The sequence below is a fragment of the Kineococcus arenarius subsp. arenarius genome, from assembly GCF_050871845.1.
Lineage (GTDB): Bacteria > Actinomycetota > Actinomycetes > Actinomycetales > Kineococcaceae > Kineococcus.
Genome location: NZ_JBJLSE010000006.1, coordinates 1 through 57,230 on the forward strand (window position 1 = coordinate 1; position 57,230 = coordinate 57,230).

Sequence of the window (57,230 nt, forward strand, 5' to 3'; positions counted from 1 at the left end):
GCCAGAAGCCGGCGAGCGCGTCAGGTGATTGACTTGCTTAGTTTGACCTCTGATCTCGAAACCCCCACCCCCCTGGCGAGGGAAGTGGAAGGTACAACACCAAAGGAATCCCCAACGCCCCTTCACGTGAAGGAACGCCACGGGGTTGATTGATTTGGCATCAACACTTGGCACACTGTTGAGTTCTCAAGAACCGGACGCACCCCGCACCCGACCCCCCGAAGGAAGCCAGCTAAACAGGGGCAACTTTCCCACTGTAACCAGGAACCAGGCCAACGTGCAACCCATTCCCGATCAAGCTTGCCGCACCACCCACCCGCAGCAGACCCCCGCGGCCTCCCGGCCCCGGCGGCCGCCCCGTCCGGGCGACGAGAAGAACAGTACGCCGCCCCGAGCCCAACCACCAAATCCGAGGTGAGCTCGGGGCGGATCTTCTACTGCCGCAAGGAAAGAGACACCGCAGCCAGGGACTTCCGACCACGACGCAGCACGGCGTAGCGCCCGTGCAGCAGCGGTGCGTCGGCGGTGGCGGTGGCCAGGGTCGCCTCGACGTCGGTGACCTTGGTGTTGTTCACGTACGCACCGCCCTCGGCGATGGTGCGACGCGCGGCGCTGCGCGAGGGCGCCAGACCGGTCTCGGCGAGCAGCTGCACCACCGGTACGTCCAGGGAGGCCGGGCTGGCGGTGGGCAGCTCGGCCAGCGCGCCGGCCAGCGTGGCCTGATCGATGCCGGCCAGGTCCGAGCCTCCGAAGAGGGCCGCAGAGGCGTCCTGGACCGCGCGGGCCACCTGCTCGCCGTGCACCAGGGCGGTGACCTCGTGCGCCAGCGCCCGCTGGGCGGCGCGCGCCTTCGGCGCTTCGCGCGCCTGGCGCCCCAGGTCGGTGATCTCCTCACGGTCGCGGAAGGAGAACGCCTTGAGGTAGCCCTCGACCTGGGAGTCCTCGGCGTTGAGCCAGAACTGGTAGAAGGCGTACGGGCTGGTCAGCTGTGGATCCAGCCACACCGCTCCGGACTCGGTCTTGCCGAACTTCGTGCCGTCGGCCTTGGTCAGCAGCGGCGTGGCCAGCGCGTGCACCGTGGCACCGTCCACCCGGCGCACCAGCTCGCACCCGGCGGTGATGTTGCCCCACTGGTCCGAGCCGCCCAGCTGCAAGGAACACCCGTGCCGGCGGTGCAGCTGCAGGTAGTCGTTGGACTGCAGCAGCACGTAGGAGAACTCCGTGAAGGAGATGCCCGTGCTGGCCAGGCGCTTGGCCACCGCCTCGCGGTCGAGCATCCGGTTGACGCTGAAGTGCTTGCCGACGTCGCGCAGGAACTCGATCGTGGACATCGAGGCGGTCCAGTCCAGGTTGTTGACCATCCTGGCCGCTGCCGGACCGGTGAAGTCCAGGAACGGGGCGATCTGCTGCTGGATCCGGCCGACCCAGCCGGCGACCGTGGCCGGATCGTTCATGGTCCGCTCCGCGCTCGGGCGTGGATCGCCCACCAGACCGGTGGCCCCGCCGACCAGGATCAGCGGCTCGTGCCCGGCCTGCTGCAACCGCTTGGCGGTCAGCACCTGCACCAGGTGCCCGACGTGCAGGCTCGCCGCGGTCGGGTCGAAGCCCACGTAGTACGTGAGCGGGCCGCCCTGCAGCGCCTGGCGCAGCGCGGCCTCGTCGGTGGAGTGCGCCACCAGGCCCCGCCACTGCAGCTCGTCCCAGACGTCGCTCACGACTTCGCTCTCCTCGCCTCCGTGGCCGGGCGCCGTCCGCCCCGCCGAGCCCCCAGCCTGCCCGATCAGGAGCGGCGAGGTCGACGCGGTACCGCGGCGCGGTACGCGGAGACGGTCGGGTCCCCGGTGGTCCACGTGCGCCACGGGGTGGGCGCACCGGCACCGGCGACGCCGACGCGCGGCCCCCAGGACACCGCTGCGTCCGGGACCGGCTCCCCCGCCAGGACGCTCAGCGGGCCGCCGGCGCACACGTCGGCGCCACCCTGCTCGCGCGTGATGGCGAGCGCCTGCGTCAGGCGCGCCGGCCCCCGTGCGAGGTCCGCCTCCCGCCGGGCCGCGCGACGGCGCTCCCGCGCCAGCTCGAGCCCCTCGACGACCTCCCCGGCCCGCAGGAGCACGGCCGACGCGGTGCCCTCCCGGCCGGTGACGAGGTTCACGCACCAGTGCATGCCGTAGGAGAAGTACACGTACGCATGTCCGGCCGGGCCGAACATCACCTCGGTCCGCGGTGTGCGGCCGCGGAAGGCGTGCGAGCCGGGGTCGGCCTCGCCCGCGTACGCCTCGACCTCCGTGAGGCGGACGGCGACGGCGCCCTCCGGTGTCTCGTGGCGGACCACCCGCCCCAGCAGGTCGCGGGCGACCTCGAGCACCTCGCGGGCGAAGAACTCCCGCGGCAGCGCCGTCACGGACGCGCCCACACCCGGTGCTCGGCGAGCGTCAGGCGGGCCCGCTCGAGCTGCTCCGCCACCCGCGCCGGTGCCGTGCCGCCCACCGCGTCGCGGGAGGCCAGCGACCCGGCGGTGCTCAGCACGCCCTTGACCTCGGGGGTCAGGTGCGGGGAGATCGACGCCAGGTCCGCGTCGGTGAGGTCCCACAGCTCGACGGCGCGGTCCTCGACCTCGCTGCGCTCCTCGCAGCGGCGCACGCAGGCACCGGACAGGTGGTGCGCCTCCCGGAACGGCACTCCCCGGCGCACCAGCCACTCGGCGATGTCGGTGGCCAGGGCGAAGCCCTGCGGCGCCAGGGCGCTCATCCGGTCGGTGTGGAAGCGCAGCGTGCCGATCATCCCGGCGACCGCGGGCAGCAGGATCTCCAGGGTGTCGACGGCGTCGAACACCGGCTCCTTGTCCTCCTGCAGGTCGCGGTTGTAGGCCAGGGGCAGGCCCTTGAGGGTGCTCAGCAGACCGGTCAGATCGCCGATGAGGCGACCCGCCTTGCCGCGCGCCAGCTCGGCGACGTCGGGGTTCTTCTTCTGCGGCATGATGCTCGACCCCGTGGACCAGGCGTCGTGCAGCGTGACGAAGGAGAACTCCTTGGTCGCCCAGAGGATCACCTCCTCGGAGATCCGGGACAGGTCCACGCCGACCATCGCGGCGACGAAGGCGAACTCGGCGGCCACGTCTCGTGCGGCGGTGCCGTCGATGGAGTTCTCCACGCTGCGGTCGAACCCGAGCTCCTCCGCGACCGCCTGCGGGTCCAGCCCGAGCGAGGACCCCGCCAGCGCGCCGGAACCGTACGGCGAGACGGCGGCGCGCGCGTCCCAGTCGCGCAGTCGCTGCACGTCGCGCAGCAGCGGCCAGGCGTGGGCCAGCAGGTGGTGGGCGAGCAGCACGGGCTGGGCGTGCTGCAGGTGCGTGCGCCCGGGCATCGCCGCCCCCGGGTGCGCGGCGGCCTGCTCGACGAGCGCCTCGACGACGTCGAGCACCCCGGCGGCGACCACCCGGGCGTGCTCGCGCAGGAACATCCGCAGCAGCGTGGCGATCTGGTCGTTGCGCGAGCGCCCGGCGCGCAACCGGCCGCCGACGTCCGGGCCGACCCGCTCCACGAGGGCCCGCTCCAGGGCCGAGTGCACGTCCTCGTCGTCCTCGGCCGGGGTGAAGGCGCCGGAGACGACATCGGCCTCCAGGGCGTCGATGCCGGCCAGGAGGGCCTGCAGCGTGGCGTCGTCCAGCAGCCCGGCGCGGTGCAGCACGCGGGCGTGGGCGCGCGAGCCGGCGAGGTCGTGACGGGCCAGGCGGAAGTCGAAGTGCGTGGACTTCGACAGCGCGGCCATCGCCTCGGCGGGACCGCTGGCGAACCGCGCGCCCCACAGGCCCTTCTCGGCCTGCCGGTGCAGCTGCTGCTCGGTCACGGGGTGTCTCCTTCGTCGGGATCGGGCGTTCGGACCGGGGTGGGGGCGTCCTCGCGCCGGGCCAGGGCGAGGAAGCGCGCGGCGACGTCCTCGCCGCCCAGCGGGTCGCGGGAGATGACCAGGACGGTGTCGTCCCCGGCGATGGTGCCCAGGACCGCGGGCATGACGGAGTGGTCGACGGCGCTGGCCAGGAACTGCGCGGCACCCGGTGGGGTGCGCAGGACGACGAGGTTGGCCGACGCCTCGGCGGACACCAACAGCTCCTCGCACCAGCGGGCCAGGCGCGCGTCCAGCACCTCCTGGCCGACGCCGCTGCGCGGGGTGCGGTCGCCGCCCTCGGCGGGCAGGGCGTACACCAGCCCGCGGTCCCCGTCGCGCACCTTCACCGCTCCCAGCTCGACGAGGTCGCGCGAGAGCGTGGCCTGGGTGACGGCCACCCCCTCGGCGGCCAGGTGCGCGGCCAGCTCCGTCTGCGAGCGCACCGGCGAGCGCGTCAGCACCGCGGCGATGCGGGCGTGGCGGAACGCCTTGGTGCCGCTGCCCGCGGCGGCCGCGTTCACCGCGACGCCGCGAGGAGCCAGACGAGCAGGGCCTTCTGGGCGTGCAGGCGGTTCTCCGCCTGGTCCCAGACCACGGACCGCGGACCGTCCAGGACCTCGGCGGCGATCTCCTTGCCGCGGTAGGCGGGCAGGCAGTGCAGGACGATCGCGGAGGGGTCGGCGAGCGCCACCAGCTCGGGCGTCACGGCGTAGGGGGTGAAGCGCTGCAGGCGCTCGGCGGCGTCCAGGCCCTCCTGCCCCATGCTGATCCACGTGTCGGTGACGACGACGTCGGCACCGGTGGCGGCCTCGCGGGGGTCCTGCGTCACGGTGACGGAACCGCCCGTCGCGGCGGCCACGGCGCGGGCGCGCTCGAGGACCGCGGCGGACGGCAGGTCGGTGGCCGGGGTGGCGATGCGCACGTGCAGCCCGGCCGTGGCACCGCCCAGGGCGTAGGAGTGAGCCATGTTGTTGGCCCCGTCGCCGAGGTAGGCCATCGTCAGCCCGCGCAGCCGGCCCTTGTGCTCGGCGATCGTCTGCAGGTCCGCGAGGACCTGGCACGGGTGGTAGTCGTCGCTGAGGGAGTTCACCACCGGCACCCGCGAGTGCGCGGCCATCTCCTCCAGGCCGGACTGCGCGTGGGTGCGCCACACGATCGCGGCGACCTGCCGCTCCAGCACGCGCGCGGTGTCGGCGACGGGTTCACCGCGGCCCAGCTGCGAGCCGGCGGCGTCGACGACCAGCGGCGCCCCGCCCAGCTCCGCGACCCCGACGCTGAAGGAGACCCGGGTGCGGGTGGAGGGCTTGTCGAAGAGCAGGGCGACCGTGCGCGGGCCCTCCAGCGGGCGCTCGGCGAAGCGGTCCGCCTTCAGCCGCGCGGCCAGCTCGAGGACCTCGGCCTGCTCCGCGGGGCTCAGGTCGTCGTCGGCGAGGAAGTGGCGGGTGGTCACGGCTCCTCCGCGGGGTTCTGGGCGGCGTCGAGCACGGACGGCAGGACGTCGAGGAAGGTGTCCGCCTGGGCGGTGGTGAGCACGAGCGGCGGTGCGAGCCGGATCGTGTCGGGACGCACGGCGTTGACGATGAAGCCGCGGGCCAGCGCGGCCCGCACGGCTCCGGCGGCCACCGGTGCGTCCAGGGCGATGCCCAGCAGCAGGCCCTCCCCGCGCACGCCGGCCACGAGCGGGTGGCCCAGGGCCGAGATCCCCCGGCGCAGGTGGTCTCCCACGGTGCGGGCGTTGGCCAGCAGCCCGTCGCGCTCGAGCGCGTGCAGGGTCGCCAGGCCCGCGGCGGCGGCGACCGGGTTCCCGCCGAAGGTCGTGCCGTGCTGGCCCGCCCCCAGGAGCGCGGCGTTGTGGGTCCCGAAGGCGATCGCGGCACCGACGGGGACGCCGGCGCCGAGGCCCTTGGCGAGCGTCACCACGTCGGGCACGACGCCGTCGTGGCGCGGCTGCTGGTGGGCGAACCACTCCCCGGTGCGCCCGACGCCGGTCTGGACCTCGTCCAGGACGAGCAGGGCGCCGTGGTCGGCGGTGATGCGCCGCGCTGCGGCGAGGTAGCCGTCGGGAGCGGGGACGACGCCGCCCTCGCCCTGCACGGGCTCGAGGAACACCGCCGCCGTGGCGCCGTCGACGGCGCGGCCCAGGGCGCCGACGTCGCCGTAGGGGACGAACTCCACCCCGCCCGGCAGCGGCTCGAACGGTGCGCGGTAGGCCTCCTTGGAGGTGAGCGCGAGGGCGCCCATGGTGCGGCCGTGGAAGGCGTCCACCGTGGCGACGACCTTCGGCCGGCCGGTGCGGCGGGCCATCTTGAAAGCGGCCTCGTTGGCCTCGGCGCCGGAGTTGCAGAAGAAGACCCGGGACCCCTGCGGGGCGCGGGCGACGTCCAGCAACCGCTCGGCGAGGGCGATCTGAGGCACCGTGGCGAAGAAGTTCGAGACGTGGCCCAGGGTCGTCAGCTGGGAGGTGACCGCCGAGACCAGCAGCGGGTGGGCGTGCCCCAGGGCGTTGGTGGCGATGCCGCCCAGCAGGTCCAGGTAGCGCGTGCCGTCGGCGTCCCAGACGTAGCAGCCCTCGCCGCGCACGAGGACGCGCTGGGGGGTTCCGTAGGTGCCCATGAGGGCCGAGGAGTACCGCTGCAGCCACTGCTGCCCGCTGCCCTCGGTGACCGGCAGGGCCTCCGACTCCCCCGCGGTCTGCACCGTGCCGTCCACCGCTGCTCCTCCCGCGTGGTTCACGGCACGACCATCGTGCCGTTGCCGGAGGTCGTGAAGACCTCCAGCAGGACCGAGTGCGCCAGTCGGCCGTCGATGACCGTGGCGCGGGGCACCCCGCCGCGCACCGCGCGCAGGCACGCCTCCATCTTGGGGACCATGCCCGACTCCAGGGAGGGCAGCAGCCGCTCCAGCTCCCCGGCGCTGATCTCGCTGACGAGCGAGTCGCGGTTCGGCCAGTCCGCGTACAACCCGGCGACGTCGGTCATCACGACGAACTTCTGCGCCCCCAGGGCCACGGCGATCGCCGAGGCGGCGGTGTCGGCGTTGACGTTGAGGACGGAACCCGGCACGGGTTCGCCGTCGTCGTCGACCTCGGGTGCGATGGTGGAGATGACGGGGATGCGCCCGGCGGCCAGCAGGTCGTTCACCGCGGCCGGGTCCACGCCGACGACGTCGCCGACCAGGCCGACGTCGACGGGTTCGCCACCGACCAGGGCGGGGCGGCGGCGTGCGCGCAGCAGGCCGGCGTCCTCCCCGGACAGGCCCACCGCCAGCGGGCCGTGGGCGTTCAGCAGCCCCACGAGCTCGCGGCCCACCTGACCGGTGAGGACCATCCGCACGACGTCCATCGCCTCGGGGGTCGTCACGCGCAGACCGCCGCGGAACTCGCTGGCGATGTCCAGGCGCTGCAGCATCGCGGAGATCTGCGGTCCGCCGCCGTGCACGACGACGGGCCGCAGGCCCGCGGTGCGCAGGAAGACCACGTCCTCGGCGAACGCGCGCTTGAGCTCGTCGTCGACCATGGCGTTGCCGCCGTACTTGAGCACGACGAGGGCGCCGTGCCACTTCTGCAGCCACGGCAGGGCCTCGACGAGCACGCCCGCCTTGTCCTCGGCCGTGAGGTCCGTCAGGTCGCTCATGTGGAGTAGGCGCTGTTCTCGTGGACGTAGGCGTGGGTGAGGTCGTTGGTCCAGACCGTGGCGGCGTGCTCGCCGGCGTGCAGGTCGATGCGCACGCGCACCTCGCGGGGGGCGAGGTCCACCTGCGCTGGGTCGGCACCGGGGGCGCCGCCGACGCACACCGGGACGCCGTTGAGGCTGACGTCCAGGGCCTGGGGGTCGAACTGAGCGGAGGTGGTGCCGACGGCGGCCAGGACGCGGCCCCAGTTGGGGTCCTTCCCGAAGACCGCGGCCTTGAAGAGGTTGTTGCGGGCGACCGAGCGCCCGACCTCGACGGCGTCCTCCTCGCGGGCGGCCCCGACGACCTCGACGGCGATGTCGTGGTCGGCGCCCTCGGCGTCGCCCACGAGCATGCGCGCCAGGTCGGCGCACACGCGGTGCACGGCCGCGTCGAGCTCCGCGGGTCCGGGCCGCGTGCCGGAGGCTCCGCTGGCCAGCAGGACCACGGTGTCGTTGGTGGACATGCACCCGTCGGAGTCGACGCGGTCGAAGGTGGTGCGGGTGGCCGCGCGCAGCGCCCGGTCCAGCTCGGCGGGCTCGGCGACGGCGTCGGTGGTGAGCACGACGAGCATGGTGGCCAGGCCCGGCGCGAGCATGCCCGCGCCCTTGGCCATGCCGCCGACCGTGAACTCCTCGCCCTGCGCGACGGCCTGCTTGGAGACCGTGTCGGTCGTCATGATGGCCGTGGCGGCGTCGGAACCGCCGGTGGCGGCCAGGGCGGCGTGGGCGGTGCGCACCCCGGCGAGGAGCTCCTCGCGGGGCAGCTGCACCCCGATCAGCCCGGTGGAGCAGACCACGACGTCGGCGGCGCCGCACCCGGTCAGCTCCCCGACGAGCTCCGCGGTGGCGTGGGTCGTCTGGAAGCCCTGCGGGCCCGTGAAGCAGTTCGCGCCGCCGGAGTTCAGCACCACCGCGCGCACGCGGCCGTCGGCACTGGCCCGTTCGCTCCACAGGACCGGGTGGGCCTTGCAGCGGTTGGAGGTGTAGACGGCCGCGGCGGCGTCCAGCGGTCCGTCGTTGACGACCAGGGCGACGTCGGGCCGGCCGCTGGCCTTGAGGCCGGCGGTGGCGCCGGCGGCCCGGAAGCCGGTGGGGGCGGTGACGCTCACGGCGCCACCCCCACGGCGCTCAGCCCGGTTCCCTCGCCCAGGCCCAGTGCGACGTTCACGCTCTGCACGGCTCCTCCCGCGGTGCCCTTGGTCAGGTTGTCGATGGCGGCCACCACGACGACGCGGCCGGCGTGCTCGTCCACGGCCAGCTGCAGCGCGGCGGCGTTGCTCCCCAGGACCGCGGCGGTGCTGGGCCAGCGGTCCTCGGGCAGCAGGTGGACGAACTCCTCGTCGGAGTAGGCCGCCTCCCAGGCGGCGCGCACGTCACCGGCGGCGGCACCGGGGGCGAGCTTCGCGGTGCAGGTGGCCAGGATGCCCCGGGGCATCGGCGCCAGCGTCGGGGTGAAGGACACCGACACCGGCCTGCCGGCCGCCAGGGCCAGGTTCTGCTCGATCTCGGGGGTGTGCCGGTGCCCGCCGCCCACGCCGTAGGGGCTCATCGAGCCCATGACCTCCGAGGACAGCAGGTGCGGCTTGAGGCTCTTGCCGGCGCCGGACGTCCCCGAGGCGGCGACCACGACGACGTCCTCGCCGGCCAGCACGCCGGCGGCGAACCCGGGTGCCAGGGCGAGGCTCACGCTCGTCGGGTAGCAGCCCGGGACGGCGATGCGCCGGGCACCGGCCAGGTGCTCGCGCTGCTTGCCCCCGCCGGCCAGGGGCAGCTCGGGCAGGCCGTACGGCCAGTGCCCGGCGTGCTCGGAGCCGTAGAACCGCTGCCACTGCGCCGGGTCGGTGAGCCGGTGGTCGGCGCCGCAGTCCACGACGAGGACGTCCTCGCCCAGCTCGGCGGCCACGGCCGCCGAGTGCCCGTGCGGCAGGGCGAGGAAGACCACGTCGTGGCCGGCGAGGACCTCGCTGGTCGTGGGCTCCAGCACCCGGTCGGCCAGCGGCAGCAGGTGCGGCTGCAGCTCGCCCAGCGCCGTGCCGGCGTTGGAGGCGCCGGTGAGCGCCCCGATCTCCACGTGGGGGTGCTGCAGCAGCAGCCGCAGCAGCTCACCCCCGGCGTAGCCGCTGGCCCCCGCGACGGCGACCCTCAGCCGACTCCCTGCATCCATGCGCATGACCATACACGCTGCTGCGTAGGCATGCACAGAGTGGTCAGGACATCGGGTCGTCCGGGCCGTACGGGACGACGTCGAGGCTGCGGGCGCGCGGCGCCAGCCCGGCGCGCGCAGCCGCCGCCAGCGACGCGGGCGTGTCCGTGCCGGCCCGCACCAGCCGGCCCGCCCACGCGTCGAGCTCACCGCGCGCCACCGCCAGCACCAGCGCCACCACGTCGGCGGGATCGGTCCACTCGGTGCGCTCGGCGTGCACCGACATGCCGGTGGACATGCCCGTGCGGACCACGCCCGGGGACACCTCGAAGGCCAGCACGCCGTGCTCGCGCCCCGCCGCCGTCACCGCACCGCCCAGGCGGAACAGCGCCGCCTTGCTGGCCCCGTAGGCGGCGTGCAGGGGCGCGTCCTTGTGCGCCGCGCCGGAGCTCAGGTCGACCACCCGCCCGCCGCCGCGGGCCACCATGCCGGGGACCACGGCGCGCACCAGGTGGAAGGGGCCCAGCACGTTGGCCTCCAGGACGCGGCGCACCTCGTCCAGGTCCGCCTCCCACGGCACGGCCTCGTCGGCCTCGATGCGCCCGGCGCAGTTCACCAGCAGGGTGGTGCCGCCCAGCTCGGTCTCCAGGGCGTGCACCGCGGCGGCCACGCCGTGCGCGTCGGCCACGTCGACGCAGGTGCCCACCGCGCGCCCGCCCGCGGTGCTGACCTCCTCCACGACCCCGTCCAGCGCCACCGCGTCGCGGGCCAGCGCCCCGACCGACCAGCCCGCACCCGCCAGACCCAGGACCAGCTCGCGGCCGATGCCGCGACTGGCGCCGGTGACCAGCGCCACGCCCTGCGACGGCGCGGCCCCGGCCCCTGCGGGAACCTCAGCCACGCTGCACCGCCCCCGTCCGGCGGGCGGCCTCGGCGACCGCCGACTCGCGCGCGGCGCTCGCCTCCTCCGCCGTCAGCGTCCGGTCCGGCGCCCGGAAGCGCAGCGCGTACGCCAGCGACTTGCGCCCCTCGCCCACCTGCGAGCCGGTGTAGACGTCGAACAGGCGCACGTCCTCCAGCAGCTCGCCGGCGCCCTCGCGCAGCGCCTGCTCCACCGCGCCCGCCGCGACACCCTCGTCGAGCACCAGCGCGACGTCCTGGGTCGCGGCCGGGTAGCCGGACAGCTGCGCCACCTGGGGGCTCGCACCGACCTGCGCCAGGAGGACGTCGAGGTCGAGCTCGAAGGCCGCCGAGCGCGCCGGCAGCTCCAGCGCCGCCAGCGCCGCGGGGTGCAGCTCCCCGGCGTACCCGACCGGGTGGCCCGCCGGCGTGCTGACGCGCGCGCACCGGCCCGGGTGCCAGGGCGCGTGCTCGGCGGCCTCGACGACCACCCGGACGCCCAGCGCCGCGGCGAGCGTGCGCACCGCGTCGACCGCGTCCACCCACAGCACCGGCTCACCGCCGCGGGCGAACCCCTCGGCCGAGGCACCCGGGCCGCGCCGGGTGCCGGTGAGGATCCCGGCAACGTGCAGCGGCTGCGGCGGCACCGCGGCGCGCAGGGCCGCCAGCTCCTCCTCCGCCGGGCGGGTCGCCACACCCGGCAGCGGAGCCGGACCCGCACCGGCCACCGGGTGCGTCACGGCGCCGAACTCCACCAGGGCCAGGTCGCGCAGACCGCGGGAGACGTTGCGGCGCACCACCTCCACCAGGGAGTCCAGCACGCTGGTGCGCATCAGCGGCTGCTGCTCCGACAGCGGGTTCGCCAGCCGGAGCGCGTGGCGGCGGGGGTCGTCCGCAGCCAGCCCCTGCGCGTCGTGCACCGCCGCGGCGACGAAGGGGTAGGAGAGCACCTCGACGAACCCGTCGTCCACCAGCGCGCGCGCGGCCGAGCGCCGCGCGCGCTGCGCCGCCGTCAGGCCCCGCCCGGCGGGAGCCGCCGGCAGCACCGAGGGGATCGTGTCGTAGCCGCGCAGCCGCGCGACCTCCTCCACCAGGTCCACCGGCTGCACCAGGTCCGGGCGCCAGCTCGGCGGCACCACGCTCAGCTCCGGGCCGTCGGCGGTCACCGCGCAGCCGATCTGCTCCAGCGCACCGACCACCTCCTGCTCGGTGAACGGGGCCCCCACGGTGCGCTCGACGAACGCCACGGGCATGCGCAGCGGCTGCGCAGCGGCGGGCTCGCCGACGTCCGTGGCCGCCGGGTCGGGGGTCCCGCCGCCGTGCTCGACCAGCATCCGCACGGCCAGCTCGGCCACCCGTGCCGCGATCGCCGGGTCGACACCGCGCTCGAAGCGCTTGCCGCTCTCGGTGTGCAGCCGGTGCCGGCGCGCCGTGCGCGCCACCGAGACCTGCGCGAAGCGCGCCGCCTCGACCAGCACGTCCGTGGTGGAGGCGGAGACCTCCGTGTCGGCGCCCCCCATGACCCCGGCCAGGGACAGCACGCGGGAGGTGGACGGGTCGCCGGGCACCTCGTCGGTGATGAGCAGGTCCTCCACGTCCAGGGTCCGCTCGACGCCGTCCAGGGTGGTCAGCCGCTCCCCCGCGCGGGCCCGGCGCACCACGATCTCGCCCTGCAGCGCCGCCAGGTCGTAGGCGTGCAGCGGCTGCCCGGTGGCGAGCATGAGGTAGTTCGTCACGTCCACGGCCAGGGAGACGGACCGCATGCCCGCCTGCCGCAGCCGGTCCGCCACGAAGCGCGGGGTCGGTGCCGCCGGGTCGATGCCGCGCACGACGCGGGCGACGAAGCGGTCGCAGCCCACCGCGCCGCGGACCGGCGCGTCGTCGGCCAGGCGCACCGGGTGCCCCGGGCCTCCCGCCTCGGGCACCACCACGTCGACCGGGTCGTGGAACACCTCCGCGACGGGGCGCCGGGTGCCGTGCGCGTACTCGCGGGCGATGCCGCGCACGCTGAAGCAGTACCCGCGGTCGGGGGTGACGTTGACCTCGACGGTCTCCTCGGCCAGGCCCAGCAGCGCCAGCGCGTCCTGGCCCGGAGCGACCTCCACGCCGGGCAGGTGGCGCTCCAGCACGATGATGCCGGAGTGGTCGGCGCCCAGGCCGAGCTCCTTCGCCGAGCAGATCATCCCGTCGGACACGTGCCCGTACGTCTTGCGGGCGGCGATCGCGAAACCCCCCGGCAGCACCGCGCCCGGCAGCGCCACCACGACGCTGTCGCCGGCGGCGAAGTTGTGCGCGCCGCAGACGATGCCGCGGTGCCCGTCGGGACCGTTCAGCTGCGCGCCGACGTCGACGTGGCACCAGTTGATCGTCTTGCCGTTCTTCTGCGGCTCCGGCGCCAGGTCCAGCACCCGCCCGACGACGAGCGGGCCCGTCACCCCGGAGGTGTGGACGCCCTCCTCCTCCAGGCCGACCCGCACCAGGGCGGCGGCGACGTCCGCGCCGCGCGCCCCGGGTTCCAGGTCGACGTGCTCGGCCAGCCAGCTCAGCGGCACGCGCATCAGAGCTCGTCCTCCCCCTCGCCGGCGGTGGCCGGCACGCGCCCGCCCAGGACGTCGGCCACCCCCGACGCCGACAGGTCCTCCACGCCGAACGCCCGGCTGAACCGCACGTCGCCCTCCACCATGTCGCGCATGTCCGTCACCCCGTTGCGGAACATCAGCGTCCGCTCGATCCCCATCCCGAAGGCGAAGCCCTGGTAGCGCTCCGGGTCGATCCCGCACGCGCGCAGCACGTTCGGGTTGACCATGCCGCAGCCGCCCCACTCGATCCAGCCGCGCTCGGCGTCCCGCCCCAGGGAGAAGCGCAGGTCCAGCTCGGCGCTGGGCTCGGTGAACGGGAAGAAGGCCGGGCGCCAGCGCGTCTGGACGGCGTCGCCGAACATCGCCCGGGCGAAGTGGTCCAGGGTGCCCTTCAGGTGCGCCATCGTCAGGCCCTCGTCGATCGCGATGCCCTCCAGCTGGTGGAACACCGGGGTGTGCGTGGCGTCCAGCTCGTCGGTGCGGAAGACCTTGCCGGGGCACACCACGTACAGCGGCACCCCGCGGGTGAGCAGGGAACGCGCCTGCACGGGCGAGGTGTGCGTGCGCAGCACCAGCCCCGACGAGGTGGCGCCGTCCTCGCCCGCGACGTAGAAGGTGTCCTGCATCTGCCGCGCCGGGTGGTCGGCGTCGAAGTTCAGGGCGTCGAAGTTGAACCACTCCGCCTCGACCTCGGGCCCCTCCGCGACCTCCCAGCCCATCGCGGTGAACACGTCCGCGACCCGCTCCGTGAGCAGCGGCAGCGGGTGGCGCGCCCCCCGCTCCGGGCGGCGCGCGGGGAGGGTGACGTCCACGACCTCCGCGCGCAGGACCCGCTCCTCCTCCTGCGCGCGCAGGACCTCGGTGCGCTCGGCGATCGCCCGGTTCAGGAGGCCGCGAGCGGTGCCCACGCGCTTGCCCGCGGCGGCCTTGGCCGGGCCGGGCAGCGAGCCGATGGCCCGGTTCGCCAGCGCCAGCGGGCTGCGGTCCCCGGCGTGGGCGAGGCGGGCGGCCTTCAGCTCCTCCAGGTCGCCGGCGGCGGCGACCGCCGCGAGCGCCGCGTCGAGGGCGGCCTGCACGGCCGCCTCCCCCAGCGGGCCGTCGGCCGCCTCGGCGGCGGGTTCAGCAGGCATCGGGTGCGACGTCTCCTCCCGGTCGGCGGCCGGACGTCCCCGGCCGCGGGCATGCGGACGATCCTCGCAGACGCCCCGGGCGCACCGTCACCGCGGAGCGGGCGGTTCCCCGGCCGGCAGCCGGACCCGGAAGCGCGCGCCCCCGGCCGGTGAGGCGGACACCTGCACGTCCCCGCCGTGGGCCTCCACCAGGCCGCGGGTGACGTACAGGCCCAGTCCCGTGCCGCTGCGGCTGCCTCCGTGCCAGAACTTGGAGAAGACGTACGGCCGGTTCTCCGGCGGCACGCCCTCGCCGGCGTCGTCGACCGTCAGGACCACCTCGCCCGGCTCGGCCGGGTCCAGCGCGGGGTCGTGGGCCAGGGTGATGACCACCGTGCCGGCGCCGTGCCGAACGGCGTTCTCGACCAGGTTGGTGACCACCTGCGCCAGCCGGTCCGGGTCCGCCCACAGCTCCGGCAGCGCGCCGCCCAGCCGCAGCTCGAAGCGGTCGTCCTCGTAGCCGGCCACCCGCAGCCGCTCGACGTGCTCGCGCACCAGGGCCGGCAGGTCCACCGGCCGGCGGTGCACGTGCAGGCGCCCGGTGTCGACCCGCGAGACGTCCAGCAGGTCGCCCACCAGCCGGGTGACGCGCTCGGCGTCCGCCTGCACCGTGGAGAGCATGAGGCGCTTCTGCTCGTCGGTGAAGCGGTCCCAGCGGCGCAGCAGGCTGGCCGTGAACTGCTTCACCGACGTCAGCGGGGAACGCAGCTCGTGCGCGACGGTCGCGATGAGGCTGGCCGCGTCGGACTCGGCGCGTCGCCGCTCGCCGGTGCCGCGCAGGGCCACCACCGCCCGCTGCACCTCCCCGGCCCCGGAGCGCACGTAGCGGGCGGTGACGAGCAGCTCCCGTCCGCCCGGCAGCAGCAGCATGCGCTCGGAGTGCCCGTCGGAGGAGTCGAGGGAGGGGTCGACCACGTCCCACCAGCGGCGCCCGGAGGTGTCCTGCAGGGGCAGGGCGCGGCGCACGTCCGAGCCCACGAGGGCGTCCCGCTCGCGGCCCAGCAGCGCCGCCGCGGCGGCGTTGACGGCCGTGATGCGCCGGTCCGCGCCGACGAGCACGACCCCGTCGGGCAGCTCGTCCAGGGGGACGAGGGCGTCGCCGCCGGCACCGTCCGGACCCCCGGCGCGCCCGTGCGGGCGCAGCACCGGGGGCGCCGCCGCGTCAGCGGCCCCGGTCGACCCCCTCGGCTCGGGCACGGGCCGAGGCTAGGGCATGGGCGGCGGATCGCCGCGCGCGGCGACGCGCCGGGCCGCGCGGTCTCAGCGCCGGCGCTGGGCGCGCGCGCTCGCGTACAGGCACACCACCGCGGCGGTGGCGAGGTTCAGGCTCTCGGCGCGCCCGTGCAGCGGGACGCGCACCACGGCGTCCGCGGCGGCGCGGCCGGCGTCGTCCAGGCCCGCGGCCTCGTTGCCGAACAACCACGCCGTGGGGGCGGTCAGGTCGACCGGCGCTCCCGCCCCGACGGCGGCGGCGTCCGCCAGGTCGTCCAGGTCCAGCTCGCCGGCGCCGTCGGCGGCCAGCACCGCGCAGCCGGCGCGCTGCAGGTCCCGCACGGCCCCGTCCAGCGGCACGCCGACGACCACGGGCAGGTGGAACAGGCTGCCGGCGGTCGAGCGCACGCACTTGGGGTTGAAGACGTCCACGCTCCCGGCGGTGAGCACCACGGCGTCGGCGCCGGCGGCGTCCGCGGCGCGCAGGACCGTGCCGGCGTTGCCGGGGTCGCGCACGCGGTCCAGCAGGGCCACCAGACGCGGCCGGCGGGCCAGGACGTCCTCCAGCGCGGTGGTCGCGGTGGGGCAGACCGCCACCAGGCCCTGCGGGGTCACGGTGTCGGTCATGGCCGCCAGGACGTCCTCGGCGACCGTCCACACGCGCACGCCGTGCTCGGCGGCGGCCGTCACGATCGCGGCGTGGCGCTGGGCGGCCTCCTGCGTGGCGTACAGCTCCAGCACCACCGGCGCGGGCCCGGCGGCGTGGGCGGCCACGGCCTCCCGCACGGCCTGCGGTCCCTCGGCGAGGAACCGACCGTGCCGCGAACGCGCCGCACGCCCGGTCAGCGACCGCACCGACCGGACCCGCGCGGAGCGCGGATCGGTCAGCACGGCCGCTGCCGGGCGTGCGGGGTGGTGCCGGCGCTGCTCAGGCAGCGGAACCCTCGGCGACCGGGGTGGCCGGCACGGCGGCCTTGGCGGTCTTCACCAGGGCGGCGAACGCGGGGGCGTCCGAGACGGCCAGCTCGGCCAGCATGCGGCGGTCGACCTCGATGCCGGCGGCCTTCAGGCCCTGGATGAACCGGTTGTAGGTCATGCCCTCGGCGCGCGCCGCGGCGTTGATCCGCTGGATCCACAGGCGGCGGAAGTCGCCCTTGCGCGCCTTGCGGTCGCGGTACGCGTAGACGAGGGAGTGGGTGACCTGCTCCTTCGCCTTGCGGTACAGCCGCGAGCGCTGGCCGCGGTAGCCGCTGGCCTGCTCGAGGACGACGCGACGCTTCTTCTGGGCGTTGACTGCGCGCTTCACGCGTGCCACGGGGGTTCTCCTTGCTCGTCGTGCGCGGGCGTCAGCGGGCCGTCGGCGACGGCCGCGCGCTCCGCGCGGGGGGTGTGCGGGTGGTGGCGGCGGTCAGCGACCCAGGAGCTTCTTGATCTTCTTGACGTCCGCGGGGGCCACCACGGCGTCCATGGAGAGACGGCGGGTGCGGGTGCTCGGCTTGACCTCGAGCAGGTGGCGCTTGTTGGCGCGCTCGCGCATGACCTTGCCGGAGCCGGTGATGCGGAACCGCTTCTTGGCGCCGGAGTGGGTCTTGTTCTTGGGCACGGGGTCTCTCCTGTGGTCGGTGCCGGGTGGTGCCCGGCGTGGGTCTGTGGGCGCGCGGGACCGGGCCCGCCGGCTGGACGGGCCCGGCCGCGCGCCTGGCGTCAGGACGCGGTGGCGGCCGTCTGGCCGGGCTGCGCGCCCTCGTCCTGCGAGGGCTGCGACGAGTCGCCGGCCTGGTCGGCGGCGGCCTCGGAGTCCTTGCGGCGACGCTCCTCGGCCTTGGCCTCGGCCTTCTTCTTGTGCGGCCCGATGACCATCACCATGTTGCGGCCGTCCTGGCGCGGCGAGCTCTCGACGCTGCCGAGGTCGGCGACGTCCTCCGCGAGGCGCTGCAGCAGCCGGAAGCCCATCTCGGGACGCGACTGCTCGCGACCGCGGAACATGATCATCACCTTGACCTTGTCCCCCGCCTTGAGGAACCGCTCGACGTGGCCCTTCTTCGTGCCGTAGTCGTGCGGGTCGATCTTCAGGCGGAAGCGGATCTCCTTGAGGATCGTGTTGGTCTGGTTCTTGCGCGCTTCGCGGGCCTTCATGTCGGACTCGTACTTGAACTTGCCGAAGTCCATGAGCTTGCAGACCGGCGGTCGCGCCGTCGGAGCGACCTCGACCAGGTCGAGACCCGCTTCGTCCGCCAGCCGCAGCGCGTCCTCGACGCGCACGATGCCGACCTGTTCACCGTTGGGGCCCACGAGCCGCACCTCGGGAACACGGATGCGGTCGTTGATGCGGGGCTCGCTGATGTGCTGCTCCTTCGTCGTCGGGCGGGGCCGCCGGACACGGAGAAGGCCCCCGCGCTCGGACGTGCACGGAGGCCTGCCTGATCCGGCACCGCGACGCACGAGGGCGACGACGACGCCTTGCTCCCCCGCGGACGGGGGAGGGACCGGGACCCGCGGCGCGCGTGCGCACCGGGGTGGGAGGAGGCCTCCGCTTCACGCTCCGGCCCCACGAACGCCCGCCCGCGCCAGGCGCGGACCGGTGACGTGAGCCGGTCGGTCACCTGTCAGGGTAGCAGCATGCAGCCCGACCCCACCCCCCAGCCCGTGGACCCGGTCGCGGGCCCCGCCCACGAGCCCGCCCACGACCACGCGCGGGAACTGGCCCGCGACATCGCCGACGTGCCCGCCGTCGAGGTCGTCACCACGGCCGCGGTGCACCTCATGAGCGCAGCGGCCGTCAAGTGCGGCCTGGCCGAGGGACCCGACGCCGCCGACCACCTGGACCTGGCGGAGGCCCGCATCCTCATCACCGCCCTGGCCGGCCTGGTCACGACCTCCGCGCCGGACCTCGGCGGGCAGCACGCGCGTTCGCTGCGCGACGGCCTGCGCTCCCTGCAGCTGGCGTTCCGGGAGGCCTCCCCGGTGCCGGACCCGCCGGGGAAGGGGCCCGGCGAGCGGCTGACCGGCAGCGTGGTCTGACCCGCACCCCGCCCCCGCACCGCGCCCGCGGAGCGGTGCAGTGGTTGAGTGTCGCAGGACCGGGGCACCGGCCCCGCGGGACGGAGGACGAGGACACGGTGAGCGAGACGGTGAGCGAGACGGTCAGCTACACGCTGAGCAGCCGCGCGGGCGGGACCCGCAGGAGCGACCTGGCCCGGCTGGTGCTGCGCGCGGGGGTGGGTGCCACCCTGGCCGCGCACGGGGCGCAGAAGCTCTTCGGGGCGTTCGGCGGCGGGGGCCTGGAGGGCACGCAGGGCGCCATGCACGCCATGGGCTTCCGGCCCGGCCGGCGCAGCGCGCTGGCGGCGGGCCTGGCGGAGACGGGCGGCGGGGCGCTGCTGGCCCTGGGCCTGGCCACCCCGGCGGCCGGTGCCACCGCGGCGGCGACGATGGCCGCCGCCGCCACGGTCCACGCCCCCAACGGCTTCTGGGCCACGTCCGGGGGGCTGGAGTACCCGGCCGTGCTCGGGCTGGCCAGCACCGCCCTGGCCGTGGCGGGCCCCGGGCGCTACTCGGTGGACCGCCTGCTGGGCGACGCCCTCAACAAGCCGTGGATGCCGGCGGTCGCGCTGCTGGCGGCCGGGGCCGGCGCGGCGTGGGCCATCCGCCAGCGCCGGACGGCGGTGGCCGCCGACGCGCAGGAGGCGGCCGACGCCCCGGCCGACGCGCCGCAGGCCCCCGTCGCGTCCTGAGACGCGCCGGCCGGCGCCCTGGAGCCCCCCCCGTCCGCGGGACGGCTTCACGGCGCCGGCAGGAGCGTCAGCTCCAGGGACTCCGCGCGCTCGGTCACGACCGGGCAGGCCGCCAGCCGCTCGGCCAGCCGGGCCGTGAGCGACTCCACGCCGGCGCGGTCCAGCCCGGGCGCCACCCCGACGACGACGCGCAGCTCCGCGACGGGAGCGGCCTCGAGCCGCACGCCGCGCACCTGCACCAGGTCCGCCAGCGCGTCCGTCACGGCGGCCTCCACGGCGCCGTCGAAGGGGGCGGGCACCCACTCGCGCTCCTGCGCGAGCGCTCGCAGCGCGGTGCCGCGCACCACGAAGCGCACCGGGCCGGCCGGGTCCAGCACGAGCACCTCGCACCGTTCCTGGACGCCCGACAGCGCCGCCCGGGCGGCGGGCACCGGCACGGGGCGCGCGTCCGCGCGCCAGGAGGCCAGGGCGTCGAGGTCGGTGAACAGGGGCAGGCCCCGGCGGCCGTCGGGCTGCGTCAGCAGGGCCAGCGCCATGTCGGCGCTCTTGTCCCCCGCGGGACCGGCGGCCACGACCTCCTGCTCGCCGAGGACGGCGACGACCGGGGCGAAGACCCTGCTGGCCGCCAGCTGAGCCACCACGCGCGCCTCCGCCCGCAGCAGCTGCTCGGGGGAGGCTGCGCCGTCGCGGGCCCCGGCCCAGTCGTCCAGCGCCCGCGCCAGCCCGGGCGCGCGACGGCCCTCGTCCCCGGTGAACGGGTTGGGCAGCAGGGTGCGCCCGGCCCACGGGACACCGGCGGAGTCGGTGCCGCGCGAACCCGCGGGCGGCGTGGTCAGGGCCGGCCCGCCACGTCCAGGGCCTGCGGCAGGGTGAACGCCCCGGCGTACAGCGCCTTGCCCACGATGGCGCCCTCGACGCCCGCCTGGACCAGCTCGCGCAGGACGCGCAGGTCGTCCAGGCTGGAGACCCCGCCCGAGGCGACGACCGGGGCGCTCGTGCGCGCGCAGACCTCGCGCAGCAGCTCGGTGTTCGGCCCGCGCAGGGTGCCGTCCTTGGTGACGTCGGTGACGACGTAGCGGGCGCAGCCGTCGGCGTCCAGGCGGGCCAGGACGTCCCACAGGTCCCCGCCCTCGCGGGTCCAGCCGCGCGCGGCGAGCGTGGTGCCGCGCACGTCGAGGCCGACGGCGATGCGGTCGCCGTGGCGGGCGATGGCGGAGCGGGTCCACTCCGGGTCCTCCAGCGCGGCGGTGCCGAGGTTCACCCGGCGGCAGCCGGTGGCCAGGGCCGCCTCGAGGGAGGCGTCGTCGCGGATCCCGCCGGACAGCTCCACGGCGACGTCGAGGCGGCCGACGACGTCGGCGAGCAGCTCGCGGTTGGAGCCGCGCCCGAAGGCGGCGTCGAGGTCGACGAGGTGGATCCACTCGGCACCGGCCTCCTGCCAGGCGAGGGCCGCCTCCAGGGGGGAGCCGTAGAAGGTCTCGCTGCCGGCTTCGCCCTGCACGAGGCGGACGGCCTGGCCGTCGGCGACGTCGACGGCGGGCAGGAGCTGGAGCCGGGGGGCTTGCGGGGAGGCGCTGGTCACGGGCGGGCAGTCTACGGACGCCCCGGGGCCGCGGGCGCCGGGCCGTGCGCGACCGGCGCCCGCGGGGCTCAGCCGAGCGAGGCGACCCAGTTGCGCAGCAGCTGCGCCCCGGCGTCGCCGGACTTCTCGGGGTGGAACTGGGTGGCCGTCAGGGCGCCGTTCTCCACGGCGGCCACGAAGCGGACCCCGTGCTCGGCCCACGTCACCTGCGGCGGCTGGACGCGCCCGGCGGTGGTGTCCACGAAGTCGAAGCGCTGCACGGCGTAGGAGTGCACGAAGTAGAACCGCTCGTCCTCGACCCCGTCGAACAGCACGGAACCGGCCGGGGGCTGCACGGTGGACCACCCCATGTGCGGGACGACCTGCGCGGGCAGGCGCTCGACGGTGCCGGGCCACTGGCCCAGCCCCTCCTTCACCCCGTCGCCGGGCTCGGTGGAGGTCTCGAACATCACCTGCAGCCCCACGCAGATGCCCAGCACCGGGCGGCCGCCGGCCAGGCGCTGGTCGACGATGGAGCCGCCGCCGATGGCCTCCAGGCCGGCGTTGACGGCGGCGAAGGCACCGACCCCGGGCACCAGCAGCCCGTCGGCCTCCAGCGCCGCCCGCCGGTCGCCGGTCAGCTCGACGTCGGCTCCGACGTGCTCCAGCGCGCGCACGGCGGAGCGGACGTTGCCGAAGCCGTAGTCCAGGACGACGACGCGCTTGCTCACAGGGCTCCCTTGGTGGACGGCACGCCCTGCACGCGCGGGTCGGGCTCGACGGCGTAGCGCAGGGCGCGGGCGAGGGCCTTGAACTGGGCCTCGACGACGTGGTGGGGGTCGCGGCCGGCGAGGACGCGCACGTGCAGGGCGATCTGCGCGTGGAAGGCGAAGCTCTCCAGCACGTGGCGGGTCAGCGAGCCGGTGAAGTGCCCGCCGATGAGGTGGAACTCCTGCCCGTCGGGCTCACCGGTGTGCACGCAGTAGGGCCGGCCGGAGACGTCGACGACGACGTGCGCGAGGGCCTCGTCGAGCGGGACGGTGGCGTCGGCGAAGCGCCGGATGCCGCTCTTGTCGCCCAGGGCCTGCCGGAACGCCTGGCCGAGGACGATGGCGGTGTCCTCCACCGTGTGGTGCACGTCGATGTGGGTGTCGCCCTTCGCGCGGACGGTGAGGTCCATGAGGGAGTGCTTGCCCAGGGCGGTGAGCATGTGGTCGTAGAACGGCACCGTGGTGTCGATCTCGGTGCGCCCGGTGCCGTCGAGGTCGAGCTCGACCAGGACGCTGGACTCGGACGTGCTGCGCTCGATGCGCGCGGTGCGGCTCACTTCTTCTCCCCGTCGACCTCGGTCAGCGCCTTGCGGAACGCCGCCATCTCGTCCTCTGTTCCGATGCTCACCCGCAGCCAGCCGTCGGGGCCGGTCTCGCGGATGAGGACCCCGCGCTCCAGCAGGCCCTGCCAGACCGCGTGGCGATCGGCGAAGGTGCCGAACAGCGCGAAGTTCGCGTCGGAGTCGGCGACCCGGTACCCGTTGCCCCGCAGCCACTGCACGGTCTCGTCGCGGCGGGCGCGCAGCTCGTCGACGGTGGACAGCAGCGTGGCGGAGTGCTTCAGCGCGGCGCGCGCGACGGCCTGCGTGACGGCCGAGAGGTGGTAGGGCAACCGCACGATGCGCAGCGCGTCGACGAGGGCGGGGGCCGCGGCGAGGTAGCCCACGCGCGCACCGGCCAGGGAGAACGCCTTGCTCATGGTGCGGCTGACCGCGAGGTTGCCGTGCCGGGGCAGCAGCTCCAGGGCGCTCGGCACCCCGGTGCGGCGGAACTCCCCGTACGCCTCGTCGACGACGACGACCGCGCGCTGCGGCAGCGCGTCCACGGCGTCGAGGACCGCCTCGACGGTGGCCGGCGGCAGGGCGGTGCCGGTGGGGTTGTTCGGGCTGGCCAGCAGCACCACGGAGGGGCGGTGCTCGGCGATCTGCGCCCGGGCGTGCTCGACGTCGAGGGTGAAGTCGTCGGCGCGCCGGCCGGTGACCCAGCGGGTCAGGGTGTCGCGCGCGTACTCCGGGTACATGGAGTAGGTGGGGGCGAAGCTGAGCGCGGTGCGGCCGGGGCCGCCGAAGGCCTGCAGCACGTGGAGCATGACCTCGTTGGAGCCGTTGGCGGCCCACACCTGCTCCGGGGCGAGCTCGGCACCGGACTCGGTGCGCAGGAACGCGGCGAGGTCGGCGCGCAGGTCGAGGAACTCGCGGTCCGGGTAGCGGTTCAGGCCGCCGGCGGCGCGGGCGACGGCCTCGGCGATGTCGGCGACGACCTCGGGGGCGACCGGGTACGGGTTCTCGTTGACGTTGAGCACCACCGGCACGTGCAGCTGCGGGGCGCCGTAGGGGTGCTCGCCGCGCAGGTCCTCGCGCAGCGGGAGGTCGTCCAGGGCGGTTCCCCGGGCCGGCGGGCGCGTGGTGTCGGTGGTCACGGCGGCATCATCCCAGAGGAGCGGCGGCGGCCGGACGGGCCGGCCGCCGCCTAGCATCGAGGGGTGAGACGCCTCCCCGCCGCCCTGACCTGCCTCGTGCTCGGCCTGGGCGCCGCCTCGTGCAGCGCCTCCACCGAGAGCGGCGCGAGCGCGGACTGCACCCTGGACGGCTGCACGGTGACGTTCCCGCGCGACGGCCGGCCGGAGGTGTCGGTGCTCGGGGTGGAGGCGCGGCTGCTGGAGGCCGGGGACGGCTCGGCGCGGCTGGAGGTGGCCGGGCAGGAGGTCGCCCTCGAGGTCGGCACCGAGGCGCAGGTGGCCGGGTTCACGGCGGGGCTGGACCGGGTCACCGACTCCGAGGTCGTCGTCGTCCTGCAGCGCTGACCCCACGGCCGCGCGGTCACGGGTGCCGCACCGTCAGCGCAGCACCGAGGCCTCCCCCGCGGCCGCCACCGCCTCGACGTCGGCGAGCGAGGCCGCCGAGGAGTCGCCGGGCGTGGTCATCACCAGGGCGCCGTGCGCGACGCCGAGGGCGACCGCGCGCTGCAGCGGTGCGCCCTCCAGCAACCCGTGGACGAGCCCGGCGCTGAACGCGTCGCCGCTGCCGATGCGGTCCAGCACCGCGACGTCGCGCAGCGTCCGCCCCTCGACGAGGCCGGTGGGCCGCGACCAGGCGACCGCCCCGAAGTCGTTGCGGGAGGCGGAGAGCACGCGGCGGTGCGTGGTGGCGACCACCCGCAGGCCCGGGTTCGCGGCCGCGTCGGCCAGGACCCGCTCGGCCGGGTCGCCGCCGTTCCCGGGCAGGCCCGCCAGCCCCGCGCCGAGCAGGACGTCGACGTGCTCGACGAGGCGCCGGTTCAGCTCCTGCGCGGCGCCGGCGCCGCCGCGCCCGGTCCACAGGCTCGGCCGGTAGTTCAGGTCGTAGGAGGTGACGGTGCCGTGCCGGCGGGCCGCGGCCAGCGCCTCGGCGGCCACCTCGGCCGTCGTGTCCGACAGCGCGGCGAAGATGCCGCCGGTGTGGAACCAGCGCACCCCCTGCCGGCCGAAGAGGTCGTCCCAGTCGACGTCCCCGGGCCGCAGGCCGCTGACCGCGGTGCTCCCCCGGTCCGAGACGCCGACGGAGCGGCGCACCCCGAAACCCCGCTCGACGAAGTTCAGGCCGTTGCGCACGGTGCGACCGGCCCCGTCACCGGGGACCCAGCGCACCAGCGCGGTGTCGACGCCGCCGGTGAGGACGAGGTCCTCGACCAGTCGCCCGACCTCGTCGTCGACGAGCGCGGTGACCACGGCCGTGCGCCGGCCGAAGCAGCGGCGCAGCCCCCGGGCCACGTTGTACTCCCCGCCGCCCTCCCACACGTCGAAGCGGCGCGCGGTGCGGATGCGGCCCTCGCCGGGGTCGAAGCGGAGCATGACCTCGCCGAGGGAGACCAGGTCCCAGCGGCACCGGTCCGCCGGGCGCAGCCGCACGAGCTCCTCCCGCCGGCTCACCGGGCCGCCAGGGCGACGGCCTCGGCGGTGAGGGCCCGCACGGCGGCGAGGTCGCCGGCCGCGATGCGCTCGCGCGGCACCATCCAGGACCCGCCGACGGCGGTGACGGCGGGCAGCGCGAGCCACTCGTGCAGGTTCGCCGGCCCCACCCCGCCGGTGGGGACGAAGCGCACGTCGGGGAACGGGGCGGACAGGGCGCGCACGGCCGCCGGGCCGCCGGAGGTCCCGGCGGGGAAGAACTTCACCGTGCCGACGCCCAGCTCGAGCGCCGCCTGCACCTCGGTGGCGGTGACGGCGCCCGGCAGGACGGGCACGCCGTGCTCGGCGCAGCGCTCCACGACGGCCCGGCTCAGGCCCGGGGAGACGACGTACGCCGCCCCGGCGGCGACCGCGCGGTCGACCTGCGCGGGCGTCAGCACGGTGCCGGCGCCGACGAGGACGTCGCCGCGCGCGGCCACCCGCCGGATCGACTCCTCCGCGGCGGGGGTGCGGAAGGTGATCTCCGCGACGGGCAGGCCGCCGGCGACCAGGGCGGCGGCGAGCGGGTCGGCGTGCGCGGCGTCGTCGAGGACGACGACGGGCACGACGCGGTGGTTCGCCAGGGCGGTCAGGACGTCCACGGGGTGCTCCTCCACGACGCGCGGTTCAGCGGGCGGCTCGCCCGTCGGCGAGCACCCGGGGGTTGACGACGTCGCGGGGACGGCGCCCCGCGCAGGCGTCGACGGCGTTCTGCACCGTGCGGCGCTTCAGCTCCTCGTAGGACTCCTCGGAGTACCAGGCGAGGTGCGGGGTGAGCACGACCGTGTCGAGCGCCGTGAGGGGGTGGTCGGTGGGGAGCGGCTCGACGTCGTGCACGTCGAGACCCGCGCCGTGCAGGCGCCCCTCGCGCAGGGCGTCGACCAGCGCAGCGGTGTCCACCACGCCGCCGCGCCCGGTGTTGACGAGAACCGCGTCCGGGCGGACCAGTGCCAGCTCGTCCGCACCGAGCAGGCCGCGCGTGGCGTCGGTCAGGGGCACGTGGAGGGAGATCACCTGCGAGCGCCGCAGCAGGTCCGGCAGGTCGACGACCGGCACCCCGGCCACCGAGCTGCCGGGTTCGTACCGGGGGTCGGCGCCGATCACCTCGTACCCGAGACCCGCGGCCTTGCGGGCGGTGGCCGCCCCGATGAGGCCGAGACCGACGACGCCGAAGACCCGGCCGGCGAACCGGTGGAGCGGGCGCACCGCGTCCAGGCTCGCCGTGCCGGCGCGCACGCTCCGGTCCATCCACGCGATGCGCCTCGCGGCGGTCAGCGCCAGCGCGATCGCGTGGTCGGAGACCGACTCCGTGCCGTAGTCGGGCACGTTGCACACGAGGACGCCGCGCTCGGTGCAGGCGGCGACGTCGACGGTGTCCACCCCGACGCCGTAGCGGCTCACCACGCGCACGGTCGGCAGGGCGTCGAGCAGGGCGGCGTCGACGCGGGCGTACTGCACGACGAGGCCGTCGGCACCGGTCGCGGCGGCCACCAGCTCCTCCCGACCACCGGGCGGGGCGACGAGCAGCTCGGCGCCGCCCTCCCGGGCGACGCGCCGCTCGACGTCGAGGGAGTCGTGGTCGCAGTCGGTGACGACGATGCGCATGGTCCACCTCCAGCACCCCGGCGCCGGCCGGGACGCGTCGCGGTCAGGAGTCGGGACGGCCCTTGAACAGCTTCCAGAAGGCGCCGAGGCGGTTGCCCTCGCCGCCCTGCGCGGCCCCCGCCGCCTCGGCGGGGTCGAGGCGGCCGAGCACGAGCTGCTGCACCTGGTCGGGCCACACGGACAGCAGCAGGCCGGGCCTGGGGTCCGGACCGCGCTCGCCCGCGGTCCAGCTCTGCCCGTCGATGGACTCCTCGCGCACCGTCAGCAGCAGCAGCTCCACCTGGCGCAGGACCGCCGACAGCGAGCGCACGTCGTCCTCACCGGTGGCCGGGTCGTGGGTGACCAGGACGCACCCCAGCCCGCGCACGGGCACGACGTGGGCGCGCACCCCGGCGAGCGTGCAGACCTCGGCGAGCTTGCCGGCGTCCGCCACCGGCGCCACCAGCACCGAGCGGACCGGCGGCTTGGGGCCGAACTCGCGCTGGAAGGCCGCGTCGAAGTCGAAGTCCTCGCCCAGCGCCTCCGAGGGCTCCTCGCCGGGCTCCCCCGGCCGCGGCTGCTCGCTCACGAGAACCTCGCCGTGACGGCCTGCCCGTGGGCGGGCAGGTCCTCGGACTCCGCCAGCGCCACCACGTGGCCGGCGACCTCGCGCAGCGCCGCCTCGTCGTAGTCGACGACGTGCACGGCGCGCAGGAACGTCTGCACGCTCAGGCCCCCGGAGTGCGCCGCCGTGCCGCCGGTGGGCAGCACGTGGTTGGAGCCGGCGCAGTAGTCGCCCAGCGACACCGGCGAGTGGGCGCCGACGAAGACGGCGCCGGCGTTGCGCACCCGGGCGGCGACCGCGCGCGCGTCGGCGGTCTGCACCTCGAGGTGCTCGGCGGCGTAGGCGTCCACCACGGCGACCCCCGCGTCGACGTCGTCGACGAGGACGATCCCGGACTGGCTGCCGCCCAGCGCCTGCGCGATGCGCTCGGCGTGCTTGGCCTGCGGGACGCGCTCGGCGAGCGCCGCCTCGACGGCGTCGGCCAGCGCCACCGAGGGCGTGACGAGCACCGCCGCGGCCATCGGGTCGTGCTCCGCCTGGCTGATCAGGTCCGCCGCGACGTGCCGAGCGTCGGCGGTGTCGTCGGCCAGCACCGCGATCTCGGTGGGACCGGCCTCGGAGTCGATGCCGACCACGCCCTGCACGTACCGCTTGGCGGAGGCGACGTAGATGTTGCCCGGACCGGTCACCACGTCCACCGGCGCCACCACGACGTCCCCGGCCGCGTCGCGCGCCCCGTAGGCGAACATCGCCACCGCCTGCGCACCGCCGACCGCGTACACCTCGTCCACGCCCAGCAGCTCGCAGGCGGCGAGGATCGTCGGGTGCGGCAGGCCGCCGTGCTCCCGCTGCGCCGGGCTGGTCACCGCGATGGAGGCCACGCCCGCCTCCTGCGCCGGCACCACGTTCATCACGACGCTGGAGGGGTACACCGCCCGCCCGCCGGGCACGTACAGGCCCACGCGGTCCACGGGCACCCAGCGCTCGGTGACGGTGCCGCCGTCGGCCAGGCGGGTGGTGACGTCGGAGCGGCGCTGGTCGGCGTGCACCAGGCGCGCACGGCGCACGCTCTCCTCCAGGGCCTCGCGCACCCGCGGGTCCAGCCGGGCCAGGGCGGTGCGCAGCGCCTCGCGGGGCACGCGCACATCGCTCAGGCGCACGCCGTCGAAGCGCTCGGTCAGCTCCACCAGGGCGGCGGTGCCGCGGGCGCGCACGTCCTCGCAGAGGGGGGCGACGGTGGCCAGCGCGGCGGCCACGTCGACCTCCGCGCGGGGCAGGACCGAGCGCAGCGCCATCGCGTCGAGGGCGCGGCCGCGCAGGTCGGTGCGGCGCAGCGCGGGGGCGGTGCCCGCGGCGGGCGCCGGGGCGGCGGGCTGGGCGGCGGTGGTCACGGCACGAGTGTACGGACGCGCGCCTCGCGGCCCGGGCGCCCGGCGGGCGCGGGCGCCTAGACTGCGCCGGTGCCCCAGCGCCTGCCCCTGTTCCCCCTCGGCAGCGTGCTCTTCCCCGGGCTCGTGCTGCCGCTGAACGTCTTCGAGCCGCGCTACCGGCGCCTCGTGCAGGACCTCGTCGCCGAGGACCGCGACGGCCTCAAGGGCTTCGGGGTGGTGGCGATCCGCGAGGGCCACGAGGTCGGCGACGGGAACGCGCGGGCCCTGCACGAGGTCGGGTGCGTCGCCCTGCTGCGCGAGGTCACCGAGCTGGAGGACGGGCGCTACGAGGTCGTCACCGTCGGCGCGACCCGCTTCCGCCTCCTGGGGCTGGACGACGAGGCCGGCACCCCCTACCTCACCGGCCTGGTCGAGGCCTACGGCGAGGACGACGAGGACGACGACGAGGACGCCCCGGTGCCCGGGGACGTCGCGGCGCTGGCCGCGGCCGTGGAGTCCCGGTTCACCGAGTACCGGGAGCAGCTGGGCATCGGCGGGTCCACCGCCCCGGAGGACCCCGGCGTGCTGTCCTACCTCGTGGCGGCCGCGGCCGTGCTGCCGCTGGGCGAGCGCCAGCGGCTGCTGGAGGCGCCGGACACCCGCGCCCGGCTGACCGAGGAGCTGGCGCTGCTCAAGCGGGAGATCGCCCTGGTCGCCGCCCTGGGGACCGTGCCGGCCTCCGAACTGCCCGGCGAACCGCCCAACCCCAACTGAGACCGGAGGACCGTCGTGGCCAAGCACCGCGGCGCGCGCGCGGAGACCGGCACCCCGGCGCTGCGCCTGCTCGCCGAGCGCGGCACCGCCCACACCGCGCGCCCGTACGAGCACGACCCCGCCAGCACCGCCTACGGCGAGGAGGCCGTGCGGGCGCTGCAGGAGCAGGGCCTGGAGGTCACCGCCGAGCGGGTGTTCAAGACGCTGCTCGCCGACGTCGACGGCCGGCTCGTGTGCGCCGTCGTGCCGGTCGCGGCGATGCTCGACCTCAAGGCGCTCGCGGCGGCGGCCGGCGGGAAGCGAGCCGCGATGGCGGACCCGGTCCGCGCCCAGCGCTCCAGCGGGTACGTCGTCGGCGGCATCAGCCCGCTGGGGCAGAAGACCCCCCTGCCCACCGTCGTGGACTCCTCCGCGGCGGGGTTCGGCACGGTGCTGGTCAGCGCCGGGCGGCGGGGGTTGCAGGTGGAACTGGCCCCGGAGGACCTGCTGGCCGCCACGGGCGGGCGGTACGCGCCGATCGCCCGGGGCTGAGCGCCGGCGTCAGTCCGCGGTGCGCGCCCAGTCGACCAGCGCGGACGACAGGGTCACCACCGCCACCACGCAGCTGAGCACCAGCGGCTGCACCAGCACCACCGCCCACGCGTACACCGACACGTGCGCCACCTCCGCCGGGTCGGACGGCGGCAGGACGCCGGCCACGGCCACCGTCAGCAGCGAACCGGCCAGCGCACCGGCCAGCGCGGCCAGGAGCACCCGCACCGGGTCGGCGCCGGCGGACCGCAGCACGACCAGGCCCGCCGCCACCCCGGCCAGCGCGGTGAGCACCGCGAAGGCGCCGTCGCGCGCGACCGGGTACTGGGCCGCCGAGAGGACCACCGGCTCCCCCACCATCCAGGCGGCGGGCCGGCGGGCCACGGCCCACCACAGCACCCCGAGCAGCGCACCGGCCGCGGCCTGGCCGAAGAGCAGCCCCAGCGGCACGCGCAGGGCGCGACGGGGCCGTGCCGCGAGCCCGGGACCCGCCGCCGCACCGGCCGTCTCGCCCGGCGTCACACCAGGCACGTCGGCCCGAGCAGCGCCTTGAGGTCGCCGAACAGCGCCGGGCTCGGCGTGACCCGCAGCGCGTCGTCCAGGCGCATCAGGGTGCCCGCTCCACCACCCGCCTTCGTCAGGCGCAGGCGGACCTCCGTGGTGCCCGGGTGGGTGGTCAGCACGTCGCGCAGGCGCTCCACCACCGGCGGGGTGCAGCGGGTGGTGGGCAGCGACACGGTCACGGGCAGGCCGTCGGTGGCGCTGACGTCGGGCACCTGCAGCTCGGAGGCGTAGATGGTGGGCACCTCGTCGCGGCGGTTGATCCGGCCCTTGACCACGACTACGAGGTCCTCGGCCAGCAGCGGGGCCACGGCTGCGTAGGCCTGCGGGAAGAACAGGCACTCGATGGCGCCCTCGAGGTCCTCCACCGTGACGATCGCCCACTGGTTGCCCTGCTTGGTGGTCTTGCGCTGCAAGCCGGTGATCATGCCGGCGACGGTGATCTGCGAGCCGTCCGGGCGGGAGTCGTCGGCCGTCAGGGAGGCGATCGAGCAGTCCGAGGCGTTGGCCAGCAGGTGCTCCAGACCGAACAGCGGGTGGTCGGAGACGTACAGGCCGAGCATCTGCCGCTCGTGGGCCAGCAGCTCGCCCTTCTCCCACTCGGGCAGGTCGGGGATCTCCACGGTGAACCCGGCGCCGGCCGCCGCGCCGTCGTCACCGCCGCCGAGGCCGGCGAAGAGGTCGAACTGGCCGATGGCCTCGTTGCGCTTGACGTCCACGACGGCGTCGACGGCGTCCTCGTGCTTGGCGACCAGCGCGCGGCGGCGGTGCCCCAGGGAGTCGAACGCCCCGGCCTTGATGAGCGACTCGATGGTGCGCTTGTTGCACACCACCGCCGGCACCTTGGTGAGGAAGTCGGTGAACGACTCGTAGCGGCCCTTGTCCGCGCGGGCGGCGACGATCGCGTCGACGACGTTGGCGCCGACGTTGCGGATCGCGGTCAGCCCGAAGCGGATGTCCTTGCCGACCGGGGTGAAGTTGGCGTCGGACTCGTTGACGTCCGGCGGCAGCACCTGGATGCCCATGCGGCGGCACTCGTTGAGGTACAGCGCCGACTTGTCCTTGTCGTCGCGCACGCTGGTGAGCACCGCGGCCATGTACTCGGCCGGGTAGTTCGCCTTGAGGTAGGCCGTCCAGTAGGACACCAGCCCGTAGGCGGCCGAGTGGGCCTTGTTGAAGGCGTAGTCGGAGAAGGGCACGAGGACGTCCCACAGGGCCTTCACCGCGGCGGCGGAGAACCCGTTCTCCTTCATCCCGGCCTCGAAGCCGACGTACTCGGCGTCCAGGACCTCGCGCTTCTTCTTGCCCATCGCGCGGCGCAGCAGGTCGGCCTTGCCGAGGCTGTACCCGGCGACCTTCTGCGCGATCGACATGACCTGCTCCTGGTACACGATCAGGCCGTAGGTCGTGGAGAGGACCTCCTCCAGGGCCTCGGCCAGCTCCGGGTGGATCGGAGTGATCTCCTGCTGGCCGTTCTTGCGCAGCGCGTAGGCGGTGTGCGAGCCGGCACCCATCGGGCCCGGGCGGTACAGCGCGCCGACCGCGGAGATGTCCTCGAAGTTGTCCGGGCGCATCAGCCGCAGCAGCGAGCGCATCGGGCCGCCGTCGAACTGGAACACGCCCAGGGTGTCGCCGCGCCCGAGCAGGGCGTACGTCGCCGGGTCGTCCAGCTCCAGGGAGTCCAGGTCGACGGGCTCCTTGCCGTTGAGCACGACGTTCTTCAGCGCGTCGTCGAGGATCGTGAGGTTGCGCAGGCCCAGGAAGTCCATCTTGACCAGCCCGAGCGTCTCGCACGTCGGGTAGTCGAACTGCGTGATGATCGCGCCGTCGGCCTCGCGCTTCATGATGGGGATGAGGTCGATCAGCGGGTCCGAGGACATGATGACGCCGGCGGCGTGCACGCCCCACTGCCGCTTCAGCCCCTCCAGGCCGCGGGCGGTGTCGACGACCCGGATCACCTCGGGGTCCGTCTTGTACAGCTCGCGGAACTCGCCGGCCTCGGAGTACCTCTTGTGGTTCGGGTCGAAGATGCCCGACAGGGGGATGTCCTTGCCCATGACGGCCGGCGGCATCGTCTTGGTGATCCGCTCACCCATCGAGAACGGGAAACCCAGGACCCGGGAGGAGTCCTTGACGGCCTGCTTGGCCTTGATGGTGCCGTAGGTGACGATCTGGGCGACGCGGTCGGTGCCGTACTTCTCCACGACGTACTGGATGACCTCACCGCGCCGGCGCTCGTCGAAGTCGACGTCGAAGTCGGGCATCGACATGCGCTCGGGGTTCAGGAACCGCTCGAAGAACAGGCCGTGCCGCAACGGGTCCAGGTCGGTGATCTTCATGGCGTACGCGGCCATGGAACCGGCGCCGGAACCACGGCCCGGCCCCACCCGGATGCCGTTCTCCTTGGACCAGTTGATGAAGTCGGCGACGACGAGGAAGTACCCCGCGTACCCCTTGGAGACGATGACCTCGATCTCGTAGTCGGCCTGCTTGCGCACGTCGTCGGGGATGCCGCCCGGGTAGCGCGCCGCCAGGCCGCTCCAGACCTCCTTGACGAACCAGCTCTCCTCGTTCTCCCCCTCCGGGCAGGGGAAGCGCGGCATGTAGGCGCCGGTGGACTCGGTGAACTCCACCTCGCAGCGCTCGGCGATGAGGAGGGTGTTGTCGCACGCCTCGGGGTGGTCGCGCCACAGGTGGCGCATCTCCGCGGGGCTCTTGAGGTAGAACTCGTCGGCGTCGAACTTGAACCGCTTGGGGTCGGCCAGGGTGGAGCCGGACTGCACGCACAGCAGCGCCGCGTGCGCCTGCGCGTCGGAGGCCTGGGTGTAGTGCAGGTCGTTGGTGGCCAGCAGGGGCAGGTCCAGGTCCTTGGCGAGCTTGAGCAGGTCGTCCTGGACGCGCTTCTCGATGTCAAGGCCGTGGTCCATGAGCTCGCAGAAGAAGTTGCCCGCGCCGAAGATGTCGCGGAACTCCGCGGCGGCCGCGCGCGCCTCGTCGTACTGCCCCAGCCGCAGGCGGGTCTGCACCTCGCCGGACGGGCAGCCGGTGGTGGCGATGATGCCCTTCGCGTACGTGTTCAGCAGCTCGCGGTCCATGCGGGGCTTGTAGAGGAAGCCCTCCAGGGAGGCCAGCGAGCTCATCTTGAAGAGGTTGTGCATGCCGGCGGTGTTCTCGGCCAGCATGGTCATGTGGGTGTACGAGCCCGAGCCGGAGACGTCGTCGCCGGGCCGGGTGGTCTGGTCGCCCCACTTCACGCGCGTCTTGTCCTGGCGGGCGGTGCCCGGCGTCAGGTAGGCCTCCACGCCGATGATCGGCTTCACGCCGTGCTTCTTCGCGGTCTTCCAGAAGTCGTAGGCGCCGAAGACGAAGCCGTGGTCGGTGGTCGCCACGGCTGGCATGCCCATGGCGGCGGCCTCCCGGAAGAGGTCGTCCACCTTCGCGGCCCCGTCGAGCATCGAGTACTCGGTGTGCACGTGCAGGTGGGCGAAGGAGTCGGCGGGTGCCATGGTCGGGCGCCTCCTGAGCGGTGCAGCGGGGGTGGTGCGGGAACGATCGTAGGCGGCCGCCCGGACACGTCCGGGGAGCCTCGCCGGAGCCGGGCGGGCCTCAGTCCGCCAGGCGCTCCAGCGCGGTGGCGAGGTCGGCCGGGTACGAGCTGGTGAACTCCACGGGCCGCCCGGTGCCCGGGTGCTCGAAGCCCAGCCGCACCGCGTGCAGCCACTGCCGCTGCACCCCCAGGCGGGCCGCCAGCGTCGGGTCGGCGCCGTAGGTCAGGTCCCCCACGCACGGGTGGCGCAGCGCCGAGAAGTGCACGCGGATCTGGTGGGTGCGCCCCGTCTCCAAGTGCACCTCCGCCAGGGCGGCGGCGCGGAACGCCTCCAGGACCTCGTAGTGGGTCACCGACGGCTTGCCCTCGGCGGTCACGGCGAACTTGTAGGCCCCGCCGGGGTGGCGCCCGATGGGGGCGTCGATCGTGCCGCGCAGCGGGTCCGGGTGCCCCTGGACGAGCGCGTGGTAAACCTTCTCGACCGTGCGCTCCTTGAACGCGCGTTTGAGCGCGGAGTAGGCCTGCTCGCTCTTGGCCACCACCATCAGGCCCGAGGTGCCCACGTCGAGGCGGTGGACGACGCCCTGGCGCTCGGCCGCCCCCGAGGTCGCGATCCGGTACCCCGCGCCGGCCAGCCCGCCGACGACCGTCGGCCCCGTCCAGCCCGGGCTGGGGTGGGCGGCGACGCCGACGGGCTTGTCGACGACCACGAGGTCGTCGTCCTCGTGCACGACCACCAGGCCCGGCACGGCCTCGGCCACGACGGCCGGCGCCGCCGGCGGGTCCGGCACCTGCACCTCCAGCCAGGCCCCCGCCCGCACCCGGTCGGACTTGCCGACCGGGGTGCCGTCGACGAGCACTCCCCCCGCCGCAGCGATCTCCGCGGCGCGGGTGCGCGACAGGCCCAGCAACCGGGACAGGGCGGCGTCCACGCGCTCACCCTCCAGGCCGTCCGGGACCGGCAGGCTGCGGACCTCAGGCACGGGAGCCCTCCCCCGCGCCGCGGGCGGCGCGCTCCTCACGCGCGCCGTCCAGGCCGACACCCCGCAGCGACAGCAGCGCGATGAGCACCGCCGCGGCGCAGATGCTCGCGTCGGCGACGTTGAAGATCGGCCAGTGCGGCAGCTCGAGGAAGTCGACCACGTGGCCCCGGGCGAAGCCCGGCTCGCGCAGGAGGCGGTCGGTGAGGTTGCCGGCGGCGCCGGCGAGCAGGAAGCCGAAGGCGAGCGCCCAGGCCGTGCTGCGCAACCGCCGCGCCAGCCACAGGGCCACGACGACCACCGCGGCGGCCAGCACGGTGAAGACCCACGTGCTCCCGGTGGCGAAGCTGAACGCCGCCCCGGGGTTGCGGATCAGGTGGAACTGCAGCAGCTCCCCGACGAGCGGCTGCCGGACCCCCGGCTCCAGGTGGGCGACGGCCAGCACCTTGGTGACCTGGTCCAGCGCGTACACGAGCGCGGCGACGGCCAGGGCCAGGGCGGTGCGGCGCGGTCGCGCGGGGGCGGGCGGCGGGGAATCGGTCATGACCCCGGCAGTCTCCCACGCCGCCCGGGCCGGGCGCGTCCGTCACCGCCCGCACCCGGCACCGGCCGCACCGCCGCGCGGCTGCGGGTGACCGGGGCTCAGCGACGCTCGCCGCGGGCCTTGCAGGTCACGCAGAGCGTCACGCGCGGGAACGCCTGCAGCCGCGCCTTGCCGATCGGCCCCGAGCAGGTCTCGCACACGCCGAACGCACCGGAGCCCAGGCGGACCAGGGCCCGCTGGGTCTGCTCCAGCAGGTCCCGGGCGTTGTTGGCGATGGTCATCTCGTGCTCGCGCCCCGTCGTGGCGGCGCCGTGGTCGACCTGGTCGTCGCCGGCGCCCTCACCCCCGGCGACCAGGGCGGAGAAGGAGCTCGTCGCGGCGTCCAGGTGGCGCGCCAGGCGGTCGACCTCGGCCTCCAGCTCGCTGCGGACCTCGGCCAGCTCGGCGGCCGTCCAGGCGTCCTCGGTGTCCTTGACGGGCAGTTCGCGCACCGCCGCGGCGCGCGCCGCGCCGCCCGAACGGGAGCGCACGGGCGCGTCCGCCGCCCCGCTCCGTCGCGTGGTCGCCGTCCCCGTCGCCGCTGTGCCCACCGTGGTCCCCCTCCGCTCGACGCGGCCGCCTGCCGCGTGCCGGGAACACTAGGGATATGACTGTCTGTAAGCAACTGGAAGCGGGAAGTGACTCACTTGTTCGCTGGCAGCGACCGCCACCCCCGCACGACGCGACGAGCCGCCACCCCGCAGGGGGTGGCGGCTCGTCGAGAGCGGGGCGGTGGCCCGCTCAGCCGGCGACGGCGTCGTCGGGCAGGACGCGCTCCGCCCGGCGCAGGTCCTCCAGCTGGGCCGCCATGAAGGACTCCAGCTGCTCGCGGTAGGCGCTCTCCCTGCCGTGCAGCTGCACGATGGCCTCCTCCAGCTGGCGGCGGCGCTCCTGCAGCTCCTGCAGGGTCCGGTCGCGCTGCGTCTGCGCCTCCGAGATCGTGCGCTCGGCGCGCTCACGGGCCGCCGCGAGGAGGGCGTCGCGCTGCTGCTCACCCTCGCGCACGTACTCGTCGTGCAGGCGCTGCGCCAGGGCGATCACGCCGGCCGCCTGAGCGGCGGGGTCGCCGCCGGGGACCGCCGCGGCGGCTGCGTGCGGCACGGGCCCCGGGGCGGGCGCAGCCCCGTCGGCGACGGTGTCGGCGGGGGCGGCCTGGTGGGCGTCGCCGTCGAGCGCCACCCCGGCGCCGCCGGACAGCTCGGCGACCTGCGCGCGGCACCCCTGCAGCTGCGAGCGGAGCTCGTCGTTCTCGGCGTGCAGGCGGCGCAGCTCGGTGACGACCTCGTCCAGGAAGTCGTCCACCTCGTCCTGCGCGTACCCCTCACGCACCCGCGTGGGGTTGAAGCGCTTCTCGACGACGTCTTCCGGGCTCAGCGGCATGGGGCTCACCTCTGTCGACGGCCGCCCCGGCCGGACGGCGCACGAGGCGACACCGTAGCGGACGGGCACCGCGGGACCACCGCGACGCGAGCACCGCCCGGCGGGCGCACCGCCGTCGGCGCGCGGCGGGGGCTCAGCCCCCGGCGGAGACGCTCAGGGCGCTGAACACGGACATGAGGATCGAGCAGAGGATGGCCAGGACCAGGAAGGCCAGGTCCAGCTGGACGGCGCCCAGCCGCAGCGGCGGCAGGACCCGCCGCAGCACCTTCAGGGGCGGGTCCGTGACCGTGTAGACGGCCTCGGCACCCACGAGCACGACGCCGCGCGGACGCCACTCGCGCGAGAGGGCCTGCACCCAGTCCAGGACCAGCCGGGCGATCAGGCAGAGGAAGAAGAGCAGGACGAGCAGCTGCAACAGCGAGAACACCAGGGCCACGCGACCATCCTGCCTGACGAGGGGGACTGCAGGGGGCCGCACGCGTGGGTCCACAGCCGGGGCACGGCCGGGACCCAGCGCTCAGGACTGGTTGAAGAACGTCCGCTCCGGCGGCCGCTCCTCCTCCTGCGAGGCCACCTCGACGTTCTGGGGCGAGAGCAGGAAGACCTTGTTCGTCACCCGTTCGATCGAGCCGTGCAGGCCGAACACCAGACCGGCGGAGAAGTCGACCAGCCGCTTGGCGTCGCTGTCGTCCATGTCGGTGAGGTTCATGATCACCGGGACGCCCTCGCGGAAGCTCTCACCGATGGTCTTCGCCTCGTTGTACGTGCGCGGGTGGATCGTCGTGATCCGGTGCAGTTCCGGGGCGCTGCTGACCTGCGGCACCACGTGCGCCACCTGCCTCCTGATCGGGGTCACCTGACCCGTGGTCTCCGCGCGGCGCTCCGCGACCGGAGTGTGGTCGACCGAGCGCCCCTCGGACCGGGCCTCGTGGCGCGGCTCCGGGCGCGGCGCGGGGTGGGCCCCGCGGACGGCCTCGGCGCGCACGGGCTCGGCCTCCGCCTCCTCGGCGTAGCGGTCGTCCTCGGCGAGGCCGAGGTAGACCATCGCGTTGCGCAGTGCGCCGGCCATCGCAGTCTCCTCGGGAGAGGTCGGTCCTGGGTCTCGCGCCGCGGCGACGGGCACCGGGCTGCCGCGACGTTACCGCGCGGCCGGACGCGTGCCCAGGACCGCGCTGCCGACACGCAGGTGTGTCGCCCCCGCCGCCACCGCGGCCTCCAGGTCGCCGCTCATCCCGGCCGACAGGTGCACCGCGCCCGGGTGCGCCTCGCGCACCCGGGCGGCCGTGCGCGCCAGCGCCGCGAAGGCGCGGGCGGGGTCCTGCCCGCGCGGGGCGACGGCCATGAGGCCGGCCAGCCGCAGCGCCCCCGCCGCGGCGACCGCGTCGGCCAGGCGCAGCACGTCCTCGCCGGCCGCACCGCCGCGCGCGGGGTCGACGGGCGCGCCCAGCTCACCGGCCAGGTCGACCTGCACGAAGCAGTCCAGCTCACGGCCCGCCGCCGAGGCGCCGGCGGACAGCGCCGCGACCAGGCGGGGACGGTCCACCGAGTGCACCGCGTGCGCGTAGCGGGCCACGGAGCGGCACTTGTTCGTCTGCAGCTGCCCCACGAAGTGCCAGCGCAGGTCCGGGTGGTCCGGCGCGAGCTCGGCGGCCTTGGCCGAGGCCTCCTGGTCGCGGCTCTCCCCCACGTCGCGCACGCCGAGCCCGGCCAGGGCGCGCACGTCGGCGGCCGGGAAGAACTTCGTGACCACCACCACGGTCAGCTCCGCCGGGGCGCGGCCCGCGGCGCGGGCCGCGGCGGCCACCCGTGCGCGCAGCCGCTCCAGCGCGCCGCCCAGCTCCGCGGCCCGGTCCGCACCGGGACCCGCGGCCGGGCCGGGGGCCGGGCCGGGAGCCGGACCGGTGGCGGAGCTCACGACCACTCCCTCACGGGAGCACCACGACACCGGCGCTGCGGCCGGTGACGCCGTCGCGGCGGTACGAGAAGAGGTCGGCCCGCTCGAAAGTGCAGGGACCGGGACCGGACGCCCGCACGCCGGCCTCGGTGAGCTGGGCGAGCACGCCGGCCGCGACGTCGACGGCCGGGGTGCCCCAGCTCGTGGTGGCGCGCGCCGCCGGCACGAGGGAGGCCACCTCGTCGGCCATCGCCGCGGGCACCTCGTAGCAGCCGCCGCACACCGCCGGCCCCAGGGCGGCGACCACCTCGCGCGCCCCCGCCGCCCGCATCGCGGCGAGCACCGCGGGCACCACGCCGGCCACCAGGCCGGGGCGCCCGGCGTGGGCGACGCCCACGACCCCGGCGGCGGGGTCCGCCAGGAGCACGGGGACGCAGTCGGCCACCACGACGGCCAGGGCGAGCCCGCGGCGGCGGGTCACCAGGGCGTCCGCGCGCGGCGGCCGCGACGGCACCGCGTCCACCTCGACGACGTCGGCGCCGTGGACCTGGACGGGCACGACGAGCTCGTCGGCCCGCACGGCGGCGCGCAGCGCGGCGCGGTGCGCGCCGACCCGCGCGGGGTCGTCACCGACGTGGTCCCCGAGGTTGAAGCCCGCGTACGGGCCGTCGCCACCGGCACCGGCCCGGGAGGTGAAACCGCCGCCCACACCGGCCGGCAGGCCGGCGTCCAGCAGCGGGACGCCCGCGGGGCTCACGCCGGGGGCACCCGCCGCGCCCGGGCCCCGCGCGGGGCCCGGGCGAGCAGGGGCCGGCTCACTTGAGGAAGTCGGGCACGTCGAGGTCGTCCTCCTCGGGCCGGGGCCGGCCCGGACGGCGAACGCCCGCGGTGTCGTTGGGCAGCTCGATGATGCGCGGCACCTGCACCGGGTCCTCACCGGGGACCAGCTGGGGCTGGTGCTGGACCGGCTGCTGCGGAGCCTGCTGCTGCGGCGCGTGCTGCTGCACCGGCTGGGGCGCGTACTGCGGCGCGGGCTGCTGCGGGGCGGCCTGCTGCGGAGCGGGCTGCTGCTGCTGCGCGTGCTGGGCGTACTGCGGAGCGGCGTACTGCGGCTCCTGCTGCACCGGTGCGGGGCGGTGCTGCGGCGCGTGCTGCGCCGCGATCGGGGCCTGCTGCTGCCACGGCTCGGGGCGCGTGCTGCGCGGGGGCGCGGCCGCGGGGGCCGGGGCGCGTCCGGGCACCTGGGCCGCCGCGCGGTCCCCGCGCGAGCGCACCGGGCTGCCGCTGTCGAAGCCCGCGGCGATGACGGTGACGCGCACCTCGTCGCCCAGGGCGTCGTCGATGACGGCGCCGAAGATGATGTTGGCCTCGGGGTGCGCGGCCTCCTGCACCAGGCGGGCGGCCTCGTTGATCTCGTACAGGCCCAGGTCCGAGCCGCCCTGGATGGACAGCAGCACGCCGTGGGCGCCGTCGATGCTCGCCTCCAGCAGGGGCGAGGAGATGGCGCTCTCGGCGGCCTGCACGGCGCGGTCGTCGCCACGGGCGGAGCCGATGCCCATCAGGGCGCTGCCGGCGCCCTGCATGACGGACTTCACGTCGGCGAAGTCGAGGTTGATCAGGCCCGGGGTGGTGATGAGGTCGGTGATGCCCTGCACACCCGACAGCAGGACCTGGTCGGCGGACTTGAAGGCGTCCAGGATGCTGACCTGCTTGTCGCTGATGGACAGCAGCCGGTCGTTGGGGATGACGATGAGGGTGTCCACCTCGTCGCGCAGCTCGGCGATGCCGGACTCCGCGGAGTTGGCGCGCCGCCGCCCCTCGAAGGTGAAGGGGCGCGTCACCACGCCGATGGTCAGGGCGCCCAGCGAGCGGGCGATGCGCGCCACGACGGGCGCCCCGCCGGTGCCGGTGCCGCCGCCCTCGCCGGCCGTCACGAAGACCATGTCGGCGCCCTTGAGGACCTCCTCGATCTCCTCGGCGTGGTCCTCGGCGGCCTTGCGGCCCACCTCGGGGTCCGCACCGGCGCCCAGGCCGCGCGTGAGCTCGCGGCCGACGTCGAGCTTGACGTCGGCGTCGCTCATGAGCAGCGCCTGCGCGTCGGTGTTGACGGCGATGAACTCGACGCCCTTGAGGCCGACCTCGATCATCCGGTTGACCGCGTTCACCCCGCCGCCGCCGACGCCGACGACCTTGATGACCGCTAGGTAGTTCTGCGGAGCTGCCACGTCGAGTGCCTCTCGCCTCTTTCGCCGATGCCACCCGGGGACGGCACGCCGTTCCCGGTGAAACGCTGACCCTCAGGTAGAGGGTTAACGTTATGTCATTTCCTGTTGGTGGGTGACCGTAGGGAGCGAAAGGCCCCCGGTGCAACTGCCGCCCCGGCGTGTCGCGCTGCCACACCGCCCGCGGGGGGCGACCACCCGTTCGGCCCCGGTCCAGCCGAGCGCGCACGAGACCCCCGCCCCGGCCCCCGCCGGGGCGCGCGGGGCGGGGGCGGGGCAGCCCTCACGCGGCCGGGCGCACCGCCGGCGCGTCGGGTGCGGAGACGTCCACCACGGCCGCCTCGGCGACCGCCGGCTCCTGCAGCAGCCGCAGCAGGACCTGGGCCTTGCGCTCGGGGCGGCTCGCGTCCCCCCACACCACCTCGGGACCCTCGGCGAGCTGCAGCCGCACCGAGTCGGGGCTGTCGGCGGTGATCGAGGTGACCCGGGTCCGGACCTCGCCGGACAGCGACCCGTTGACCTCCAGCGCCGCGCGCAGGGCACCCGGCCGGGCGGCGTCCACGTCCACGCTCAGCAGCGGCACACCCGCCGGTGCGGCGTCGGCGTGCTGCAGGACCCGGCCCTCGGCGTCCACCAGGTCCACCCCGCCGGAGGTGGAGGGCACGGCCGCGACGGCCTGCCGCTCGTGAAGCCGCACCACGAGCGCGGCGGGCCAGGAGCGCTGCACGTCCACCGACTCCACCAGCGGCAGCGCACTCTCCACGCGCTGCGCCAGCGCCCCGGTGTCCAGGGCCGCCAGCGCGTCGCCCCGGGCGTCGTCCACGAGCGCGAGGACCCGGGCGGGGTCGGTGCGCTCGGCCCCGGCGACACGCACCTCCTGCACGCGCAGCCACGGGGAGGCGAACGCCACCCACAGCAGCGCCGCGAGCAGCACCGCGAGGGCCAGCGCACCCAGCACCGCGCGGCGCCCGGCCCGCGGGCCCAGCGGGCGCCGGCGGGCGAGCCGCCCGGTCAGGTCCGCCACGCGCGCGCCCCCGGAACGGGCCGGGGCCGCGCGGCCGTCCGCGCGCGGGGCGCTGCGGGAGGAGCGGGAGGAGCGGGGCCGAGCGGGCGCCGGCGGCGGGTTCGCGGCGCGCACGGCGCGGCGGCGCTGGGCGCTGCCACCGGGGCGCTGCTGCGCACCCCGGGCAGGTGCGGCGGGCACCACCGGCGGCGCGGGCGGGCGGCGGGGCCTGGTGGGGCGGGTCACGGCTCCTCCGCCGCGGCACCGCCGCCCGCCCGCCGCGCCAGCAGGGCGAGCACCTCGGGTCCCAGCCGGGTCACGTCGCCCGCGCCCACGGTCAGCAGCAGGTCCCCCGGCCGCAGCCGCTCCGCCACCGCCGGTGCAGCACCGGCCCGGTCGGCGACGAACTCCACCCGCGAGGCCGGCAGCGGCACCGCCCCGGCGACCAGGGCCCCGGTCACGGCCGGGTCGGGGTCCTCGCGGGCCACGTAGACGTCCAGGACGACCACGTCGTCGGCCAGGGCCAGGGCGCGGCCGAACTCCTCGGCGAACGCCCTGGTCCTGCTGACCAGGTGCGGCTGGAACGCCACGACGACGCGTCCGGCCCCGGCCACCGCCCGCGCGCCGCGCAGCAGCGCCTCCACCTCGGTGGGGTGGTGGGCGTAGTCGTCCACCACGCGCACCCCACCGGCCTCGCCCTTGTGCTCGAAGCGCCGGCGCGCCCCGCCGAAGCCCGCCAGCGCGCGCAGGACCGGTGCCGGGTCCGCGCCCAGCTCCAGCGCGGCGGCGAAGGCGCCCGTCGCGTTGCGCAGGTTGTGCAGCCCGGGCACCGCGAGCCGCAGGGGCAGCGCGTGCTCGTCCGCGGCCGCGTCGGCGTCCGCGTCCGCGTCGACGTGCAGCAGGCCGGCCGGGCGGGCGCCGGAGACGTCGACGTCCGACAGGCGCACGTCGGCGTCCGGGTGGGTGCCGTAGGTGCGCACGCGGATGCCGGCCTGCCGCGCGAACTCGGCCAGCCGCACCGAGCCGGCGTCGTCCGCGCACGCGACGAGCGCACCGCCCGGCTGGAGCCGCTGCACGAACTCCTCGAACGCCAGGGCGACCGCCTCGGGGGTGCCGTAGTGGTCCAGGTGGTCGGGCTCGACGTTGGTGACCACGTCCAGCACGGGGGCGTAGGCGCGGAAGGAGCCGTCGGACTCGTCGGCCTCGGCGACGAACGGCCCGCTGCCGTCGCGCGCGCCGCCGTCGCTGCCCCCGGTCAGCTCGCCCCCGATGGCGTACCCGGGGTCGAGGCCGGCCTCCAGCAGGGCCACGGCGAGCATCGAGGAGGTGGTCGTCTTGCCGTGCGTGCCCGCCACCGCCACGCCCCGGCGGCCGACCATGAGCGCCGCCAGGGCCTCGGAGCGGTGCAGCACGCGCAACCCGCGCGAGCGGGCCTCGACCAGCTCCGGGTTGGCGGGGCGCACGGCGGAGCTGACGACGAGGGTGTCGCCGGGCCCGAGGTCCGCCAGGTGGGCGGCGTCGTGCCCGACGTGCACCCGGGCACCGAGCTCGGCCAGGCGGCGCAGCGCGTCGGAGTCGGCCGCGTCGCTGCCGGAGACGGCCGTGCCGCGCGCCAGCAGGAGCCGCGCGATGCCGGACATGCCGACCCCGCCGGCCCCGAGCAGGTGGACGCGCCCCAGCTCGGCGACGGGCACCGGCGCGGCGCCGGCCGTCCCGGGGGCGCTCACGCGGCCCCCCCGGCCCCGGCGGGGCGCTCCCCGGCGGCCTGGGCCACGAGGGCGGCCAGCCGCTCGTCGCCGTCCAGCACCCCGAACGCACGTGCGGCCGAGGCGGCGGCTGCCAGGGCGCTCGGGTCCGCGAGCAGCGGGACGACGCGCTCGCGCACGAACGCGGTGTCCAGGTCGGCGTCGGCCACGAGCAGACCGCCGCCGGCGGCGACGACGGCCTCGGCGTTGCGCCGCTGCTCGCCGTTGCCGATGGGCAGCGGCACGTACACCGCCGGCAGGCCCAGCGCGGTCAGCTCGCTCACCGTCCCGGCACCGCTGCGGCACACCACCAGGTCGGCGGCGGCGTAGGCGGTGCCCATGTCGTCGAGGTAGGGGTGCACGAGGTAGCGGGCGGGGTCGGTGCCCGGCGCCAGCGGCACCTCCTTGCCGCGGCCGCTGGCGTGCAGGACCTGCACCCCCGCGGCCAGCAGGGCGGGCGCGGCCGCGCCCAGGACCTCGTTGAGGCGCTGGGCGCCCAGGGAACCTCCCGTGACCAGCAGCGTGGGGGCCTCGGGGTCCAGGCCCAGGCGGGTGCGGGCCTCGCGGCGCAGCGCGGCGCGGTCGCCGGCACGGGCGAGGTCGGTGACCTCGCTGCGCAGGGGCATGCCGGTGTGCACCGCCCGCGGCAGCGGGGTGCCGGGGAAGGCGACGGCGACGTGCCGCGCCCAGCGGGCCCCGAGGCGGTTGGCGATGCCGGGCAGGGAGTTCTGCTCGTGCACGACGACGGGCACGCCCGCGCGGCGCGCCGCCAGGTACGCCGGGGTGGCGACGTAGCCGCCGAAGCCGACGACGACCTCGGCGCCGACCTCGTCGATGGCGCGCCGGGCCGCGGCCACGGCACCGCGCAGGCGGCCGGGCAGGCGCAGCAGGTCCGGCGACGGCTTGCGCGGCAGCGGCACGCGCGGCACCTCGGCCAGGCGGTAGCCGCGCTCGGGCACCAGGCGGGCCTCCAGGCCCTCCGCGGTGCCGAGCACCAGCACGTCGGTGGCCGGGTCGCGCCGGCGCAGGCGGTCGGCGGTGGCGAGCAGGGGGGCGACGTGGCCGGCGGTACCGCCGCCGGCGAGCAGGACCCTCACCGAGACCTCCTGGTGCGGCGCGGCAGGACGGCCAGCGAGCGGGCCACGACCGACTCGCGGGCCTTCAGGGCCTCCGGGGCGCCGGGTTCGGCGCGCGCGAAGGACAGCAGGATCCCCACGGCCAGCAACGTCACGACGAGCGCCGTACCACCCGCGGAGATGAACGGCAGCGGCACGCCGATGACCGGCAGCACGCCCAGGACGACGCCGACGTTCAGGCACGCCTGGCCGAGGATCCAGGCGGCGAACCCCGTGACGGCGAGCTTGGTGAACAGGTCCGCGGAGCGGCGCACCAGGCGCAGCGCCGCCAGGGCCAGGACCGCGAAGAGGACCAGGACGACGAGCGTGCCGGGCAGCCCCAGCTCCTCGCCGATGATCGCGAAGATGAAGTCGTTGTGGGCCTCCGGCAGCCACTGCCACTTCTCCCGGCTGGCGCCCAGGCCGAGCCCCCACCACCCGCCCGAGGCCAGGGCGTACTGCCCCTGCACCGGCTGCCAGCTGGCGCCCTGGATCTCCACACCGGAAGTGGCCGAACCGAACAGCCAGTCGTGCACGCGCGTCATGCGGTTCTCGCTGGTGACCACCAAGGCGGTGGCGACCGCGGCACCGGCGCCGCCGGCCAGGGCGAAGAACTTCACCGGCACGCCCGAGGTCCAGAGCATGGCGGCGACGATGAACATCATCACCATGGCCGTGCCGAGGTCGTGGGCCAGCAGCACCAGGCCGACCGTCGCGGCCACCGAGGGCAGCAGCGCGCCGAGCAGCTGCGCCGGTTCGTGCAGCCGGTCGCGCCGGCGCACCAGGGCGAGCGCGCAGGCGAGCACCAGGGCGACCTTGGCGGCCTCGGACGGCTGCGCGGACAGCCCGGCGACCCGGATCCAGTTGCGGTTGCCGCCCACCTCCCGGCCGATGCCCGGCACGAACACCAGCAGCTGGAGCAGGGCGGCACCCAGCAGCGCCGGCAGCGCCAGACGGCGCCAGGCGGTCGCCGGCACCCGGCTGGCCGCGACGAGCACGACGGCGCCCAGCACCGCGAACGTCGCCTGGCTCTTGAAGACGGTGAACTGCGACCCCGTGTCCTCCAGCGACTCCACGCTGGAGCTGGACAGCACCATGACCAGGCCGATGACGACCAGCAGGGACGTGGTCGCCAGCAGCACGTGGTGGGTGGCCAGCGGGGAGTCCAGCAGCCGCAGGCGCTCGCGCGCCCACTCCCCCGCCGCCTCCAACCACGCCGGACGGCGCCACGACCGGAACCGCTCGCCCGGCCCGGTGCGCTCGGCGGTGCTCAGCGCCACCTCAGCCCTCCCGCCCGGTCAGGCGGCGCACCGCCGCGGCGAACGCGTCGCCGCGGTGGGCGTAGGAGGTGAACTGGTCCATCGAGGCGCACGCCGGGGCCAGCAGGACCGTGTCGCCGGGGCGGGCCAGGGCGGCGGCGCGCTCGACGACGGCGTCCATGACGGCGGCGGCGGAGGCCTCGCGCTCCGCGGCGCTGGAGGTCGGGGTGGGCGGCACCGCGCCAGTCTGGGCGAGGTCGACCTCCACCACGGGGACGTCGGGGGCGTGTCGGGCCAGCGCCTCGCGCACCACCGCCCGGTCCGCGCCGAGCAGGACCGCCGCGCGCAGCCGGGAACCGGTGCGCTCGACGAGCTCCTCGAAGCGGGCGCCCTTGGCCAGCCCGCCGGCGATCCACACGACGGGCTCGAAGGCGCGCAGCGAGGCCTCGGCGGCGTGCGCGTTCGTGGCCTTGGAGTCGTCCACCCAGCGCACGCCGCCGGACTCGGCGACGGTCTGCACCCGGTGCGGAGCGGGGGTGAAGGAGCGCACGCCGTCGCGCACGGCCACCTGCGGCACCCCGTGCGCGCGGGCCAGCGCGGCGGCGGCCAGCACGTTGCGCACCGCGTGCGGGGCGACGGGCGCGGCCGGGTCCCCGCCGGTCAGGTCCGCGAAGGAGCACAGCTCCGCGGCGCTGGTGCGCCGCTGCTCCACGAACGCGCGGTCGGCCAGCACGTCCTGCACCACGCCGAGCATCCCCGGGCGCGGCGCCTGCAGGGTGAACCCGATCGCCCGGGCGCCCTCGACGACGTCGGCCTCGCGCACGAGCTCCTCGGTGCGCGGGTCGGCGACGTCGTAGACGCAGGCGACCTCGGTGTTCTCGTACACCCGCCCCTTGGCGCGGGCGTAGGCGTCCATCGACCCGTGCCAGTCCAGGTGGTCGGGGGCGACGTTGAGGACCGCGCTGGCCAGCGGGCGCAGCGAGGCGGTGGTGTCCGTGGACAGCCAGTGCAGCTGGTAGCTGGACAGCTCCACCGCGAGGACCTCGTACGCGTCCGGGTGGCGCAGCGCCTCCACGAGCGGGGTGCCCACGTTGCCCGCGGCGGCGGCGCGCAGGCCCGCCGCCCGCAGGATCGACGCGGTCAGCTCCACGGTGGTCGTCTTGCCGTTGGTCCCGGTCAGGGTCAGCCACGGCGCCACGAGCGCGCCCGAGGCGGGGTCCGGGCGCATCCGCCAGCCCAGCTCCACCTCCCCCCACACCGGGACCCCGGCCAGGGCCGCGCCCACCAGCAGCGGTGCCTCCGGGCGCCAGCCGGGCGAGGTGACGACGAGGTCGAAGGCGCCCCAGGGCCGCGGCGGGCCCTGCACGTGCTCGGCGCCCAAGCGCACCTCGGCCCCCAGCACCTCCAGCAGCGCACCGCGCTCGCGCTGGGCCTCGCCGGTGCCGGCGTCCACGACGACCACCTCGGCACCGGCCTCCAGCAGCGCGTCCGCGGCCGCGAAGCCGGACGTCCCGATCCCCGCGACGAGGACCCGCAACCGCCCCCACCCCGAGCCGGCGTGCCGCAGCGCGCGCACCCGGTCGGTGTCGGCGGCGCGCGGCGAGGGGTTGCCCAGCCACCCGTCCAGGACGTTCGGCGCGGCGCTCACGCGCCCACCACCCACTGCGCGTAGAAGACGCCCAGACCCAGCGACACGAACAACCCCGCGATGATCCAGAACCTGATGACGATGGTGACCTCGCCCCACCCGGCGAGCTCGAAGTGGTGCTGCAGCGGCGCCATGCGGAACACCCGCTTGCCGGTCGTCTTGAACGAGCCGACCTGGATGACCACCGACAGCGTGATGATGACGAACAACCCGCCCAGCACGACCAGCAGCAGCTGGGTGCGCGAGAGGATCGCCAGGCCGGCGAGCGCGCCGCCCAGGGCGAGCGAGCCGGTGTCGCCCATGAAGATCTTCGCCGGGGACGCGTTCCACCACAGGAACCCGAAGCAGGCGCCCATGACGGCGGCGGCGACCACGGCGAGGTCCCGCGGGTCGCGCACCTCGTAGCAGCGCGCCTCGAACTCCGTGAGCGTGTTGCAGTTCTGGTTCGACTGGAACGTGCAGATGAGCACGTACGCGGCCAGCACCAGCGTCGTGGCGCCGGTGGCCAGGCCGTCCAGGCCGTCGGTGAGGTTCACGCCGTTGCTGATGGCCGAGGTGATGAACAGCGCCCACAGCACGAACAGCACCGTGCCGAGGGCGGCGCCGCCGAACGCCAGGTCCAGGAAGTCGACGTCGCGCAGGAACGAGACGTGCATCGAGGCCGGCCTGAGGCCGTCCTCGTCGGGGAACTGCAGCGCCAGCACCGCGAACGCGACGCCGACGAGCCCCTGCCCGACGAGCTTGGAGCGCGCGCGCAGCCCCAGGCTCTGCTTGCGGGAGATCTTCAGGAAGTCGTCGAGGAACCCGACGACGCCCAGCCCCGTCATCAGCAGCAGCACCAGCAGGCCGGAGGCCGTCACCGGGGTCCCGGTGAACAGGTGCGCGGCGCCGTAGGCCAGCAGCGCGCCCAGGATGATGACGGCGCCGCCCATCGTGGGGGTGCCGCGCTTGGTGTGGTGGCTGGTGGGGCCGTCATCGCGGACGAACTGCCCGTAGCCGCGGCGCACCAGCCAGCGGATGTACAGCGGCGTGCCGAACAGCGCCACGACGAGGGACACGGCCCCCGCCACGAGGACGGCCCTCACGCGCCCTCCCCCGCCGCGCCGGCCGCACGGCCACCGGCGATCAGCGCCTCGGCCAGCGCGCCCAGCCCGGCGCCGTGGGAGGCCTTGACCAGGACCACGTCGCCGGGGCGCAGGTGCTCGTCGAGGAACCGGTGCGCGGCCTCGACGTCGTCGGCGAAGGCGGCCTCCTCGCCCCAGGAGCCCTCCATGACCGCGCCGGTGTAGACCGGCCGGGCACCGGCACCCACGACGAGCAGCTGCGAGACGTCCAGGCGCACCGCGGTGCGCCCCACGGCGTCGTGCTCGTCGCGCGAGGAGGCGCCCAGCTCGAGCATCTCCCCCAGCACCGCCCAGGTGCGCCGCCCGCCCGCCATGCCCACCAGGGCCTTCAGGGCGGCGCGCACCGAGTCGGGGTTGGCGTTGTAGGCGTCGTGCACGACGGTCACGCCGTCGGGGCGCTGCACGACCTGCATCCGCCCGGCGCTGGCGGCCTCGGCGGCCGACAGGGCGGCGGCGACGTCCGGCAGGTCCACGCCCAAGCCCAGGGCGACCGCCGCGGCGGCCAGCGCGTTGGGCACCTGGTGCTCGCCGTGCAGGCGCAGCCGGACCTGCGCGGTGCGCCCGTGGGCGGCGAGGATGAAGACGGGTCGGGCCAGCTCGTCGACGCCCACGTCCAGCGCGCGCACGTCGGCGTCCGGGCCCTGCCCGAAGGTCAGCACCCGCGCGGCGGTGCGGGCGGCCATCGCCGCCACGCGCGGGTCGTCGGCGTTGAGCACGGCGAGGCCGTCGGCGGGCAGCGCCTCCACCAGCTCGCCCTTGGCGGCGGCGGTGGCCTCCAGGGAGCCGAACTCCCCGGCGTGCGCGGTGCCCACGTTGAGCACGGCACCGGTGGACGGGCGGGCGGTGCGGCACAGGGCGGCGATGTGCCCGGCGCCGCGCGCGCCCATCTCCACCACGAGCGCGGCCGTGCCGGCGTCGGCGCGCAGCACCGTCAGCGGGACGCCGATCTCGTTGTTGAAGCTGCCCTCCGGGGCGACGACCGGGCCCAGCGGCGCCAGCACGGCAGCGAGCAGGTCCTTGGTGGTCGTCTTGCCGGCCGAGCCGGTCACCCCCACCACCCGCGGGCCGGACCCGCCGGCGCGCAGCCGCTCCAGCGCCCCGGCGGCGAGCCGCCCCAGCGCCGCCACGCCGTCCTCGACGAGGACCACGGCGGTGCCGTCGGGCACGTCCACGGCGCGCTGGGCGAGGACCAGCACGGCCCCGGCGGCCACGGCCGCCGCGGCGTGCTCGGCCCCGTCGACGCGGGCACCGGGCAGCGCCACGAAGAGCGCCCCGGGCGCGGCCCGGCGAGAGTCCACCACCACCGGCCCGTCCACCCGGGTGCTCGCGGCACCGGCGGTGAGCCGGCCACCGGCCAGCTGCGCCACCTCCGCCGCGGTCAGCGCGATCACGACACACCTCCAGCTGAACTCGTGCTCGTGCGCTCGGGCTCCCCGGCCCGCCGGCGCAGCTCCTCGGCCGCCACGACGCGGTCGTCGAACGGCACGACGACCCCGGCGGTCTCCTGACCCGTCTCGTGCCCCTTGCCGGCCAGCAGGACGGTGTCGCCGGCGCCCGGGCAGCGCGCCAGGGCCACGGCCACGGCCTCGCGGCGGTCCGGGACCTCCAGGACCTCCGCCCCGCCCTGCGCCGTGCCCGCCAGGACCGCGGCCCGCACGTCCCCGGGCACCTCGGAGCGGGGGTTGTCGTCCGTGACGACGACGACGTCGGCGCCGCGGGCCGCCGCGGCACCCATGAGCGGGCGCTTGGAGCGGTCGCGGTCGCCGCCGGCCCCCAGGACCACGGCCAGCCGGCCGGCGGTCAGGGGGCGCAGGGCGGCCAGCACCCGCTCGATCGCGTCCGGGGTGTGCGCGTAGTCGACAACGACGAGCGGCTCGCCGGCCCGCCCGGTGGAGACCCGCTCCAGGCGCCCGGGCACCCCCTCGGCGGCGGCCAGGCCGCACCGCACCTGCTCGGCGTCCAGCCCCGCGCGCAGCGCCGCCACGGCGGCCAGCGCGGCGTTGGCGACGTTGAAGTCCCCCGGCAGCGGGCAGGTCAGCGCCAGCTGCGCGCCGTCGGCGCCCACGAGGCGGAAGGAGCTGCCGTCGCGGCCGGGGCGCGCGTCGCGCACCGCCCAGTCCGCCCGCGGGTCGGCGGCGCCGTCGGTGCGCACGGTGGTGACCGGCACGCGCGCCTCGTCCACGAGCCGCCGCCCCCACTCCCCGTCCACCGCGACCACGCCGTGCCGGGCGTGCTCAGGCGTGAACAGGCGCGCCTTGGCGGCGAAGTACGCCTCCATGGAGCCGTGGAAGTCCAGGTGGTCCTGGCTGAGGTTGGTGAACACCGCCACGTCCAGGACGAGGCCGTCCACGCGGTGCTGGGCGAGGGCGTGGCTGGAGACCTCCAGCGCGCAGCCGCGCACGCCCGCGCCCACCATGCGGGCCAGCAGCGCGTGCAGGTCGGGGGCCTCGGGCGTGGTGCGCACGCTGCCGACGCGCTCACCGGCCACGCGCGTCTCGACGGTGCCCAGCAGGCCGGTGACCCAGCCGGCGCGGCGCATCAGCGCCTCGAAGAGGTACGCGGTGGTGGTCTTGCCGTTGGTGCCGGTCACCCCCACCGTCACGAGCTGCTCGCCCGGCCGGCCGTGCACGTGGGCGGCGAGGTCGCCCAGCACCGCGCGGGGGTCGTCCACGACGAGCACCGGCAGGCCCGCGGCGGCGGCGTCCGCCGCACCGGCCGCGTCGGTGAGGACGGCGACGGCACCGGCCGCGGCCGCCTGCGCGCAGAACCGCGCACCGTGGACGTTCGCCCCCGGCAGGGCCGCGTACAGGTCGCCCGGCGAGACCCGGCGCGAGTCCAGGGTGGCGCCGGTCACCGGCCGCGCCGCGGCGGCCGCACCGCCGGCACCGCCGGGGACGTCCAGGGCGGTGCCGAGGGTTGCCGCCACGTCCGCGAGGGTCAGGGGCCGTCGAGCGTTTCCGCCCGGCCGGTCGGTCATCGGCACGCTGGGAGGTTACCCGCCCCCGGCAGCGCCCCCCGCACCGCACGGGGGGCGTGTTGCCGCCGGCGGTTCACTCCCCGGCACCCCACGTCAGCGCCAGGCCGGCGGGGGCGGCGGTGGACGGGGCGATCCGGCGCTGCTGCAGCGCGTAGCTCATGACGTCCTTGAACACCGGGCCGGCGGCGGAACCGCCGTAGTAGTTCGTCTTGGGGTCCTGCAGGATCACGGCGACGACGAGTTGCGGGTCGTCGGCCGGCGCCATGCCGATGAACGAGGCGGTGTACCCGCGGTAGCACCCGCAGTCGATGTCGTAGCGCTGCGCGGTACCCGTCTTGCCGGCCACCAGGTAGCCGGGGATGTCGGCGGCCGCGGCCGTGCCCTCCTCGCTGACGACGGCCTGCATCATGTCCCGCAACGTCTTCGCGGTCTGCGAGCTGAGGACGCGGGAACCGGCCGGAGCGTCGGCGGCCCGGTAGTTGCCGTCGGGGTCGGACGTCCCGGCGATGAGCGAGGGCTGCACGCGCACCCCGTCGTTCGCGACGGTCGCGAACACCGACGCCGCCTGCACGGCGTTCACGGACATGCCCTGCCCGAACATCACGGTGTACCGCTGCGTGCCGGAGTACTCCTCCGGAGTGGCCAGGATGCCGCCGGTCTCACCGGGGAAGTCCATGCCGCTCTCCTCGCCCAGCCCGAACGCGCGCTGGTAGTCGTACAGCGTCTGCGCGTCGAGCTCCTCCCCGGCCAGGATGGTGCCGGTGTTGCTGGACTCCGCGAGGATCCCCGCGAGCGTGAGCTGCTGGTCCTCGTGCTCGTGCGAGTCGTGGAACACCTTCGTGGAGCGCTTCAGCTCGTCGGGCACCGTGAACTCGCTGGCGGCCGTGGAGGTGCCCTCCTCCAGCGCCGCGGCCATGGTGATGACCTTCGCCGTCGAACCGGGTTCGAAGGACTCGGTGAGGGCGGTGTTGTTCAGCTCCTCGTTGGTGAAGTCGGTCAGGTCCGCCGGGTCGATGCTGGGCGAGCTCGCCAGGGCCAGCAGGCGCTGCTGCGCGTCCATGACGACGACCGTTCCGGACTCCGCCCCGGTGGCCTCCACCTGCGCGGCGATGGCGCTGGCGGCCTTCCACTGCAGGTCCGAGTCGATCGTCAGGTGCAGGGAGGTGCCGTCCACCGGCTCGGTGGTCTCGGTCTCGCCGAGCGGGATCTCCTGACCGCCCAGGCTGCGCTCGTAGCGCACCTCGCCGTCGACGCCCTCCAGCAGCTCGTTCTCGGCGTACTCCAGCCCGGACAGCGGGCGGTCGAGGGTCTTGCCGTCCTCGGTCTCGGCGGTCCCCAGGACGCCCACGAGCGTGGAGGCGGCGCTGCCGCTGGGGTAGATGCGCTGCGAGGTGCGCTCGGAGGTGACGCCGGCGACGTCGGCGTCGGAGACCCGCTGCCACAGCTCGGGGGTGATGCCCACGGCGACCAGCGCGTAGCGGTCCTCGGGGCCGGAACCGGTGAGCGTGGTGGTCAGCGCGGCCTCGTCCACGCCGAGGATCGGGGCGAGTTCGCGCGCGGCGCCCGCGGCGCCCTGCGGCAGCGAACCGTCCCGGGCCGTGCCGTCGCTGCGGGTGTTGTAGCTCGCGATGATCGAGGGGTCGGCGACCACGTCGCGGCGCTCCACGGAGGTGGCCAGCACCACGCCGTTCGCGTCGACCACGTCGCCGCGCTGGGCGTACAGGGTGCTGGTGTGCACGCGCTGGTCCAGCGCCGCCTGGGCGAGCTCGGCGGCGTCCGCGCCCTGCAGCTGGACCAGCCGCCCGGCGAGCAGGCTGAGCGCGACCAGGACCGTGATGACGAACGCGCGCAGCCGGCGGTCCGGGCGGACGTCGGGCGCGGCCGGGCGGCGGGCGGCGGGCGGTCGGGGCACGGGGCGGCCTCTCGGGTCTGACGCGCCGGGCCCGTCGGGCCCGGCGCCGGGGGGATCAGCGGGCGGTGTCGGCCGACGCCTCGGGGGACGCCGCCCCGGCGGTCTCGTCAGGGCTGGCCGCGCCGTCGGCGGGCGCCTGCGAGGCCTGCGCGGAGGGTTCCTGCGCAGAGGGTTCCTGCGTCGGGGTGGGGGCGGCGGTGGGCGTGCCCACCGCGCCGTCGGCCGTCAGGTGCACGGGAGCGGGCGCGGGGACCATCCCGAGCTCGGCCGCCCGGCTGGCCAGCGCCTGGGGCGCGGACTGCGCGGCCAGCGCCTCCTGCGCGGCCTGCTGCTGGTCGGCCAGCCGCTCGGAGGTCACCCGCAGGTCGGTGACGCGGTACGCGTCACCGGCGATGGCGATGTTCGTCATCAGCAGGCCGAACAGGCCCAGGCTCAGCAGCACGACGCACGCCACGGGCAGCGGCAGCCGCAGGCGCCGGACGGCGGGCGGGACCACCACCTGCAGCTCCGGCCTGCTCCCGGTGTCCGGGCGCGCCTCGCGAGCGCGGACCGGAGCCTTCCGGGCCGCGATCAGGGGCTGGCTCATCACCGGGTCCTTCCGTCGTTCGTGCCGTGCGTGGTGCTGGGTGCGGAACCCCCGGGAGTTCCGCGTCCGGTGCGGCCCGATCGGCCGCGGGGACCGCCGGCCTCGGGCGGACGGCGGGTTTCGCGGTGGTGACGAACCGGCCGCCCCGGGGAGTCCCGCTGCTGCCGCCCCCGATCCTCGCCGGGCAGCCGGCGCACCGCACGGAGGCGCGCCGACGCGGCGCGGGGGTTGACCGCCAGCTCGTCCTCCCCGGCCGCTTCACCACCGCGGGTGAGCAGTTGCGCGCGCGGGCCCGCACCGGCCGGCACGAACGGCAGGTCCGGGGGGGCGGAACTCTCGGTCAGCCGCCGCAGGGCGTTCTTGGCGATGCGGTCCTCGAGGGAGTGGAACGTCAGGACGGCCAGCCTGCCGTCGTCGGCGAGGCGCTCGAACGCGGCGGGCAGCGCCCGCTCCACGACGCGCAGTTCGTCGTTCACCTCGATGCGCAGGGCCTGGAACGTGCGCTTGGCCGGGTTCCCACCGGTGCGCCGGGTGGCGGCGGGAACGTTGGCGCGCACCAGGTCCACCAGCCGGGCGGAGGTGGTGAAGGGTTCCGACGCGCGCTCGCGCACCACGGCCGCGGCGATGCGCGGCGCGAACCGCTCCTCGCCGTACTCGCGCAGGACGCGGACGAGTTCGCCCTGGGAGTAGGTGTTCAGGACGTCCGCGGCGGTGACCGGCGCGCCGGGGTCCATGCGCATGTCCAGCGGGGCGTCGCGGGAGTAGGAGAAACCCCGCTCCACCTCGTCCAGCTGCAGGGAGGAGACGCCGAGGTCGAAGAACACCGCGTCGACCGTGCGCAGGCCCAGGTCGTCGAGGACGTCGGGCAGGGCGTCGTGGACGGCGTGGACGAGGGTGACGCGCTCGCCGAAACCCGCCAGTCGACGGCCGGCGAGTTCCAGCGCCTGGGGGTCGCGGTCGATGCCGACCAGGCGCAACCCGGGGTGCTGCTGCAGCAGTTCGGCCGCGTGCCCGCCCATGCCCAGGGTGGCGTCGACGGTGACGGCACCGGGTTCCCGCAGCGCGGGTGAGAGCAGTTCCGTGCAGCGCCGGAGCATCACCGAGGCGTGGCGGGCCGCGACCGCAGCGGCCTGCGCGTCCTCGGTCACCGGTCCCACCTCGCTCCCCCACCGGCCCGCGGGCCGGTGTCGCCGTCGTCCACCGTCGGCCGTGGTCCCCATCCGCTCGCGGTTCACGTGCCTGGCGCCGGGGAAGAGGCGTCAGGACCGCTCCGGAGCGGCTGGGGGCCGCGGTCGGCGGTCGCTCCCGGCGCGTGCCGGGAACCGGGGTCACACGACCCCGGGCAGGACCTCCTCGCGCTGGTCGGAGAAGGCCGGCTCGGCGCCGGCCAGGTAGGCCTCCCACGTGGGCAGGTCCCAGATCTCCACCCGGGACCCGACGCCCGTGACGGCGAGGTCGCGCTCGAGCCCGGCGTAGGCGCGCAGCATCGGCGGAACGGTGAAGCGACCCTGCTTGTCGGGCACCTCGTCCGAGGCACCCGAGAGGAACACCCGCAGGTAGTCGCGGGCCTCCTTGCGGGTCAGCGGCGCCCGCCGCAGCTCCTCGTGCATCCGCTCGAACTCCTGCATGGGGAAGAGGTAGAGGCAGCGCTCCTGCCCCTTGGTGATCACCAGTCCGTCGGAGAGCTGGTCCCGGTACTTGGCCGGGAGGATCAGCCGCCCCTTGTCGTCCAGGCGGGGGGTGTAGGTGCCCAGGAACACAGCCGCAACCCCCGACGGACGGTCCCGAGCGACCCCTGCTGAGCCGCTCCCCTCCACCGTACTCCACTTTCCTCCACGGTCAACGTCGAACGACGCGCAGTGATCGCACAGCCGGCGCATCGTCGCAGGTCAGGGCGGTGGGGTGCGGTGGAGCGGCTGAGCACCCCCTCCCCGGCGCCCGACCCCCGCCACCACCGTCCGGGCGGCGCGCACCCCGTCGCGTGAGGCACAGTGGAGGAGGTCGCGACGGCGAGGCTGCGCGCGACGGACCGGAGCGCGGCGCCCCCGCGCCCCCTGGAGGAGACGAGGCCACGTGACGACCACGAGCGCACCCGCCGGCAACCACCCCGGGGACCCGCTGGCGGTGCAGCCCGACGACCTGCCCGCCGCGCTGGAGCAGTTGGCCGCCACGACCGACGCGCTCGCCCGCACCGTGGAACGCGTCGTCCAGGGCAAGGACGAGACGGTGCGGCTGGCGCTGACGGTGCTGTTCAGCGGCGGGCACCTGCTCGTCGAGGACGTCCCGGGCGTCGGCAAGACCATGCTGGCCAAGACGCTCGCCCGCGCCATCGACGGCACCGTGCGCCGCATCCAGTTCACCCCCGACCTGCTGCCCAGCGACGTCACCGGGTCCAGCGTGTGGAACCAGGAGCGCGGCGCCTTCGAGTTCCGCCCCGGCGCCGTCTTCGCGAACGTCGTCATCGGCGACGAGATCAACCGCGCCTCGCCCAAGACGCAGTCGGCGCTGCTGGAGTGCATGGAGGAGGGCCAGGTGACCGTCGACGGCACCACCTGGCCCCTGGACCGGCCCTTCGTCGTCTTCGCCACCCAGAACCCCGTGGAGATGGACGGCACCTACCCGCTCCCCGAGGCCCAGCGCGACCGCTTCACCGCCCGCATCTCCATGGGGTACCCCTCGGCGGCGGCCGAGCTGACGATGCTGTCCGAGCACGGCGGGGCCGAGCCGCTGGACGACCTCGTGCCGGTCGTCGGCGTGGAGGAGGTGCGCCGGCTGACCGCGGCGGTGCGCGGCGTCCACGCCGCCGAGGTCCTCAAGCAGTACGTCGTCGACCTGGTGCGCCGCACACGGGCGCACCCCGACCTGCGCCTGGGCGCCTCCCCGCGCGCGGCCCTGCACCTGCTGCGCACCGCGCGGGCCCGGGCGGCGATGGAGGGCCGCGACCACGTGCTCCCCGACGACGTCCAGGCCCTCGCCGTGCCCGTGGTGGCGCACCGGCTGCTGCTGACGGCCGACGCGCAGCTGGCCGGGCGCCAGGGGGC

56 protein-coding genes (1 of these 56 running past the window's edge) are annotated in these 57,230 nt (G+C 75.9%); 6 read left to right on the forward strand and 50 right to left on the reverse strand.

Annotated features, from left to right (window positions below; translation table 11 throughout):
- Positions 1–434: 434 nt before the first annotated feature.
- The 17 genes from tyrS to infC all read right to left on the reverse strand — a co-directional run bounded on the left by tyrS (position 435) and on the right by infC (position 17,902).
- On the reverse strand, positions 435–1,715 hold the full coding sequence (gene tyrS, locus ACRYM0_RS02905) for a tyrosine--tRNA ligase (RefSeq protein ID WP_432501952.1): 1,281 nt from the start codon (positions 1,713–1,715) through the stop codon (positions 435–437).
- Between the two features lie 65 nt (positions 1,716–1,780).
- Positions 1,781–2,413 (reverse strand): DNA-3-methyladenine glycosylase, encoded by a 633-nt coding sequence (locus ACRYM0_RS02910; protein ID WP_432501955.1) that lies wholly within the window; start codon positions 2,411–2,413, stop codon positions 1,781–1,783.
- Positions 2,398–3,846 (reverse strand): argininosuccinate lyase, encoded by a 1,449-nt coding sequence (argH, locus tag ACRYM0_RS02915; RefSeq protein WP_432501957.1) that lies wholly within the window; start codon positions 3,844–3,846, stop codon positions 2,398–2,400. Before argH ends, ACRYM0_RS02910 begins: the two co-directional genes overlap by 16 nt.
- Complete coding sequence (locus ACRYM0_RS02920) at positions 3,843–4,406, reverse strand: arginine repressor (RefSeq protein ID WP_432501959.1); 564 nt, start codon at positions 4,404–4,406, stop codon at positions 3,843–3,845. The genes argH and ACRYM0_RS02920 overlap by 4 nt, the downstream gene beginning before the upstream one ends.
- On the reverse strand, positions 4,403–5,335 hold the full coding sequence (gene argF / locus ACRYM0_RS02925) for an ornithine carbamoyltransferase (protein ID WP_432501961.1): 933 nt from the start codon (positions 5,333–5,335) through the stop codon (positions 4,403–4,405). The genes ACRYM0_RS02920 and argF overlap by 4 nt, the downstream gene beginning before the upstream one ends.
- Positions 5,332–6,594, reverse strand: a complete 1,263-nt coding sequence (locus tag ACRYM0_RS02930) for an acetylornithine transaminase (RefSeq protein WP_432501963.1) — start codon at positions 6,592–6,594, stop codon at positions 5,332–5,334. Before ACRYM0_RS02930 ends, argF begins: the two co-directional genes overlap by 4 nt.
- Before the next feature lie 20 nt (positions 6,595–6,614).
- Positions 6,615–7,517, reverse strand: a complete 903-nt coding sequence (gene argB, locus ACRYM0_RS02935) for an acetylglutamate kinase (RefSeq protein ID WP_432501965.1) — start codon at positions 7,515–7,517, stop codon at positions 6,615–6,617.
- The gene (argJ, locus tag ACRYM0_RS02940; protein WP_432501967.1) at positions 7,514–8,665 is read right to left on the reverse strand and encodes a bifunctional glutamate N-acetyltransferase/amino-acid acetyltransferase ArgJ; all 1,152 of its coding nucleotides are present in this window, start codon (positions 8,663–8,665) and stop codon (positions 7,514–7,516) included. The genes argB and argJ overlap by 4 nt, the downstream gene beginning before the upstream one ends.
- Positions 8,662–9,720, reverse strand: coding sequence for an N-acetyl-gamma-glutamyl-phosphate reductase (argC, locus tag ACRYM0_RS02945; protein WP_432501969.1), 1,059 nt, complete (start codon positions 9,718–9,720; stop codon positions 8,662–8,664). The genes argJ and argC overlap by 4 nt, the downstream gene beginning before the upstream one ends.
- Positions 9,721–9,763: 43 nt before the next feature.
- Positions 9,764–10,600: an SDR family NAD(P)-dependent oxidoreductase gene (locus ACRYM0_RS02950; RefSeq protein WP_432501971.1), complete on the reverse strand. Its 837-nt coding sequence runs from the start codon at positions 10,598–10,600 to the stop codon at positions 9,764–9,766.
- Positions 10,593–13,157, reverse strand: a complete 2,565-nt coding sequence (gene pheT, locus ACRYM0_RS02955) for a phenylalanine--tRNA ligase subunit beta (RefSeq protein WP_432501973.1) — start codon at positions 13,155–13,157, stop codon at positions 10,593–10,595. The genes ACRYM0_RS02950 and pheT overlap by 8 nt, the downstream gene beginning before the upstream one ends.
- Positions 13,157–14,308 carry a phenylalanine--tRNA ligase subunit alpha gene (pheS, locus tag ACRYM0_RS02960; RefSeq protein ID WP_432501976.1) on the reverse strand — a complete coding sequence of 384 codons (1,152 nt, stop codon included), beginning with the start codon at positions 14,306–14,308 and terminating at the stop codon, positions 13,157–13,159. The genes pheT and pheS overlap by 1 nt, the downstream gene beginning before the upstream one ends.
- A gap of 87 nt (positions 14,309–14,395) precedes the next feature.
- Positions 14,396–15,544: a sensor histidine kinase gene (locus ACRYM0_RS02965; protein ID WP_432501978.1), complete on the reverse strand. Its 1,149-nt coding sequence runs from the start codon at positions 15,542–15,544 to the stop codon at positions 14,396–14,398.
- Between the two features lie 63 nt (positions 15,545–15,607).
- The gene (locus ACRYM0_RS02970; protein ID WP_432501981.1) at positions 15,608–16,414 is read right to left on the reverse strand and encodes a TrmH family RNA methyltransferase; all 807 of its coding nucleotides are present in this window, start codon (positions 16,412–16,414) and stop codon (positions 15,608–15,610) included.
- A gap of 73 nt (positions 16,415–16,487) precedes the next feature.
- On the reverse strand, positions 16,488–16,874 hold the full coding sequence (gene rplT / locus ACRYM0_RS02975; RefSeq protein WP_432494269.1) for a 50S ribosomal protein L20: 387 nt from the start codon (positions 16,872–16,874) through the stop codon (positions 16,488–16,490).
- Positions 16,875–16,967: 93 nt separating this feature from the next.
- The gene (gene rpmI, locus ACRYM0_RS02980; RefSeq protein WP_432494267.1) at positions 16,968–17,162 is read right to left on the reverse strand and encodes a 50S ribosomal protein L35; all 195 of its coding nucleotides are present in this window, start codon (positions 17,160–17,162) and stop codon (positions 16,968–16,970) included.
- Between the two features lie 101 nt (positions 17,163–17,263).
- Positions 17,264–17,902 carry a translation initiation factor IF-3 gene (gene infC / locus ACRYM0_RS02985; RefSeq protein WP_432502092.1) on the reverse strand — a complete coding sequence of 213 codons (639 nt, stop codon included), beginning with the start codon at positions 17,900–17,902 and terminating at the stop codon, positions 17,264–17,266.
- Between the two features lie 276 nt (positions 17,903–18,178).
- Between infC and ACRYM0_RS02990 the strand changes: the two genes are divergently transcribed.
- Positions 18,179–18,580, forward strand: a complete 402-nt coding sequence (locus tag ACRYM0_RS02990; protein WP_432501984.1) for a DUF1844 domain-containing protein — start codon at positions 18,179–18,181, stop codon at positions 18,578–18,580.
- Between the two features lie 98 nt (positions 18,581–18,678).
- Positions 18,679–19,293, forward strand: coding sequence for a DoxX family protein (locus ACRYM0_RS02995; protein WP_432501986.1), 615 nt, complete (start codon positions 18,679–18,681; stop codon positions 19,291–19,293).
- A 47-nt stretch (positions 19,294–19,340) separates the two neighbouring features.
- On the opposite strand, the gene ACRYM0_RS03000 is transcribed toward ACRYM0_RS02995, so the two are convergent.
- From ACRYM0_RS03000 to ACRYM0_RS03020, 5 genes are all read right to left on the reverse strand, one after another.
- Entirely contained in the window at positions 19,341–19,934 is a 594-nt protein-coding gene (locus ACRYM0_RS03000; protein ID WP_432501989.1) for an SseB family protein, read from the reverse strand.
- A 191-nt stretch (positions 19,935–20,125) separates the two neighbouring features.
- The gene (gene priA, locus ACRYM0_RS03005; RefSeq protein WP_432501992.1) at positions 20,126–20,875 is read right to left on the reverse strand and encodes a bifunctional 1-(5-phosphoribosyl)-5-((5-phosphoribosylamino)methylideneamino)imidazole-4-carboxamide isomerase/phosphoribosylanthranilate isomerase PriA; all 750 of its coding nucleotides are present in this window, start codon (positions 20,873–20,875) and stop codon (positions 20,126–20,128) included.
- A gap of 68 nt (positions 20,876–20,943) precedes the next feature.
- Positions 20,944–21,585, reverse strand: coding sequence for an imidazole glycerol phosphate synthase subunit HisH (gene hisH, locus ACRYM0_RS03010; protein WP_432501994.1), 642 nt, complete (start codon positions 21,583–21,585; stop codon positions 20,944–20,946).
- On the reverse strand, positions 21,582–22,181 hold the full coding sequence (gene hisB / locus ACRYM0_RS03015; protein ID WP_432501996.1) for an imidazoleglycerol-phosphate dehydratase HisB: 600 nt from the start codon (positions 22,179–22,181) through the stop codon (positions 21,582–21,584). The genes hisH and hisB overlap by 4 nt, the downstream gene beginning before the upstream one ends.
- Positions 22,178–23,323, reverse strand: a complete 1,146-nt coding sequence (locus ACRYM0_RS03020; RefSeq protein ID WP_432501998.1) for a histidinol-phosphate transaminase — start codon at positions 23,321–23,323, stop codon at positions 22,178–22,180. Before ACRYM0_RS03020 ends, hisB begins: the two co-directional genes overlap by 4 nt.
- A gap of 63 nt (positions 23,324–23,386) precedes the next feature.
- Between ACRYM0_RS03020 and ACRYM0_RS03025 the strand changes: the two genes are divergently transcribed.
- Positions 23,387–23,707, forward strand: coding sequence for a hypothetical protein (locus ACRYM0_RS03025; RefSeq protein WP_432502000.1), 321 nt, complete (start codon positions 23,387–23,389; stop codon positions 23,705–23,707).
- Positions 23,708–23,740: 33 nt separating this feature from the next.
- On the opposite strand, the gene ACRYM0_RS03030 is transcribed toward ACRYM0_RS03025, so the two are convergent.
- The 5 genes from ACRYM0_RS03030 to hisD form a co-directional block, all read right to left on the reverse strand.
- Positions 23,741–24,733 (reverse strand): sugar kinase, encoded by a 993-nt coding sequence (locus ACRYM0_RS03030; RefSeq protein ID WP_432502094.1) that lies wholly within the window; start codon positions 24,731–24,733, stop codon positions 23,741–23,743.
- A gap of 74 nt (positions 24,734–24,807) precedes the next feature.
- Positions 24,808–25,431, reverse strand: a complete 624-nt coding sequence (gene eda, locus ACRYM0_RS03035) for a bifunctional 4-hydroxy-2-oxoglutarate aldolase/2-dehydro-3-deoxy-phosphogluconate aldolase (RefSeq protein WP_432502002.1) — start codon at positions 25,429–25,431, stop codon at positions 24,808–24,810.
- Positions 25,432–25,456: 25 nt separating this feature from the next.
- On the reverse strand, positions 25,457–26,434 hold the full coding sequence (locus ACRYM0_RS03040; protein WP_432502004.1) for a C-terminal binding protein: 978 nt from the start codon (positions 26,432–26,434) through the stop codon (positions 25,457–25,459).
- A gap of 43 nt (positions 26,435–26,477) precedes the next feature.
- The gene (locus ACRYM0_RS03045; RefSeq protein ID WP_432502006.1) at positions 26,478–27,002 is read right to left on the reverse strand and encodes a hypothetical protein; all 525 of its coding nucleotides are present in this window, start codon (positions 27,000–27,002) and stop codon (positions 26,478–26,480) included.
- Positions 26,999–28,273: a histidinol dehydrogenase gene (hisD, locus tag ACRYM0_RS03050; RefSeq protein ID WP_432502095.1), complete on the reverse strand. Its 1,275-nt coding sequence runs from the start codon at positions 28,271–28,273 to the stop codon at positions 26,999–27,001. The genes ACRYM0_RS03045 and hisD overlap by 4 nt, the downstream gene beginning before the upstream one ends.
- Positions 28,274–28,438: 165 nt before the next feature.
- Here hisD and ACRYM0_RS03055 point away from each other — a divergent pair, with 165 nt between their 5' ends.
- Both ACRYM0_RS03055 and ybaK read left to right on the forward strand, forming a co-directional pair.
- The gene (locus ACRYM0_RS03055) at positions 28,439–29,122 is read left to right on the forward strand and encodes an LON peptidase substrate-binding domain-containing protein (protein WP_432502008.1); all 684 of its coding nucleotides are present in this window, start codon (positions 28,439–28,441) and stop codon (positions 29,120–29,122) included.
- Between the two features lie 15 nt (positions 29,123–29,137).
- Positions 29,138–29,653 carry a Cys-tRNA(Pro) deacylase gene (ybaK, locus tag ACRYM0_RS03060; protein WP_432502010.1) on the forward strand — a complete coding sequence of 172 codons (516 nt, stop codon included), beginning with the start codon at positions 29,138–29,140 and terminating at the stop codon, positions 29,651–29,653.
- Between the two features lie 9 nt (positions 29,654–29,662).
- Here the strand turns inward: ybaK and ACRYM0_RS03065 are convergent, their stop codons facing one another.
- The 23 genes from ACRYM0_RS03065 to mraZ form a co-directional block, all read right to left on the reverse strand.
- A complete protein-coding gene (locus ACRYM0_RS03065) occupies positions 29,663–30,175 on the reverse strand; it encodes a hypothetical protein (protein ID WP_432502013.1) in 513 nt (170 codons plus the stop codon).
- Complete coding sequence (gene dnaE / locus ACRYM0_RS03070; RefSeq protein WP_432502015.1) at positions 30,172–33,720, reverse strand: DNA polymerase III subunit alpha; 3,549 nt, start codon at positions 33,718–33,720, stop codon at positions 30,172–30,174. Before dnaE ends, ACRYM0_RS03065 begins: the two co-directional genes overlap by 4 nt.
- A gap of 100 nt (positions 33,721–33,820) precedes the next feature.
- The gene (locus ACRYM0_RS03075) at positions 33,821–34,744 is read right to left on the reverse strand and encodes an RluA family pseudouridine synthase (protein WP_432502017.1); all 924 of its coding nucleotides are present in this window, start codon (positions 34,742–34,744) and stop codon (positions 33,821–33,823) included.
- Positions 34,737–35,285: a signal peptidase II gene (lspA, locus tag ACRYM0_RS03080; protein WP_432502019.1), complete on the reverse strand. Its 549-nt coding sequence runs from the start codon at positions 35,283–35,285 to the stop codon at positions 34,737–34,739. The genes ACRYM0_RS03075 and lspA overlap by 8 nt, the downstream gene beginning before the upstream one ends.
- A 98-nt stretch (positions 35,286–35,383) precedes the next feature.
- Complete coding sequence (locus ACRYM0_RS03085; RefSeq protein ID WP_432502021.1) at positions 35,384–35,815, reverse strand: TraR/DksA family transcriptional regulator; 432 nt, start codon at positions 35,813–35,815, stop codon at positions 35,384–35,386.
- A 250-nt stretch (positions 35,816–36,065) separates the two neighbouring features.
- Positions 36,066–36,704, reverse strand: a complete 639-nt coding sequence (locus tag ACRYM0_RS03090) for a DivIVA domain-containing protein (protein WP_432502023.1) — start codon at positions 36,702–36,704, stop codon at positions 36,066–36,068.
- A gap of 133 nt (positions 36,705–36,837) precedes the next feature.
- On the reverse strand, positions 36,838–37,140 hold the full coding sequence (locus tag ACRYM0_RS03095) for a YggT family protein (protein ID WP_432502025.1): 303 nt from the start codon (positions 37,138–37,140) through the stop codon (positions 36,838–36,840).
- Positions 37,141–37,221: 81 nt separating this feature from the next.
- On the reverse strand, positions 37,222–37,773 hold the full coding sequence (locus ACRYM0_RS03100) for a cell division protein SepF (protein WP_432502027.1): 552 nt from the start codon (positions 37,771–37,773) through the stop codon (positions 37,222–37,224).
- 69 nt (positions 37,774–37,842) lie between these two features.
- Positions 37,843–38,541, reverse strand: coding sequence for a YggS family pyridoxal phosphate-dependent enzyme (locus ACRYM0_RS03105; RefSeq protein WP_432502097.1), 699 nt, complete (start codon positions 38,539–38,541; stop codon positions 37,843–37,845).
- A gap of 88 nt (positions 38,542–38,629) precedes the next feature.
- Positions 38,630–39,355 (reverse strand): peptidoglycan editing factor PgeF, encoded by a 726-nt coding sequence (gene pgeF / locus ACRYM0_RS03110; protein WP_432502029.1) that lies wholly within the window; start codon positions 39,353–39,355, stop codon positions 38,630–38,632.
- 58 nt (positions 39,356–39,413) lie between these two features.
- Positions 39,414–40,823, reverse strand: a complete 1,410-nt coding sequence (ftsZ, locus tag ACRYM0_RS03115; protein ID WP_432502031.1) for a cell division protein FtsZ — start codon at positions 40,821–40,823, stop codon at positions 39,414–39,416.
- Between the two features lie 280 nt (positions 40,824–41,103).
- Entirely contained in the window at positions 41,104–42,069 is a 966-nt protein-coding gene (locus ACRYM0_RS03120) for a cell division protein FtsQ/DivIB (protein WP_432502033.1), read from the reverse strand.
- Complete coding sequence (murC, locus tag ACRYM0_RS03125) at positions 42,066–43,550, reverse strand: UDP-N-acetylmuramate--L-alanine ligase (RefSeq protein WP_432502035.1); 1,485 nt, start codon at positions 43,548–43,550, stop codon at positions 42,066–42,068. Before murC ends, ACRYM0_RS03120 begins: the two co-directional genes overlap by 4 nt.
- Positions 43,547–44,665 carry an undecaprenyldiphospho-muramoylpentapeptide beta-N-acetylglucosaminyltransferase gene (gene murG / locus ACRYM0_RS03130; RefSeq protein ID WP_432502037.1) on the reverse strand — a complete coding sequence of 373 codons (1,119 nt, stop codon included), beginning with the start codon at positions 44,663–44,665 and terminating at the stop codon, positions 43,547–43,549. The genes murC and murG overlap by 4 nt, the downstream gene beginning before the upstream one ends.
- Positions 44,662–45,963 (reverse strand): putative lipid II flippase FtsW, encoded by a 1,302-nt coding sequence (gene ftsW / locus ACRYM0_RS03135; RefSeq protein ID WP_432502039.1) that lies wholly within the window; start codon positions 45,961–45,963, stop codon positions 44,662–44,664. The genes murG and ftsW overlap by 4 nt, the downstream gene beginning before the upstream one ends.
- Before the next feature lies 1 nt (position 45,964).
- The gene (gene murD, locus ACRYM0_RS03140) at positions 45,965–47,590 is read right to left on the reverse strand and encodes a UDP-N-acetylmuramoyl-L-alanine--D-glutamate ligase (RefSeq protein ID WP_432502041.1); all 1,626 of its coding nucleotides are present in this window, start codon (positions 47,588–47,590) and stop codon (positions 45,965–45,967) included.
- A complete protein-coding gene (gene mraY, locus ACRYM0_RS03145; RefSeq protein ID WP_432502043.1) occupies positions 47,587–48,675 on the reverse strand; it encodes a phospho-N-acetylmuramoyl-pentapeptide-transferase in 1,089 nt (362 codons plus the stop codon). Before mraY ends, murD begins: the two co-directional genes overlap by 4 nt.
- The gene (locus ACRYM0_RS03150) at positions 48,672–50,105 is read right to left on the reverse strand and encodes a UDP-N-acetylmuramoyl-tripeptide--D-alanyl-D-alanine ligase (protein ID WP_432502045.1); all 1,434 of its coding nucleotides are present in this window, start codon (positions 50,103–50,105) and stop codon (positions 48,672–48,674) included. The genes mraY and ACRYM0_RS03150 overlap by 4 nt, the downstream gene beginning before the upstream one ends.
- Complete coding sequence (locus ACRYM0_RS03155; protein WP_432502047.1) at positions 50,102–51,640, reverse strand: UDP-N-acetylmuramoyl-L-alanyl-D-glutamate--2,6-diaminopimelate ligase; 1,539 nt, start codon at positions 51,638–51,640, stop codon at positions 50,102–50,104. Before ACRYM0_RS03155 ends, ACRYM0_RS03150 begins: the two co-directional genes overlap by 4 nt.
- Positions 51,641–51,764: 124 nt before the next feature.
- Positions 51,765–53,603 carry a peptidoglycan D,D-transpeptidase FtsI family protein gene (locus tag ACRYM0_RS03160; RefSeq protein ID WP_432502049.1) on the reverse strand — a complete coding sequence of 613 codons (1,839 nt, stop codon included), beginning with the start codon at positions 53,601–53,603 and terminating at the stop codon, positions 51,765–51,767.
- Positions 53,604–53,658: 55 nt separating this feature from the next.
- Positions 53,659–54,189, reverse strand: coding sequence for a hypothetical protein (locus ACRYM0_RS03165; RefSeq protein ID WP_432502051.1), 531 nt, complete (start codon positions 54,187–54,189; stop codon positions 53,659–53,661).
- Entirely contained in the window at positions 54,189–55,286 is a 1,098-nt protein-coding gene (rsmH, locus tag ACRYM0_RS03170; RefSeq protein ID WP_432502099.1) for a 16S rRNA (cytosine(1402)-N(4))-methyltransferase RsmH, read from the reverse strand. The genes ACRYM0_RS03165 and rsmH overlap by 1 nt, the downstream gene beginning before the upstream one ends.
- Before the next feature lie 231 nt (positions 55,287–55,517).
- Positions 55,518–55,949: a division/cell wall cluster transcriptional repressor MraZ gene (gene mraZ / locus ACRYM0_RS03175; RefSeq protein WP_432502053.1), complete on the reverse strand. Its 432-nt coding sequence runs from the start codon at positions 55,947–55,949 to the stop codon at positions 55,518–55,520.
- Between the two features lie 313 nt (positions 55,950–56,262).
- Between mraZ and ACRYM0_RS03180 the strand changes: the two genes are divergently transcribed.
- Positions 56,263–57,230: the 5' portion of an AAA family ATPase gene (locus ACRYM0_RS03180; RefSeq protein WP_432502055.1), read on the forward strand. Its footprint extends 52 nt past the window's final position; the window shows 968 of its 1,020 coding nt (coding positions 1–968); the start codon lies at positions 56,263–56,265; its stop codon lies off the right edge, out of view.

Coding starts and splice junctions, on each gene's coding strand:
- argB (WP_432501965.1), bottom strand. CDS start 7,517: ATGAGCGACCTGACGGACCTCACGGCCGAGGACAAGGCGGGCGTGCTC.
- argC (WP_432501969.1), bottom strand. CDS start 9,720: ATGGATGCAGGGAGTCGGCTGAGGGTCGCCGTCGCGGGGGCCAGCGGC.
- pheT (WP_432501973.1), bottom strand. CDS start 13,157: ATGCGCGTGCCGCTGAGCTGGCTGGCCGAGCACGTCGACCTGGAACCC.
- pheS (WP_432501976.1), bottom strand. CDS start 14,308: ATGCCTGCTGAACCCGCCGCCGAGGCGGCCGACGGCCCGCTGGGGGAG.
- ACRYM0_RS02990 (WP_432501984.1), top strand. CDS start 18,179: ATGCAGCCCGACCCCACCCCCCAGCCCGTGGACCCGGTCGCGGGCCCC.
- ACRYM0_RS03030 (WP_432502094.1), bottom strand. CDS start 24,733: ATGCTCCGCTTCGACCCCGGCGAGGGCCGCATCCGCACCGCGCGCCGC.
- ACRYM0_RS03040 (WP_432502004.1), bottom strand. CDS start 26,434: ATGCGCATCGTCGTCACCGACTGCGACCACGACTCCCTCGACGTCGAG.
- hisD (WP_432502095.1), bottom strand. CDS start 28,273: ATGGCGCTGCGCTCGGTCCTGCCCCGCGCGGAGGTCGACGTGGCCGCC.
- dnaE (WP_432502015.1), bottom strand. CDS start 33,720: ATGGCACCCGCCGACTCCTTCGCCCACCTGCACGTGCACACCGAGTAC.
- lspA (WP_432502019.1), bottom strand. CDS start 35,285: ATGACCGATTCCCCGCCGCCCGCCCCCGCGCGACCGCGCCGCACCGCC.
- ACRYM0_RS03090 (WP_432502023.1), bottom strand. CDS start 36,704: ATGCCGCTGAGCCCGGAAGACGTCGTCGAGAAGCGCTTCAACCCCACG.
- ACRYM0_RS03100 (WP_432502027.1), bottom strand. CDS start 37,773: ATGGCCGGCGCACTGCGCAACGCGATGGTCTACCTCGGCCTCGCCGAG.
- ACRYM0_RS03165 (WP_432502051.1), bottom strand. CDS start 54,189: ATGAGCCAGCCCCTGATCGCGGCCCGGAAGGCTCCGGTCCGCGCTCGC.
- rsmH (WP_432502099.1), bottom strand. CDS start 55,286: ATGCTCCGGCGCTGCACGGAACTGCTCTCACCCGCGCTGCGGGAACCC.